We start from the raw sequence: 44,884 nt of genomic DNA, 5'->3' as shown, positions 1-44,884 counted from the left end.
AAGGGGGGGGGTGGGTGCTGGGGTTGGAGGCGCGCACCGGGTCCATGTACATAAAGTGGTCCCCCCACCCCAGGCCTGGAACCGACATCCCCCCGCGACCATGTGGTCACGGGGGCCTGCCGCGTACGGGCCGGGCGGCCGGGGCCTACTTGCCCTCGACCTTCTGCATCTCGGCGATCTCCTCGTCGGACTCGCGGCCCGGCGTCTTGAGGTTGAACTTGATGATCGCGAACCGGAAGATCACGTAGTACAGGGCCGCGAAGCACAGGCCGACCACGGCCAGCATCAGCGGCTTGGTCGCGATGCCCAGGTTCAGCAGGTAGTCGATCGCGCCGGCCGAGAAGCCGAAGCCGTCCTTCATGCCCAGCGCCCAGGTCAGCGCCATCGACACACCGGTCAGTACGGCGTGCACCGCGTACAGCACCGGCGCGATGAACATGAACGTGAACTCGATCGGCTCGGTCACGCCGGTGACGAAGGCGGTCAGGGCGAGCGAGAGCATCATGCCGCCGACGACCTTGCGGCGCTCGGGGCGGGCGCAGTGCACGATCGCCAGGCACGCGGCGGGCAGCGCGAACATCATGATCGGGAAGAAGCCGGTCATGAACTGGCCGGCGCTCGGGTCGCCCTGCAGGAAGCGGGCGATGTCGCCGTGCTTGCCCTCGAAGTCGCCCGCCTGGAACCAGGGGAAGGAGTTCAGCAGGTGGTGCATGCCGACCGCGATCAGACCGCGGTTGGCGACGCCGAAGATGCCCGCGCCGACCGCGCCGGAGCCGACCAGCCACTCACCGAAGTTGTGCAGACCGGCGCCGAGAACCGGCCAGATGTAACCGAAGACGATGCCGATGACCAGGCCCGCGAAGGACGACAGGATCGGCACCAGGCGGCGGCCGCTGAAGAAGCCGAGCCAGTCCGGCAGCTTCTTGCGGCTGTAGCGCTGGTAGAGCAGGGCGACCACGATGCCCATCACCACGCCGCCGAGCACCTTGGCGTCGGCGGGCGCGGCCTCCTGGACTATCTTCCCGTCCACCACCTTGGCGATCTTCGGGAGGCTGTCGTCCCCGAACGTCGCCAGCACCTTGCTGAAGACCAGGTAGCCGACGACGGCGGCCAGGCCGGTCGAGCCGTCCGCCTTCTTGGCGAAGCCGATGGCGATACCGACGGCGAACAGCAGCGGCATGTTGTCCAGGAGCGCACCGCCACCGGCGGCCATGAACTCCGCGATCTTGTTCAGGAACGCGGGGAACGACTCCCTGCCGAGCATGTCCGGCTGGCCGAGCCGGACCATGAGCGCCGCGGCGGGCAGCGTCGCGATCGGCAGCATGAGGCTGCGGCCGATGCGCTGGGCGACGGCCATGGCGCCGGCGCCGCGGCGCTTCTTGTCGGGAGCCGCCGAAGCGGTGGCCGAACTCATCGGATTCCTCCTGGTGAGGCGGGCTCTCGGAGAAAGGGGACGGCCCGCCGGCTTGGTCTACACCACTCAGTGGTTTAGACCATTCTTAGCATGTCGCCCACACATAAAGGAATCCGTTGTTCCCAAAGGTTTAGATCACATGCCGAGCGGCCTACAAGTGCCGCGGCCGCAAGGGCCGGTCGGCCCGGGCCGTACGCCCGATCACCCCGCCCCGCCCGTCCGGAGCCTTCCCGCGCCCCCGCCCGCCGTGCCCCCCTACTTCGTATTCTCCTTCGTCAGCTCCTCCTCCACCTCCTCCGGCTCACGGCCCGGAGTGTGCAGGTCGAACTTGGTGATCACGAAGCGGAACAGCACGTAATAGACGACCGCGAAACACAGACCGATCGGAATGATCATCCACGGCCTGGTCGCCAGCCCCCAGTTGATCACGTAGTCGATCAGACCCGCCGAGAAACTGAACCCGTCCTTGACGCCCAGCGCCCAGCTCACCGCCATCGACACCCCCGTCAGCACGGCATGGATCGCGTACAGCACCGGCGCGACGAACAGGAACGAGTACTCGATCGGCTCGGTCACCCCCGTGACGAAGGACGTCAGGCCGACCGACAGCATCAGACCGCCGATCTCCTTGCGGCGGTGCGGCTTGGCACAGTGCGTGATCGCCAGCGCCGCGGCCGGCAGCGCGAACATCATGATCGGGAAGAAACCCGTGGTGAACTGCCCGGCCGTCGGATCACCCGCCAGGAACCGGTTGACGTCACCGTGCACCGACGTACCGTCCGGCTTGGTGAAATCACCGAACTGGAACCACATGAACGTATTCAGGAACTGGTGCATCCCGATCACCAGCATCGCCCGGTTCGCCACCCCGAAAACGCCCGAACCGGCTGCCCCCAGATCCGTCAGCCACTCGCTGAAGCCGGTCAGCGCGTCACCGACCGGCGGCCACACCCACAGACACAGCGCCGCGAAGGCCAGCCCCACGAACGCCATGATGATCGGCACCAGCCGGCGCCCATTGAAGAAACCCAGCCAGTCCACCAGCTTCACCCGGTGGCAGCGCTGCCAGATCCACGCGGTGAAGAAACCCATGACGATGCCGCCGAAGACCCCCGGATTCTGGAAGGCCGCCGGAGTGGCCTTGCCGCTCCCGTCGACACACACCCCGCCCCACTGCCCGGCCGTGGCGTACGTGGCCCCCGCCGCACAGTCCTGCGGGAACTGGTGCAGCACCGAGTAGTACACGAGGAAGCCGGCCACCGCCGCCAGCGCCGTCGAACCGTCCGCCTTCTTCGCCATCCCGATCGCCACACCGACGCAGAACAGCAGCGGCAGGCCCAGCGAGGAATCCAGCAGCGCGCCGCCCGCACCGGCGAACACCTTCGCCACGTGCTCCCAGCCCAGACCGTCCGCGCCGAAGACATCCGGCTGGCCGAGCCGGTTGAGGATGCCCGCGGCCGGCAGCACGGCGATGGGGAGCTGGAGACTGCGCCCCATCTTCTGCAGGCCCTGGAACAGCCCCGCCGACCGCTTCTTCGTTCCCGCCGCTGCCGCGTTCGAACTCATCCGCGTCCTCCCGGCCGCCGACCCGTAGCGGGCCGGCTCGCTACGTACCGCATACTGATGGTGTAGACCACTTGTAGTGCGTTTCGGACCCCCGGAAAAGCGCTGCCGGGTGGTCGCCATCATTCGCCAGAGCGCGGGCACATGCCCGGGTAACTGGGCTGAACGTGCGTTACCGTGTGATCACCGCGCGGCACCGACCGCCGGTGGCCGAGACAAGCAGGAGTGGACATGGCCAGCAAGGCTGAGAAGATCGTCGCCGGGCTCGGCGGCCTCGACAACATCGAAGAGGTCGAGGGCTGCATCACCCGCCTGCGCACCGAGGTCGCCGACCCCTCGCTGGTCGACGAGGCCGCACTCAAGGCCGCCGGCGCGCACGGCGTCGTGAAGATGGGCACCGCCATCCAGGTCGTCATCGGCACCGACGCCGACCCGATCGCCGCTGAGATCGAAGACATGATGTGAGCAGCTGACCGCTCACCCGCCGGGCCCCGGCCGCCCGCCGCCCCCGGCGACGGACCGGGGCTCCGGCATGCGTACGGACAGCCGGTTACGCGTACGCACATGAGGACGGCCGGTGTGCGCCTCCGTACCGTAAAGACGGCCGGAATACGCGTCCGTACGGTCGGCCGGTACGCGCACACACACATACGGACGGCGCGGTACACACGTACGACATACGGCCGGGACGCGCGTACGCACCCGCACCCCGCCTCACCCGACGGGCCCTCACCAGGCCCTCACCCGATCCGGAACCCGCCCCTCTGCCGAGCCGATAGGGTCGGGGCCATGTCTCGTATCGACGGCCGCACCCCCGACCAGCTCCGCCCCGTCACCATGGAACGCGGCTGGAGCAAGCACGCCGAAGGCTCCGTACTGATCTCCTTCGGCGACACCAAGGTCTTCTGCACCGCCTCCCTCACCGAGGGCGTCCCGCGCTGGCGCAAGGGCAGCGGCGAGGGCTGGGTCACCGCCGAGTACTCCATGCTGCCGCGCTCCACCAACACCCGCGGCGACCGCGAATCCGTCCGCGGCAAGATCGGCGGCCGCACCCACGAGATCTCCCGCCTCATCGGCCGCTCACTGCGCGCCGTCATCGACTTCAAGGCCCTCGGCGAGAACACCGTCGTCCTGGACTGCGACGTCCTCCAGGCCGACGGCGGCACCCGGACCGCCGCCATCACCGGCGCCTACGTCGCCCTCGCCGACGCCATCGCCTGGGCCCAGGCCAAGAAGAGCATCAAGGCCGGCCGCCAGCCGCTCATCGGCACCGTCTCCGCCGTCAGCGTCGGCATCGTCGGCGGCGTACCGATGCTCGACCTCTGCTACGAGGAGGACGTGCGCGCCGAGACCGACATGAACGTCGTCTGCACCGGCGACGGCCGCTTCGTCGAGGTCCAGGGCACCGCCGAGGCCGAACCCTTCGCCCGCGAGGAGCTCAACTCCCTCCTCGACCTGGCCGTCGCCGGCTGCGCGTCCCTCGACGCCGCCCAGCGCGAGGCCCTCGCCCGCACCCTCTGACGGACCCCACCGCCGTACGGGCCTCTTGACGCGCCGGCCCCCGCCACCGCGGGCCGGCGCGGCCCGCGGCCACCCGTCGAGCGCCCCCTGTGACCTTTCCCTCGTGGGATCTGCGTCTCTAGGAAAACACCGACCGGCCGCGCACCGTGGAACACATGTCCACTTCCGCTGCCACGGCTGCCGCAGCCGACGCCTCCGCCACCCTGTCCCGGGCCCGCACCGGCGGGCCCAAGGACGGCAACAACCTGCTGGAACACATCGTCGGCTGGGCTCTCGTCGTCGTCCTGGCCATGCTCTTCACCCAGACCGGCCTCATGTGACGCGCGGGGCGCACGCCCCGCACCGTTCCGTACCACCCCGGCGCTGCCGGCCCCTCCGACACTCCCGGACCCGGCAACCAAAGCCCGCCCGACAGCGTTCTCCCTGATACCGGTGCACCGACCGTGCACGGCACGCCCAGGGGAGGACCGTTCCATGGCTCTACGCCGCCGTACCGCACTCCGCCGCACCACGGACCGCCGCCCCGCGGCCACCACCGCGGCCGTCCTGGCGGCGGCCGCCCTCGCCGTCCCGCTCCTCACCGCCTGCGGAGCGGTCGAGAAGGCCGTCGGCTGCGCCAAGACCGCCACGACGTTCGCCAACGACCTGTCCTCCCTCACACAGGACCTCGGCAACGCCGCCGACAGCCCCCAGGACGCCGAGCGCGCCATCGACCGGCTCAACGACGACCTCGGCAAGATCCGCAAGACGACGGACGACCCCGACGTCCAAAAGGCCCTCAGCGGCCTGACCGACGCCCTGGACAAGGCCGACGATGCCGTACGCGCCGGCCGCACCCCCGACCTGACCGCACTGCGCGACGCGGCCGGCGCACTCACCAAGAGCTGCGCGACGGGATAATCGGGCCTCATGAAACGCCTGATCCTCGCCACCCGCAACGCCGGCAAAGTCACCGAACTCCGCGCCATCCTGGCCGCCGCCGACCTCGACGTCGAACTCGTCGGCGCCGACGCCTACCCGGACGTCCCCGACGTCAAGGAAACCGGCGTCACCTTCGCCGAGAACGCCCTCCTCAAGGCCCACGCCCTCGCGCAGGCCACCGGCCACCCGGCCGTCGCCGACGACTCCGGCCTGTGCGTCGACGTCCTCGGCGGCGCCCCCGGCATCTTCTCCGCCCGCTGGGCCGGCCGGCACGGCGACGACCAGGCCAATCTCGACCTGCTGCTCGCCCAGCTCTCCGACATCGCCGACGGCCACCGCGCGGCCCACTTCGCCTGCGCCGCGGCCCTCGCCCTCCCCGACGGCACCGAACGCGTCGTCGAGGGCCGCCTCGAAGGCACCCTCCGCCACACCCCCGCCGGCACCGGCGGCTTCGGCTACGACCCGATCCTGGCGCCCCTCGGCGACACCCGCACCTGCGCCGAACTGACCCCCGACGAGAAGAACGCCATCAGCCACCGCGGCAAGGCGTTCCGGGGGCTGGTACCGGTGGTGCGGGAGCTGGTGGGCTGAGGGCGCGGGCACTCCGCCGGACGACGAAGGCCCGGCCCCGTACGTCACGGGGCCGGGCCTTCGATTCAAAGGCGTGCGGCCGGAGGGACTCGAACCCTCACGGGGAATTACCCCCACTGGTACCTAAAACCAGCATGGCTGCCTGTTACATCACGGCCGCTGGGCACTGCCATGGTACTGGGTGGCGAACACCGTAGGAGAGCTACACCCTACGGCGACCGCCCCGGCACCAAGTGGAAGTGCCCGCGTGACAGTTGGGGCAGAGAAACCTGAGATTGCACTGCCGGTCGTCGCTCCAGTCGCCGTTGACGTGATCGATCTCCAGTGTCATCGGTCGGCCGTGCCACACCGGGCCGATTCCGCACTCCGCGCACCGGTCGGCGACGCCGCTCTCCAGCAACGCCCGCCGCAGCAGCGATGTGCCCGTGCGGCGTCCGGTTTCCTGCTTCCTGAGGATGTCGTGTGCGGCTCGTTGGTTGTGCGTCTTCTTTCCCCGTTGGTGAGCCTGGCCCAGGAAATGGCTGGTGTCGATGGTGTACTCGTCGACCCAGCGTCGGAACAGCCGTCGGGTACGGGTATTCACCGGCCTCTTCAGATGCCGCAGGGCGGCTGCTACAGAACTGCAGGAGGCGACGGCGCCTTGAAGCTCTTCCTTTGTGGGCCGCGGATGCGCGGTCCGGTGGCCCACGGCTTCGAAATGCGAAACGTCGATGCCGAAGTGGGCGAAGCGTCGCAAAATGTGACGTCGGAGCTGGTGATAGGGGTGCACGCTGCAGAAGGCGATGACCTCGTCGATGTTCTTGCAGCACCGAGCGGCTTCGTGAAGCAGTTCCCGGGTGTAGCGCACATTGCTGCTCACCGCTGCGCACCTGCCCGCCCGGTCCTGGTGCCTTTGCTGCGGCCGCGGTAGGAGTCTGTCACCGAGTGGCAGTTGGGACAGAGGATTCGGAGATTCTCCAGGCGGTTGTTCCGCCAGTTGCCGTCGATGTGATCGACTTCCAGCGGGATGGTGTTGCCGCGCCAGACCGGTCCCGTACCGCACATCGTGCACTGATCCGTCACGCCATGGGCCAGCATGACCGCCTTCAAGCTGCTGCTCTGCACCCGGCGGGCGCCGGTGGCCGGCATTTCCACCAGCAGGTGATCACCGCACCGGCGGCGGGAGGCCGGTTTCGCTCGGCTTCGGCCAGTGAAATGCGAGGTGTCGATTCCCAGGACACGGATACGGCGGCTGATGTGAGTGTGATAGCCGCCTACCACTTCAAGGCCCAGATACCGCAGTACCTCGCACATGTTCGAGGAGGAAGCCACTGCGGGCTCCGGCACTGCCCTGGTCCAGCGGACACCGTCACCCGTGAAATGCGACGTGTCGATGGCCATCGACTTCATGCGCTCACGGATGTAGCGACGCCCCGTCCCCTTCGGGTCCACACCTAATGCGACCAATGCCTCCGACAACGTATGAGACGAAGCCGCCGCCTCGGCCAACCGCTCGCGAGTATAGGGACTTACCGGCATGTGACCCCCCGTTACGTTCTTCGGCTGTGTATTGCACCCTCGAACTCCTCAACGACCCCCACCCCCGCCCGGTTACGCCAGACGGCCCAACAGAACGGCGGCCCCCGTCCGCCATGGACGAGGGCCGCCGTACCGGAAGTCCGCCGGATTCAGAACCGCGGATCCGGCGACTGAGCCGTCACCATCTCCACGGCTTCCTCCTTGGTGGCCACGGCGGGCGGGGAACCTTCCAGGGGCTGTTGGGCGGTTTCCTTCATGCAGGCTACGGCGATGGCGCCGACGAGGGCGGCGCCCATGGCGTAGTAGGCGGGGATCATGTCGTTGCCGCCGAAGCCGTCCATGAGGGCGGTGATGACCAGGGGGGTGGTGCCGCCGAAGAGGGAGACGGCGAGGTTGTAGCCGATGGAGAGGGAGCCGTAGCGGACGCTGGTGGGGAAGAGGGCGGGGAGCGCGGCGGACATGGTGCCCAGGAGGCAGACCAGGGAGAGGCCGAGCATCAGCATGCCGGGGATGATCGCGGCCATGCTGCCCTGCTTGACCAGCAGGAAGGCGGGGATGGAGAGGAGGAAGAAGCCGAGCATGCCGGTCATCAGGAGGGGCTTGCGGCCGTAGCGGTCGTTGAGCCGGCCGACGCTGCTGATGATGCACATCAGGACGGCCATGGTGCCGATGACGATCAGCAGGCCGTGTGCCTCGTCGTAGTGGAGGGTGTCGGTCAGGTAGGTCGGCATGTAGGAGAGCAGCATGTAGTGGCAGATGTTGTACGCGCCGACCAGCGCGATGCACAGGATCAGCATCGGCCACTGCTGCGAGAAGATCTCGCCGAGCTTCTTCTTGGGGGCGTTCTCCGAGAGGTGGGAGAAGTCGGCTTCGGTCTCGGTGACGGAGGCGTCGCCGTTGTGGGTCTGGGCCGCTTCGAGCTTCTGGAAGGCGGGGGTCTCGTCGAGCCTCATCCGCAGGTAGAGGCCGACCAGGCCGAGGGGTCCGGCGACCAGGAAGGGGATGCGCCAGCCCCAGTCGTGCATGGTCTCGGAGCCGAGTGTGGTGTTGAGGATGAGGACCAGGCCGGCGGCGCCGGTGTAGCCGGCCAGGGTGCCCATCTCCAGGAAGCTGCCGAAGAAGCCGCGCCTCTTGTCGGGCGCGTACTCGGCGATGAAGGTGGAGGCGCCGCCGTATTCGCCGCCGGTGGAGAAGCCCTGGATCATGCGGAAGACGATCAGCAGGATCGGGGCCCACAGGCCGATGGCGGAGTACGAGGGGATCAGGCCGATGCAGAGGGTGCCCGCGGCCATCATGATCATGGTGAGGGCGAGGACCTTCTTGCGGCCGACGCGGTCGCCGAGGGGTCCGAAGAACGCGCCGCCGATGGGGCGTACGAGGAAGGCGACGGCGAAGGTGGCGAAGGAGGACAGCAGGCTGGCGGTGTCGCTGCCGCCGGGGAAGAAGACCTTTCCGATGGTGACCGCGAGGTAGCTGTAGATGCCGAAGTCGAACCATTCCATGGCGTTGCCGAGCGCGGCGGCCTTCACGGCGCGTTTGACGATGCGCTCGTCGGTCACCGTGATGTCGGTGCGGCGCAGCCGGGGGTTCTGGCGGCGGGCGACGGCACGGAACAGGTTTCTGTGGCGTTTGAACGCCGCAGGGTCCCGGTCGGTCGTGGGTTCGGCTTCGGTGCTGCCGGTCGGCACGAGTCGAGTCCTCTCGGTCGGTCAGCGCGCTCGATGCGCGGCAGGTGGGTCGCGGCGGTCGTGGGCGTCCGGGGGCCGGGTGGCTGGGGGGCCGGGTCGGCCGTCGGCGGTCGCCGGTGATCACAAAGGTGGTCGTACGACAGGTGCGCCTGCGCAGTGGAGCGCGACTCAAACCACTCTGGCCCCACAACGCGACGTACGTCACGTGGCGTGCGCCGTCCGGCGCAGCGGTTTCTCCCGGTTTCGTGGTGGATTTCGCCAGGGGTGTGACGGTCGCTGTTACAGAACTGGTACAAAGCCGCGTGGTCACCGAAGCGTCCGGGCAATCAGCCCGTGTGGCGGGGAGGGGAGAGTTGCGGGTATCGAAACCGCCCTTATGCTCCGAACCGTTCGCTCTGCGGACACCTCGCGTACGTGTGTCTTGTTGTCGCGCGCGTGGGACGTTCACCCGGTGCGCTCGACGCGTTCGGATGTGGTGGCCCGTTCTGTGCCGGCACGGGGCCGCTGCCCCGGAAGGAGAAGTTCATGACCGACCGCGAAGGCTCCCGCCGGTTCAGCGGGCGCACCGCCCTGGCGACCTTCGCCGCGGTCACCGCGCTGGCGGCCGCCGGTGTGTGGTTCAGCCAGGCGGCGGACCGCGCGTCGGCGGTGGACGCGGCGCCGAAGACGTCGGCGGTGCGGGACGTGAAGTCGGCCGGGAAGGCGTCCGGCGGGCTGCCGGGTGTGCGGGACTGCGGGTTCGGCGAGCCGGAGATCAAGCCGCAGGTCATCACGTTGACGTGCGCTGACGCGGGCATGGTGGCGACCGGCATCACGTGGGACCGGTACGGCACGGCGGAGGCCGAGGGCAGGGGCATGGTGCAGGTGGAGAAGGCCGCGGCGGGGGCGGGCGCGGATGCCGGGTTCCCGGCGACGTTCCGGCTGTACGGGGCGAAGACGGTGGACGGCGCGCGGGCCTTCACGGGGCTGGAGGTGACGTACGAGGGCTCGACGCCGCTCGGTGATTCGACGGAGATGTACAACCTCGCGTGATGGGGATCCGAGGCCGGATCGCCCTGGCCATTTCGTGTGTGACGGTGCTGGCGGTGGTGGTGCTGGGCTTCGCGGTGCACCACATCGTGGACGCGGAGCGGGAGCGTTCGGCGCGTTCGTACCAGGACGACCGGCTCAGTTCGGCGCTGCAGATCTACGAGCGGGACGGCACGCTGGCGCTGGGCGCGCAGCTGGACGACGCGACGCTGCCGAGTCCGCTGCGGGCCGCGGTCTTCGAGGGCAAGTCGGGTACGTACGTGAGTCAGGGCGAGGATCCGCGGGTGTGGGCGGCTACCGGGGTGGGCGGCGGTTCCGGGGCCGGTGGTTCCGGTTCGGGTGGTTCCGGGGCCGGCAGCGGTTCCCGGTCGCAGCCGCGCACGCTGTCGGTGTCGGCGGCGTTCCCGGACAACGACCCGGCCCAGGAGGCGCTGGACCGGGCGCTGCTGATCGCGGGCATCGGCACGGTGGTGCTGATGGCGGGTGTGTCGTGGTTCGTCTCGCAGCGGCTGTCGCGGCGGCTGCGGCACAGTGCGGCGGCGGCGCGCCGGATCGCGGCGGGTGAGCCGCCGGATGCGGACGCGCTGGCGGCGGGCGGCCGGGACGAGGTGGCCGAGCTGGGCCGTTCGGTGCACCACATGGCGACGTCGCTGGCGGCGCGGGTGGAGGCGGAGCGCAAGTTCACCGCCGACGTGGCGCACGAGCTGCGTACCCCGGTGGCGGGGCTGGTCGCGGCGTCGGAGCTGCTGCCGCACGAGCGGGCCGTCGAGCTGGTGCGGGACCGGGCGCAGACGATGCGCAATCTGGTCGAGGACCTGCTGGAGGTGTCGCGGCTGGACGCGGGTGTGGAGTCCGCGCAGCTGGACGCGGTGGACCTGCCGTCGCTGGTGCGCGGGATCGTGGGCCGGGCGGAGCGGGTGCGCGGCATCACGGGTGTCGAGGTCGTCGTGGCGGGCCCGGCGCGGGTGGTGGAGACCGACCGGCGCCGGGTGGAGCGGGTGCTGGTCAACCTGCTGGCGAACGCGGCCAAGCACGGCGCGCCGCCGGTGGAGGTACGGGTCGAGGGCGCGCGGATCGTCGTACGCGATCACGGTCCCGGGTATCCGCCGGAACTGTGCGCGGAGGGGCCGCGCCGGTTCCGTACGGCGGCTCCGGAGCGCGGTACGGGGCACGGCCTGGGGCTGACGATCGCGGCCGGGCAGGCGGAGGTGCTGGGCGGCCGGCTGGTGTTCGGTACGGCCGAGGGGGGCGGCGCGGAGGCGGTGCTGGAGCTGCCGGGGCCGTCGGAGCCGGACGAGGCGGAGCGGGTGCCGGTGGCGGAGCGGGGTGCGGTGACGGCCTCGTAAAGGAAGGGACTGTGTGGGGCCGGGGCCGGCGTGTGCGAGGACACCCGGGCCCCGGCGGGCCCCCGGCGGGCCCGGGCTGACGGTTCTCGGCGGCCGTCAGGCCCGGACTGCGGCCCCGGCAGCCGTCAGCCCGGGCCACGGTCCTACAGCCCCAGATCCTTGATGATCTTGGCGACGTGGCCGGTGGCCTTCACGTTGTACAGGGCCCGCTCGACCTTGCCCTCCTCGTCCACGATCACCGTGGAGCGGATGACGCCGGTCACGACCTTGCCGTACAGCTTCTTCTCGCCGAAGGCGCCGTACGCCTCGAGGACCTTCTTGTCGGGGTCGCCCAGCAGGGTGACCGACAGCTCCTCCTTCTCGCGGAACTTCGCGAGCTTTTCCGGCTTGTCGGGGGAGATGCCGATGACGTCGTAGCCGTGGCCGGCCAGGAAGTCGAGGTTGTCGGTGAAGTCGCAGGCCTGCTTGGTGCAGCCGGGGGTCAGTGCGGCCGGGTAGAAGTACACGATGACCTTGCGGCCCCGGTGGTCGGCGAGCGAGACCTGCCGGCCGTCCGCGTCGGGGAGGGTGAAGGCGGGGGCGGTGTCGCCGGGCTGCAGTCGCTCGCTCATGGCTCTCCTTGGGGTGGGCGGCACGCGGGGAACACGTACGGGGTGGCGGGTGCGCGAGCGCGTCGCGCCCCTGTTTGCGGTACGCCCCGAGGTTACTGAGCCGCCCGAAAAGGGGGTGCTGTGGGGCGGCGGGGCGTGGGTGCTGACAGACTGTCCGCACGGAGACGGATCGAGACGACCGGAGGCAGCGCGGTGTCGGAAGCCAGGACCCCTGCGCAGATCGAGAAGGACATCGTCCGCAGGCGGCAGGAGCTTGCCGTGACGCTGGACGAGATCGGTGTGCGGCTGCACCCGAAGACGATCATGGGGGACGCGAAGGCGAAGACGGCGGCGGCCGTGGACCGCACGGCGGGGCGGGCGTACGTGGCCGCCAACCGCGCGGTCTCGGACATCCGCGCCCAGCTGGTGGCGGAGGACGGCGCGCCCCGCCTGGAGCGGGTGGTGCCGCTGGCGATGATCGGGGTGGCTGTCGTCGGGCTGCTCGTGGTGGGCTCCAGGCGCCGCCGTTCCTAGGAGCCGTTCCCGTCAGGACCCGGGACGGGCCGTGCCGGGCCGTGCGGCCAGGTACGGTCGTGCCGTGAGCCCGAATAACGCCAAGGACACCCACGACAAGCTGCCCATCCGGATGCTGCACGACCGGGTGCTGGTCCGTACCGACATCGCCGAGGGCGAGCGCCGCTCCACCGGCGGCATCGTCATTCCCGCGACCGCGGCGGTCGGCCGCCGCCTGGCCTGGGCCGAGGTGGTCGCGGTGGGGCAGAACGTACGGACCGTGGAGCCCGGTGACCGGGTGCTGTACGACCCGGAGGACCGGGCCGAGGTCGAGGTGCGCGGCGTCGCGTACGTGCTGATGCGCGAGCGTGACCTGCACGCGGTGGCGGCGGAGCGCCTGGAGGGCGCCGAGGACGCGACGGGACTGTACCTGTAGGGCGGTAGCGGCAGGGGCCGGACCGCGGAGTGGTAGGGCCGTACGGAGGCGACGGCGGGCGGTGACCAGGGTCACCGCCCGTTTTGCGTGCCTTTTGCTAGGGTCGGAAGCATCCCGACGAGACGCGCCGTACCGGGTCACGACAAGACGACGCACCCCTGTAGAAGCTCGTTTTCCACGGAGGTGCCGTCATGGCATGGATCCTGCTCGCCGTCGCCGGTCTGCTGGAGGTCGGCTGGTCGATCGGTATGAAGTTCACCGACGGCTTCACCCGGCTGTGGCCCAGCGTCTTCACCGGCGCGGGCATCGTCGCCAGCATGGTGCTGCTCTCGTACGCCGCCCGGACCCTGCCGATCGGCACCGCCTACGGCGTCTGGGTCGGCATCGGCGCGGCCGGCGCCGCGGTCGTCGGCATGCTGGTGCTCGGCGAGCCCGCCACCGCCGCGCGGATCTTCTTCATCTGCTTGTTGCTGGTGGCGGTGGTGGGTCTGAAGATGACGTCCGGCCACTGACACAGCCGTACGCCCCCTCACGGCTCGCTCGGGCTCCCCCTCAAGCCCCCGGAAAGTTCTCCCACCCTCCGTACCCTCCGTCGTACCCGCCTCCCATGCCGCCGCCGATGCCGCCCACGCTGCCCACGCCGCCCCGGCTGCCCCCGCCGATGGCGCCCTCGGCGCCTCCGGCGGGGGGCTCCACGGTGGGCCAGTCATCGGTGGGGGCGGTGGTCGGCTGCTCGGTCGGGAAGGTGGGGAAGCTGGGTCCTGGGGCCGTGGTGGGGCCGCTGGTCGGCGGGGTGCCGGTCGGGCCGGTGGGCGGGAGGGTGTCGGTCGGCGGTGCCGCGCTGGTGCTCGGCGACTCGCTGGGCGTGGTCGGTGACTCGCTGGGCGGCCGGCTCGCGCCCTCCTCCAGGTCCAGGTCGAAGTCCTTGGCCGGCTTCCCCTCCAGGGCCGCAGCGGTGTACGCGGCCCAGATCTCGGCGGGGAAGCCACCGCCGTTGATCCGGGCCTGGCCGGCCGCGCCGTACAGCGGCTTCTGCGCGCCGGTGTCCGGGTCCTGGCCCAGCACGCCGACGACGGTGGCCAGGTCGGGGGTGTAGCCCGCGAACCAGGCGGCCTTGTCCTGTTCCGCGGTGCCGGTCTTGCCGGCCGCGGGCCGTCCGACGGCGCGGGCCGCGGCGCCGGTGCCGCCGGGGCTCTCGATGACGCTGCGCAGGATCGAGGTGGTGGTGTCGGCGGCGTTGCGGGGGACCGCGGTCTTCTCGCCGCGGTCGGGCAGGTCGACGGTTTCGCCGCCCTTGGTGGCCTTGCCGACGAGGCTGTACGCGTGCTGCTTGCCGTGGTTGGCGAGGGTGGCGTACACCTGCGTCATGTCCAGGACGCTGGGGGTGGCGGTGCCGAGCGAGACGGCGCCCTCGGAGGAGCCGAGGCTGGGTGTGTCCTTGGGGATGCCGAGGTCGATGGCGGTGTCCTTGACCTTCTGCGGGCCGACGTCGACACCCATCTGGGCGTACACGGCGTTGACGGACTTGTCGGTGGCGGTGGAGACGGTGATCGGCCCGTAGGAGCGGCCGTCCTCGTTCTCGGGGGCGAAGCCGGTGCGCCGGCCGTTGCTGACGGCCTCGCGCTTGTTGGTGCCGTCGTAGACCGTGTTCGGGGTGATCTTGTTGCCGTCCTGGGTGACGGCGTCGTTGGCGACGGCGGAGGTGAAGACGATCGGCTTGAAGATGGAGCCGACCTGGTAGTCGCGGCGGGTGGCGCTGTTGACGTACTGCCTGGCGTAGTCGATGCCGCCGTACATGGCGACGACGTTGCCGGTGGCGGGGTCGATGGAGGCGCCGCCGGCCCGTACGTAGCGGTCGGGCCCGGACGTGCCGAGCTGCTGCATCAGCTTCTCGTCGACGGCTTCGACCAGGGCGTCCTGGCGCTTCTTGTCGAGGGTGGTGGTGATGCGGTAGCCGCCGGCGGCCAGCGTCCGGTCGTCGATGATCTTGTTGTTGGTCAGGTAGTCCTTGACCGCTTCGACGAGGTAGCCGCGCTGGCCGGACAGGCCGGTGGGCGGCTTGGCCTTGCCGGGGGTGGGGAACTTCAGCGTGGCCCGTTCGGACTGGCTGATCCACTTCTTCTTGACCATGCCGTCCAGGACGTAGTTCCAGCGGTCCAGGGCGCGCTGCCGGTTCTCGGGGTGGGTGGCGACGTCGTACGCGCTGGGCGCGTTGAGCAGGGTGGCGAGGTAGGCGCCCTCGGCGGTGGTGAGCTGGTCGGAGTTCTTGCTGTAGTACGCCTGGGCGGCGGCCTGGATGCCGTACGCGTTGCGTCCGTAGTAGCTGGTGTTGAGGTAGCCCTCCAGGATCTCGGACTTGCTGCGCTCGCGGTCCAGCTTGATCGCGATGAAGAACTCCTTGGCCTTGCGGGTGACGGTCTGCTCCTGGCCGAGGTAGTAGTTCTTCACGTACTGCTGGGTGATGGTGGAGCCGGACTGCTTGCCCTTGCCGGTGACGGTGTTCCACGCGGCGCGGAGCATGGCGACGGGGTCGACGGCGGACTCGGAGTAGAAGTCGCGGTCCTCGGCGGCCAGTACGGCTTCCTGGGTGGTCTTCGGTACCTGGCTCAGCGGCACGTTCTCGCGGTTGACCTTGCCGTCGCGGGCGATCTGGCTGCCGTCGGCGTAGAGGTAGACGTTGCTCTGCGCCTGGGCGGCCTGGTTGGCGGCGGGGATGGGCACGAGCATGTAGCCGGCGACGAGGCCGCCCGCGATCAGCAGCAGGATGAGCAGGAAGCCGCCCAGGACCATCCGCCAGGTGGGCAGGGCCCGCCGCCAGCCGGTGCGCTTCGGGCGGGCCTTGCCACCCTTGCCGGCCGTGGCCTGTCCGCCGGCCGCCGGGCTCTCCCGGGGGCCGTCCCCGCCGGCGGCCGCGGGCAACTCGGAGCGTGCGGCCCACCTCGGTACGCGGGGGCCGGCCTTGCCGTCCTGCTGCGGATCGTCGCTCATGTCTGTATGGACTCCTCGGCCGCCGCCGAGGGTTGTACCGCGGCGGATCGGTGACGTGTCGGGCGATTCGCGTTCAAAGCCGGAAAAGGAACTGTCGCCCGATACGAAACTCTCGCATCATGCCCTTCACCCACGAGGGGCGGCGCGCACCTGTGACCGCTCCGTGACCGGCCGAACGGGTCGTAAGTCTCACCGGAACGGGTGAATAAATGCGTGGCCGGGCCCCAGCGCGCCGCACTAGGCTCCGGTGCTCCGCGCCGAGGTGGCGCGCCGTCAGGTACGGGAGGCGCCGCACGTGTTGTACGCAGCCGTCGCGGCCGGCAGCTTCCGGCGCTATGCCACCTACCGTATCGCCACCGCCTCCGGCGTCTTCACCAACACCGTCTTCGGCTTCGTCATCGCCTACACCTACACCGCCCTGTGGACCGAGCGCCCCCGCCTGGGCGGTTACGACCTGCCGCAGGCGCTGACCTTCGTGTGGACCGGCCAGGCGCTGCTGGCGGCCACCGGGCTGCTGATCGGCGGCGGCATGGACGAGCTGCAGGAGCGCATCCGCAGCGGGGACATCGCCGTCGACCTGTACCGGCCTGCCGACCTCCAGGTGTGGTGGCTGGCCGCGGACCTCGGGCGGGCCGCTTTCCAGCTGCTGGGCCGGGGGCTGGTGCCGATGGCGGTGGGCACGCTGGTCTTCCCGTCGGCGCTGCCCGTCTCCCCGGTGACCTGGCTGCTGTTCCTGGTGTCGGTGGCGCTCGGGGTGGTGGTGGGCTTCGCGCTGCGTTATCTGGTGGCGTTGACGTCCTTCTGGCTGCTGGACGGTGCGGGGGTGGCGATGGTGGCCGGGCTGCTGTGTCTGTTCTTCTCGGGGATGGTGCTGCCGCTGACCGTCTTTCCCGGTGGCTTCGGGGAGGCCGTACGGCTGCTGCCGTGGTCCTCGATGCTCCAGGTGCCGGCCGACGTACTGCTGGAGGTGCACGACGGCGTGGGCGTGGCGCGGGCGCTGGCCTTCCAGGCGGGGTGGGCGGTGGTGCTGCTGGCGGCGGGGCGGCTGGTGCAGTCCGTGGCGACGCGGAAGGTCGTGGTGCAGGGTGGCTGAGGAGTGGGCACCGGCCGGGGCGGCGTCGCGGCTCGGCGCGGGTCTGCGGGCGTACGGGCTGATCGTGGCGATGTGGGTACGTTCCACGCTCGCCTACCGGACGTCCTTCCTGCTGACGGCGCTCGGTCACTTCGCCGCCACCGGGCTGGACTTCGTGGCCATCTTGCTGATGTTCTCGCACGTCACCGCCCTCGGCGGGTTCTCGCTGCCCGAGGTGGCGTTCCTGTACGGCACGTCCAACGCGGCACTGGGCCTGGCGGACCTGGCGCTGGGGAGCATGGACCGGCTCGGGTCCCGGGTCAGGGACGGCACGATGGACGTCCTTCTGGTGCGGCCCGTACCGGTCTTCGCGCAGGTCGCCGCGGACCGTTTCGCGCTGCGGCGGCTGGGGCGGATCCTGCAGGCGGCGCTGGTGCTGGGCTGGTCGCTGCCCCTGCTGGAGGTGGACTGGACGCCGGGCCGGGTGCTGCTGGTGCCGCTGATGCTGCTGTGCGGTGCGGTGATCTTCGGGGCGGTCTTCACCCTCGGGGCCGCGTTCCAGTTCGTCGCGCAGGACGCGGCCGAGGTGCAGAACTCGTTCACGTACGGCGGGACGACGATGCTCCAGTACCCGCCCACCGTCTTCGCCGAGGACCTGGTGCGCGGCGTGACCTTCATCGTCCCGCTGGCCTTCGTCAACTGGCTGCCCGCGCTGCGCCTGCTGGGCCGCGACGATCCGCTCGGGCTGCCGGGCTGGGTGGACTTCCTCGGGCCCGCGGTGGCGGTGGGGATGTGTGTACTGGCCTGGCTGGCCTGGCGGGCGGGCCTGCGGAACTATCGGAGCACGGGGAGCTGAGGACGGCATGCGGAGCGGGCCGGGGGACGCGGTGCGGGGATCGGAGCGGTCCGGGGGCGTGGTGGCGTCCCGTGACGAGGCGCGGCAGCGGCACGAGCCGGCGCACGGCTGCGGGCAGTCCGGTGGCGAGCCCGGTTTCATCGAGCTGGACGGCGTCGAGAAGGTCTTCCGCGTACGGCGCAGGGCGGGGCGGCTGCGGCGGGTGCGCGAGGAGGTGCGGGCCGTCGACGGCATCAGCTTCCGGGTGCCGCGCGGCGCGATGGTCGGCTACATCGGCCCGAACGGCGCGGGCAAGTCCACCACCGTCAAGATGCTCACCGGCATCCTGGTGCCCAGCGGTGGCCGGCTGCGGGTGGCGGGTATCGACCCCGCGCGCGAGCGCACCCGGCTCGCGCGCCGTGTCGGGGTGGTCTTCGGGCAGCGTACGACGCTGTGGTGGGACCTGCCGCTGAAGGACTCCTACGAGCTGGTGCGGCGGATGTACCGGATTCCGGACGCCGTGTACCGCCGGAACCTGGAGCGCTGTGTCGAACTGCTCGACCTGGGGGAGCTGTTGCCGGTCCCGGTGCGGCAGCTCTCGCTCGGCCAGCGGATGCGCGGTGACATCGCGGCGGCGCTGCTGCACGACCCGGAGGTGCTCTACCTCGACGAGCCGACGATCGGCCTGGACGTCATCAGCAAGGCGAAGGTCCGCGGCTTCCTCCGCGAGGTGAACGCGGAGCAGGGCACCACCGTCCTGCTGACCACCCACGACCTCACCGACATCGAGCAGTTGTGCCGCCGGGTGATGGTCATCGACCACGGCCGGCTGGTGTACGACGGCGGCCTGGACGGGCTGCACGCCGTGGGCCGCAGCGAACGGACGCTGGTCGTGGACCTGGAACGGGAGCTGCCGCCGATCGAGGGCGTGCCCGGCGCCCGTACGGTCAGGGTCGAAGGCCCGCGGCAGTGGCTGGCGTTCCCGGCGGCGCAGAGCGCGGCCCCGGTCGTCTCGGCAGTGGCGGAACGGTATCCGCTGGTGGACCTGTCGGTGCGGGAACCGGACATCGAGGACGTCATCTCCCGGATGTACGCGGACAGTCGGACACCATGAGGCATTAATCTGTCCGTATGACTGATGAACTCCCCGATCTGCGCGCTTCGGACGCCGACCGCGACCGGGTCGCCGGCATCCTGCGCGAGGCGCTCGCCGAAGGGCGGCTGGCGATGGAGGAGTTCGACGAGCGGCTGACCGCGACGTACCAGGCGCGGACGGTCGGTGCCCTGCGTCCGCTGGTCGCCGACCTGCCGCAGACGTTCGACGGCGGGGTGCCGGACACCCGGGCCGCCGGGGCGGGGGTGACCGGCTGGCGGGAGCGGATCGGCGGTGAGCCGTCCTCCCGCGGGGCCTTCGCCTTCTGGAGCGGATTCTCGCGCAAAGGGCGCTGGACGGTGCCGCGGACGTTCACCGCGGGGGTGTTCCAGGCGGGTGGCGAGATCGACCTGCGGGACGCCTGCTTCGAGGCCGGCGAGGTCACGGTGCGCTGCTTCGCGCTGATGGGCGGCATCGATGTCGTGGTGCCGCCGGGCGTCGAGGTCCAGGTGACCGGCTGGGGCTTCATGGGCGGCTTCGACAACGGCGACGGCGAGCCGGGGGACCCGGGCGCGCCGCGGGTGAGGATCACCGGATTCGCGATGATGGGCGGCGTCGGTGTCCGGCGCAAGCTGTCCAGGCTGGAGAAGCAGCGGATCAGGCTGGAGCGCGAGCGGCGCGCGGAGCCGGGGCTTCCGGGGGACGCGGGCGGGTACGAGGTGCCGGAGCGGCGGCGCAAGGAGCTGGGCTGAGGCCGTGGGACGCGTACGGGGCGGGACGCGCCCCGGAGGTCCGTACGCTCAGGTCGCCACCCGCGCCGCCCCCTTGAGCTGCCGCAGACCGACCGCTTCGGCCATCGCCCGGTAGCCCTCGTCGCTGGGGTGCAGATGGTCGCCCGAGTCGTAGGCGGGCCGCATCCGCAGCGGGTCGTGCGGGTCGCGCAGCGCCTTGTCGAAGTCCGCGTACTGGGCGTAGACCTCCCCGGCACGGATCTTCGCGTTGAGCGCCTGCCGTACGGCGTCGAGCTCCGGCCGGTAGCCGCGGTGGCCGCCGAACGGGGTGAGGGTGCTGCCGACGACGTGGATCCCGCGGGCCCGCGCCCTTCGCACGATCTCCCGCATGCCGTCCGCCAGCCGTTCCGGGTCGAGCCGGCGCGGTGACTTGAACAGGTCGTTGAGGCCGATCTCGACGACGGCCGACTTCACCCCCGCACGGGACAGGACGTCGCGCTCCAGCCGGGACAGCACGCTCGGCCCGCCGCTGACCGACCAGCGGTTCGCGTCGGTCAGCAGGCGGTTGCCGCTGATGCCCTGGTTGAGCACGCCGTAGCGGGGCGCCCCGGGCTCGGTGCGCAGCCGGGCGGCGAGGAAGTCCGGCCAGCGGTGGTTGGCGTCGGGGGTGGAGGTGTTGCCGTCGGTGATCGAGTCGCCGATGGCGACGACGGTGCCTTCGGTGTGCGGGCCGCGGACGTCCACACCGGTCAGGTAGCGCCAGGCGGTGACTTTCCCGGTGTAGGCGGCGCCGGTGGTGTCCGCGGCCCGGTCGCCGCGCGCCAGGTAGGACGTCTGGCGGGCGTGCGGGTGGTAGGTGGCGGGGCCGGAGGGGGCCGGGGAGTAGGTGGTGACCAGGAGGTCGGCGGCGGCCGGCACGGTCAGCCGGACCGGGTCGCTGGTGACCGCGCCGCCTGCGGGAACGGTGACGGCGGGCCGTCCGGAGAAGGTCAGCCTGCGCATGGTTCCGGGTGTGGCCGCCGGTTCGCCGGGTACCGCGGCCAGGGCGAGGGAGGCATGGCTGACGGGCAGGGGGCGGGTGCCGTAGAGGTTGGAGAGCTGGATGCGGGCGCTGGTGCCGCCGATGCTGGTGTGCACCACGTTGCGTATGGACGTGCCCGCGTGGCCGTCGGGGGCGCCGTGCTCGGCGGCTGCGGCGGCCGCCGACCACGTACCGGCCCACTGCCCGCCCGAGGGCGGGCGGGCGCCTCCGGCGGAGTCCTCGGTGCCGTCACCGCCGGAGCTGAGGAGGAGGGTGACGGCGACGACGAGCGCCACCAGCGCCGCCAGGCCGGCGAGCACGGGGCGGCCCACTCGGGTGGACATGCGGGCACAGTCTCCTGGGGCAGGCGGAGCGGCGTGCTCCGGGCGGGCACAGGGCAGCGTGTGATCAGCGGCACCGTCGCGGTCCGCGCCGTCGCGGTCCGGGAGGCCCCTTCATGCTGCCACGCGGGCCCGACGGCCCGCCGGGCGGCCCGCGGGGGCGGGGAACTCGTGGTCCGCCTCCGGAGTAGGACACAGTTGAACGCACGGCCGGCATGAAGCAGGGCATATGCCTGTACGTACGGTGCTGACGGGTTCGAGCGGGTGGAGCGGATGGAACGGACGAAGACGGACGTGGTTCCCGGGGCGGATACGGCCGCGGGAGCGGGCGGGACACCGCCGGGCGGCGCGCACGCGGGCACGGGCCGGATCCGCGGCCCGGTACCGCCCGGCGGCTTCCCGTACAGCCCCGCGGACGAGGAGAAGCGGCGCGGCGTACGGCGCATGAAGACCCTGGCGACCTGCCTGCTGCTCGGGGTGGCCCTGGTGTACGCCCTCGCCACCTGGGCGAAGGCCGCCGGCGCGGGCGGCTGGGCGGGCTATGTGGCGGCGGCGGCCGAGGCGGGCATGGTCGGCGCGCTGGCCGACTGGTTCGCGGTGACCGCCCTGTTCAAGCGCCCGCTGGGGCTGCCCATCCCGCACACCGCGATCATTCCGTCGAAGAAGGACCAGCTCGGGGTGAGCCTCGGCGACTTCGTCGGCGAGAACTTCCTGTCCGGCGAGGTCGTGCGGCAGCGGCTGCGCAAGGTCGGCATCGGCCGCCGGCTGGGCGCCTGGCTCGCCGAACCGAAGAACGCCGACCGGGTGACGGCGGAGCTGTCCACCGCGCTGCGCGGCGCGCTGACGGTGCTGCGCGACTCCGACGTGCAGGCGGTGGTGGGCGAGGCGATCACCCGGCGCGCCGACGCGCAGGAGGTCGCGCCGGGCCTCGGCAAGATGCTGGAGAAGGTCGTCGCGGACGGCGGGCACCGGCGGGTCGTGGACCTGATCTGCGTACGCGCCCACGACTGGCTGACCTCGCACGGCGACTCGGTGATGACGGCGGTCTCCGGCGGCGCCCCCGGCTGGACGCCGCGCTTCGTGGACCGCAAGGTCGGCGAGCGGGTCTACAAGGAGCTGCTGCGGTTCGTCACCGAGATGCGGGACATGCCGGAGCACCCGGCGCGCGGCGCGGTGGACCGTTTCCTCAAGGACTTCGCGGGCGACCTGCAGTCCGACACCGACACCCGGGAGCGGGTGGAGCGTCTGAAGTCGGAGGTGCTGGGGCGCGGCGAGGTGCAGGACCTGATCGCCTCCGCGTGGGGCGCCGTACGCACCATGATCGTGGCGGCCGCCGAGGACGAGAACAGCGAGCTGCGGCAGCGCACCCGGGCGGCCCTGCTGTCGCTGGGGCAGCGGCTGGCCCGCGACGGGCGGCTCCAGAACAAGGTCGACGGCTGGCTGGAGGGCGCCGCGGTCTACGTCGTGACGACGTACCGCGCCGAGATCACGTCGCTGATCACCGACACCGTCGCGAGCTGGGACGCCGACCACACCTCCAAGAAGATCGAGGCGCACATCGGGCGGGACCTCCAGTTCATCCGGATCAACGGCACGGTCGTCGGCGCGCTCGCCGGGCTGTGCATCTTCACGGTGTCGCGGCTGCTCGGGGGATAGGCGCGGCGCCCCAGGCACGGCCGCCGGCTATGGAAGTCTGCGGCTCCAGCCTCTACCGTGCACCGCGTGCGCGAGCGGACACCGGTGGTGGTGCAGGGGCAGCGGCGGCGACGGCCGTGCGCCGTACGGGCGTTGTGGACGGGCGCGGAGCTGGCGGTGACGTTCGGCGTGCTCGTCCTGCTGCTGGTCGTGCATCAGCTGTACTGGACCAACCGGCAGGCGCAGGCGAGCGCGCGTGACCAGGTGGGGCGGCTGGAACGGCAGTGGGACGCGCAGCGCCCGCCGTCCGCCGAACCGACGCCCGGCGGACCACCGCCCGGCACGGCCGCCTCCCCGGCTCCTGCACCGGCCCCCGAACGGCCCGGCATCCGGATGAGCCAGGAGTTCCGCAGCATCCTGGAGCGGGCCGCGCCGCCGCGCCCGCGCCGGGACGCCGCGTACGCGGTGCTGCGCATCCCGCGCCTCGGCCTGACCGTCCCCATCGCCGAGGGCACCAGCAGGTCCGCCGTCCTGAACAAGGGCTACGCGGGCCACTACGCGCACACCGCGCAACCCGGTGAGCAGGGCAATTTCGCGCTCGCCGGGCACCGCAACACGCACGGCGAGCCGTTCCGCTTCCTGAACCGGCTGCGGCCCGGCGACACGCTGGAGGTGGTGACCGCGGCCGTCCGCTACACGTACGCGGTCGACCGGACCCTGGCGCGCACCTCGCCCGCCGACGGCACGGTCACCGCCCCGGTCCCGTACAGCACCGTCCACCCGGCCCACCGCTACACCGAGCCGCGCGCCTACCTGACGCTGACGACCTGTACGCCGGAGTACTCCTCCGCGTACCGGCTGGTGGTGTGGGGCCGTCTGACGGGCGCGGCGCCCCGATAGGCTCAGCGGCTGTGCTGAAACGTCCCACGCTGCTGTGGCTCCTGGTCCCTCACGTGCTCTACCTCGGTGTGCTGCCGCTGGTGAACCGTGTGACGCCGACCGTGCTCGGGCTGCCCTTCCTCGTCTTCTGGATGCTGCTCGCCACCCTGCTGACGCCCGCGTCGGTGTGGCTGGCCTGGCGCGGCGACCGCAGGCGGGCGGCGCGCCGGGCCGCGGAGCGGGGTGCGGCGTGAACGCCACCGTCGCCACCTCCATCTTCGCGGCGTTCATGGTGCTGACGCTGGCCCTGGGCCTGCTGGCGGTCCGCGGCGGCGGTCGCCGCAAGGGCGGGCTCACCGAGTGGTCGGTGGGCGGCCGCAGCCTCGGCACGGTCTTCATCTGGGTGCTGATGGCGGGCGAGAGCTACACCAGCTTCAGCTACCTGGGCGCTGCGGGCTGGGGCTACAACTTCGGCGCCCCGGTCCTCTACGTCCTCGCGTACATGTCCTGCGGCTACGCGGTCGGTTTCGTGGCCGGCCCGATGCTCTGGTCGTACGCGCGCCGCCACCATCTGGTCGGCATCACCGACCTGGTGGCGCACCGCTACGGACGGCGCTGGCTCGGTACGGCGGTGGCGATCCTGGCCACGGTCTGCCTGCTGCCGTACATCCAGCTCCAGATCACCGGGATGGGCGTGGTCGTGACGACCATCTCCTACGGGGCGATCAGCCTGAACTGGGCGTACTTCATCGGCTTCGCGGTGACCACGCTCTTCGTCGTGGTCAGCGGCCTGCGCGGCAGCGCGTGGGTGTCCGTCCTCAAGGACGTGCTGGTCATCGCGACCCTCGCCTTCCTGGCCGTCTACGTACCGCAGCACTACTTCGGCGGGTACGGGCCCTTCCTGGACCGGATCGTCGCCGAGAAGCCGCAGTGGCTGACCTTCCCCGGCCATGAGTCGGGCGGCCTGGGCCAGGGCTGGTTCATCACCACCTCCCTCCTGAACTCGCTGACCGTCGTCATCTTCCCGACGACCGTCGCGGGCTACCTGGGCGCGCGCAGCGCCGACGCCCTGCGGCGCAACGCGGTGCTGCTGCCCTTCTACAACGTGCTGTTGTTCGTGCCGATGCTGCTGGGCATGGCGGCGCTGTTCGTGGTGCCGGGGCTGACCGGCGCGGACTCCAATCTGGCGCTGTTCAAGCTGGTGGTGGACTCGCTGCCGGCCTGGCTGGTGGGCGTCACCGGGGTCGCCGCCGCGCTCTCCTCCATCGTGCCGATGGCCGTGTTCATGCTGGTCATCGGCACGATGTGGGGGAGGAGCGTGCTGGGCGCGGTGCCCCGGCTGGCGAACCGCCAGAAGCTGTGGTCGCAGGTGGTGGTCGTGGTGGCGGGCGGGCTGGCGCTGCTGCTGACGTACACCGCGCCGAACACCCTGGTCCGGCTCTCGCTCATCTCGTACGAGGGGATGGCGCAGCTGGTACCGATGATTCTGCTGGGGCTGGTGTGGCGGCGGCTGACGCTCTACGGCGCCGTGAGCGGTCTGGTCGTCGGCCTGGTGGTGGTCTGCGGGCTGGTCTTCACCGAGCACGACCCGGTGGGGGGCATGAACGCGGGGATCGTGGCGCTCGCGGTGAACCTGGCGGTGGCGCTCGCGGTGACCTGGCTGGGCCCGCGGCCCGTCGACGGACGGCCGGACGCCGAGGTGCTGGCGTCGGACCTGGACCCGGGCGACGGCCCCGGCCCGGGCGGGGGCGGCGCGCCAGGGGGCGGTGCGGCGGAGGTCAGCCCGTCGCCGGCGAAGTGATCTTCTTGCCCTCCGGGGAGACGGCGAACCAGGTGCCCATCTTCCCCTGCCCGTTGACGTCGCCGGGCTGCTTGTCGCCGCTGAAGGTGTAGACGGGCCAGCAGTCGACCGCGAGCTGCTTGGTGCCGTCGGGGCGGGTGACGGTGCTGATCAGCTTCTCGGGAACGCCCTCCAGCTTGCTCTTGTCGGCCGGCCCGACCGGTTTCCAGGTGTCCAGGCAGGTGCCGTTGCAGGCGAACCTCATCGGCCAGGCGCTGTCCTTGTTGAAGCGGTAGACCGTACGGCCCTCCTTGTCGACGAGCAGCTTGCCCAATTTTGGCTGGTCGAAGACGGAGACGTCGGCGGCCGGCCCGGCGGTGGCCTTCTTCCCGTCCGGCGCGAACGCGTTCCAGGTGCCGCCGACGCCGTGGCCCTTGGTGTCGCCGGGGGCGGTGTCCTTCGCGTAACGGTAGGCGGGCCAGCCGTCGATGGTGAGCTGCTTGGTGCCGTCCGCCCGGGTGACCGAGCCGAGGGCGCTCGCGGCCATGCCGGAGGCTGCGGTGGCGTCGTCGGCGGGGACCGGGGGCCAGGTGGTCGCACAGGTGCCGGAGCAGGCGGAGTTGGGCGGTTTCGCGGTGTCCTTGTCGAAGCGGTAGAGCGCCATGCCCTTGCTGTCGGTGACGACCGGGCCCAGCTCGGGGGACTGGCGCAGGGCGAGGGTCCCGGCGCGGGCGCCCTGCGCGGCGGGCCGGTTGCTGTCGCCCGACGGCGAGCCGTAACCGTCGCCGCCGGCCTGTCCCTTGCCGGCGCCGTAGTCACTGCCGTCGTCGCCCGATCCGTAACCGGCGGAACTGCCGCTGCCCGCCCGCACCTTGTCGTTGGCCACCGGCGCGGCGTTGGAGCCGTCACCGGAGCCGCAGGCGGCGGTGAGCGCCATGACGGCGGCGGCCGTCACGGCCATCGCGGTGTGCCGTCGCTGGGCATCGGGGGAGCGGCGGCGGGCGGGACGGGGGTGGTCGGTGCGCGGGTGGGTCTGCGGGGTCATCGCTGTCTCCTTCGAGGGGTGCCGGGGGGTGTTGTCTGCGGGGTACGCGGGGTGGGGAGCGGTTGTTCAGGCGGGGCGGAAGTTGTCACCGGCGGACAGAAGCCGCGCGGAAGGGACGCTCGTACGAAGCCCGTACGGAGCCCGGTTGGAACCTTTTCGATGCCTTACGAAGCCCGTTCGGTGCCCGGCCGACGCCTGTACGGGTCATCCGGCGCCCTGGACGCGCAGCGCGAGCGCCGGGCAGCGCCGCACCGCGAGCTGCGCGCGGCGGCGCATCCGGGCGGGCAGCGGCATGGTGGCCCGCTCCGGGTAGCCGTCGGGCCCCAGCCGGACCATGCCGGGCACGAGGTCGGCGCACAGGCCGTGACCCCGGCACAGCGTCCAGTCGACGAGCAGCCGCTGTTCTGGGGCGCGGGACCGGGTGGCGGCCGTGGCCGCGTGGGCGCCCTGCCGTCCGCCGCCGGGGCCGGGCGCGCCTTCGGTGCCGTGCGTCTCCTCGCCGGTCACCGGAAGCGCGCCGAGCACCGGACGGCCGCAGCCGGCTCCGCGGGCGTGCGCGTCGAACTCGTCGGGGAAGGCGGCCAGTGCCGAGGCGACGAAACGCGCGGCGCCGTCGGGGTGGCTGCACGCGCCGCGCCGTTCCACGGCCTGCATCCGGGCCCGTACGTCGTCCAGTGCGCGCTGCCCGCCTCCGCCGGCCGCCTGGCCGAGCGCGTCGGCGAGCGCGGGCAGGCCGAGTACGCACGGCCCGCACTGGCCCGCTGATTCGGCGGCCAGCCAGCGCGCGACCCGTACGGTCTCGCCCGCCGGGCAGGTCCCTTCCGGCAGCGGCAGTACCGCCCCCGCTCCGAGCACCGCGCCGTACGCGGCCAGGTCGTCGCGGGAGAGCAGGGCCGAACCGGCGGCGGACGGTGACAGCCAGGTGCCGTGGTAGCCGCCGGTCAGGACGCCCTGGCCGGGGCCGAGTCCGCACAGGGCCAGGACGCGGGCGAGCGGCACCCCGGTCGGTGCTTCCACGACCCGTTCGCCGGCCACGGTCAGCAGGACGGTGCCGGGTTCGGCGGGGTCGCCGGTGGTGCGGTAGCCCAGGGCGCCCAGCCGGGCGGCGACGGCGAGCTGGGCGTACGTCTCGGTGTTGGACAGCAGGGTGGGCAGGCCGTTCAGACCACGTTCGCTGGAGCGGACCCTACGGCCCGAGGGCAGGCCGGGGCCCCGGCTGAGGCCGTCGGTGAGCGCGGTGCCCTCGCCCGTCACGAAACGTTCCGCCAGCAGCTCGGCGCGTACCGGCGTGGACAGCGGCCCCCGTTCGGCGATCGCCTGACGCACCGACCGGGCCACGTCGGCGCGCGTCACCCCGATCGCGACCTCCCCGGCGCCGAGCGCCCGCGCGGCCAGCAGCGCGCCGTCCAGCACCAGGTGCGGCGCGTACAGCAGCAGTGCCGTGTCCTTGAGGCAACTGGGCTCGCCCTCACTGCCGTTGACGACCACGGCGGCGCGTCCGTCCGCGCGGCGCCGCCCCTCCAGGACGGCGCTCAGCTTGCGTGCGAACGGGAAGCCCGCGCCGCCGCGGCCGCGCAGGCCGGTGTTCTCGGCCAGCGCCACCAGTTCGCTCGCCGACAGGTCGGGCGGGCTGCCGTGCCGGGCCAGGTGCGCCACCCGGTCCAGACGCACCGCCCCGTCCAGCCCGGCCAGCAGCCGAGGCGACCCCAGGACGGCCAGGCTGGGGGCGGTGAGGTTCGGGGTGACGATGGGGGTGTGGGTGCCGGTGGGGGTGTAGGTGGCGGCGGGGTTCCGGGCAGCGGCGGGGCCGCGGCCGACGGCGGGTTCGCGGCCGGTGACGGATTCCCGGCCGACAGCGGGCAGCGGAATCGTGGTGGCCTGAGCAAGGAGCGTCATGACAGGAACTCCATGAGGTCGCTGAGACGTTGAGGCAACCGGGGGACCGCACAACGCGCCCCCGTAGGCAAGGCAGTGCGGCACCCCAGGCGTCGTGGCGGGAGCCGCGCGCGTAGCGGTACGTCATGTCCGTGGGGCTCCGTGCGAACCGGTACGTGATGGCCGGGCACCGTGGCTGTGCCGGGCCGTCCGGGCCGGGGCCCGCGGTCCGCCGGTGTGCGTGCCCGGCGGCCGGCCGCCCGGCACCGCGCCGGGCCGCGGCGCCCGCAGCCGCAGGACGAGCACCACCGCGACCCCGGCGACGCACAGCATGTATCCGGCGGTCACCCAGCCGGCGGCCGGGCGGCCCGACTTCAGCCCGTGCACCAGCGCCGCGCACCACGCCACGTACGCGCCCATGTGCAGCACCCGCCACCACCGCGACCCGCGCCGCGAGGTGAACGCGCCGCGCACCGCGCCCGTCACCGCCGCCGCGAGGAAGAGGTAACCGGCCAGCGTGCCGAGGCCGATGAGCAGCGGCCGGCCGCCGTCGGCGAACGGCACGGCGGCGGCCGTGCCGCTGGTCCGGCCGCGGACGATCTTCACCCCGATGTGCAGGGCGAGGAAGCCCAGTCCGGCGACGCCGGTGCCGCGGTGCACGGCCTGCGCGACCAGCCGGTGGCCTGAGTGCAGCAGCAGCCGGTCGGTGGCGGCCAGGCCCCACAGCACGGTGCCGGTGAGCGAGACCAGCGCGAGCACGCCCGCGCCGAAGTCCAGGAAGTCGAGCACCCGCCGGGGCGCGCCGGCCTGGGTGGCCACGGCGAGGAAGAGGAGCACGACGGCCGGCAGGGCCGGGCGCAGGGCGGTCCGCAAACGGGATGCGGGCATCGGGCCTCCTTGAGGAGGGGGCGGGGGAGAAGGAGTACGGAGTACGGGTACGGGCGGGGCCGATTGCCGGTGGCGCACGGGGGAGGGGCGGCCCGGGTCGGGCTGCCGGGATATTCACCACGGTTTATGCGCCGGGTTCCGCCGCGACGCGCAATGGGCCGGTCCGGCCGGAGGCGCAAAGGTATGCGCCGAAGGCGGTGCGGTGATCGGGGTGAGCAGCAGCATCACGGAAGGGTGCCGGAGCGTCCTCCGGTTTATCGCGCTGTGACAAATTCCTGCACCGGCATCGAAGTTACGCCAGGTAACTCCGGATGGTGCCCCTCCAGGCACGACCACCGCACGACACCCGCAAACACCGCACGACCATCCCCGACCACCCCCCAACCGCCCCCGATCACCGCTCGGAGCACCCCCGCACGGTGTGCACGCCGCGCACGGTGCCTCCGGACAGCAGGGCCGTACCCCCCTCCGCATCACGCCAGGAACGAGGTAGCGATGTGTGATCTCCTGAACCGCATCTGGTCACGCCCCCGTGGTGAATGGACCCGCGTTCTGAGAAAGGAACTCCCGGCGCTCGCCGAGAAGGTGACCGAGGAACTGCGGACCGGATTCCCCGCCTTTTCCGCACTTCTCGTGGAAACGGGTGCCGAAGAGGCCCGCCGGGCCGTGGAACAGGCCATGCTGGTGGCGCTCGGCTACCAGGAAACCCCGGAGCGGGTACGACGGCCCAAGGACCTCGTCGTCACCCCGCTGCCGGTGGCCCCGGCCCGCCGGGAGATGTTCGCCGCCCTCTCCGGGGCCAAGGACGTCTCCGACGTCGCCCTCGCCGAGGTGGCCCGCTGTGCCGGCTGGCCCGTACCGGCCCTCGTCCAGGCCATCGCCCTCGCCTCGCCCGCCGAAGCCCCCCAGCTCGCCGCCGCCCTCGGCGACGCCCTCATCGGCACCGTCGACGGTGACACCTGCCTGCTCGTGCCCGACCCCGGGACGCAGACCCGCGCCCGGCTGGAGGCCGCGCTCAAGGGCCGGGCGGCGGCGGTCGGCCACGCCGTACCGGCGGGCGACGCCGCTTCCTCGCTGCGCTGGGCCCGCGCCCTGCTCGCCCTGTCGCCCGGCCGCGGCGGCCCCGACACCCGCCCGGCCTTCGTCGACGACCACCTGTCCGCACTGCTCCTCCTCCAGGACGAATCGCTGGCGCGGGCCCTGTCCACGCGCTGGCTGAGCCCGCTCGACGACCTGACGCCACGCCAGAGCGAACGCCTGGAGGTCACCCTGCTGGCCTGGCTGGAGGGCGGTGGCGCACCCGAAGCGGCCCGGGTCCTCCAGGTGCACCCGCAGACCGTGCGCTACCGGCTGCGGCAGATCGAGAAGCTCTTCGGGCCCGCGCTGCGCGACCCGCGCACCCGCTTCGAGCTGGAGATGGCGCTGCGCAGCCGCCGCCTGATGGCCCACGTACGGCGCTACCGCTCACGGGCCGGCCGCCGGGCGCGGGCCGTCGCCTCCACCATCCGTCCGCTGGGCATGGCCAGGGAGGCCCGGGTCAACGGGCTGTGACGGGCACACCAGGACCGCGGCGGCCCCGGGCTCCCCTCCGGGGCCGCCGCCCTGTGCGGGGCCGGGAACCGGGGCCGCGGCGCCGCGGGCAGGAGCCGGTGCCCCCGCCCTGCGCGGGAGCGGGCGCCGGTGCCCCTGTGCTGCGCGGGGCCGGGAACCGGTGCCGCCGTGCCGTCGTTACCCTGGGGCGGACACCGGCGGCGGACCCGGACCCGGGAAAGGCCGGGACACAGGAAAGGGGTGAGCACGTGCAGCGCTGCGCCGAAGTCTGGCGGCTGTCCGTGGGCGCCGCTTTCTTCCTGCTCTCCGGGCTCCTCCTCGCCGAGAGCGGGCTGGCCCCCGCGCTCGCTTCCGCGGCGGCCACCGCCGCCGTACTGCTGCTGTGCCGCGCCTTCCTGGCCGCCGCGCTCGCCCGGCCCGAACCGCCGGGCCGGGTACGTACCGCCTTGCGCGACCGGGAACGCCGCACGGCCTTCCTGCCGCAACGTGATCCCGACGCCGCGGGCCGCCCGCGGCCCAGGGCACCCGGCCGTCCCCTCCCGACGGCCGCGTAGGCGCCTCTCACCTCGCACCCCGCGGGGATTCCGGCCCCGCGCGGCTCGTCACGCCGATTCCGTATCCCGGCACGACGAGACCCCGTGGAGGGCTCCCTCATGTCCGTTTTCTCCACCTTGGGCAGTGCGCTGTCCCAGGCCGCCGACCTCATCGCACCGCTCTTCGGCGCCTCGGCGACGGCCGCCGTGATCATCCTCTTCACCCTCTGTGTACGCGCCGCCCTGCACCCGCTCGCCCGCGCCGCCGCCCGCGGTGAGAAGACCCGTTCCGCGCACGCCCCGCGCCTGGCCGGGCTGCGGCGCACGTACGCGAAGGACCCGCAGCGGCTGCGCGAGGAGACCGCCGCCCTGTACACCGAGACCGGCTCCTCGCCGCTGGCCGGCTGCCTGCCGGCGCTCCTGCAACTGCCCGTCTTCTTCGTCATGTACCACCTGTTCACCAGCGACGGCAGCGGCCTGCTCGGGCACACACTGCTGGGCGCGCCGCTCGGCGGGCACTGGTCGCAGGCCCTCGCGGACGGCGGTCCGTTCGGGCCGCACGGGCGGGTCTACCTCGCCCTGTTCGCGCTGGCCGCCGCCGTCGCGACCTGGAACTACCGGCGGGCCCGTACGGCGATGACGCAGAATCCGGCGATGGGCGCCGCCTTCGGGCAGGCGGGTACGGCCGAGGGTGGCGCGGTGCCGGGACTCGCGGGCATGGCGAAGGTGATGCCGCTGCTGTCCTTCGGGACGCTTGTCAGCATCGCGGTGCTGCCGCTGGCGGCCGCGCTCTACCTGGTGACGACCACGGCGTGGACGGCGTGCGAGCGGGCGCTGCTGTACCGGGACCGCGCCCGGGGCGGCCAGGCGGACCGTACGCCCGGTGAAGGGGCTCCGGCCCGTACCGCCGGGTAACGGTCCAGTACGTGAACCGGGTCTTGCGGAGCGGACGCCGTTCTTGGACGATCGTCCGAATCGCTCGATGGCCGTCCCCCATCGGCCGGTCCGGGGAGCCCTCCCGGGCCGACCCTTCGACCACGGGAGTTGTACCGATGAAGCTGCTGCGTGTCGGTCCGGTGGGGGCGGAACGCCCGGCGCTGCTCGACGAGGAAGGTGTGCTGCGCGACCTGTCGTCGCTGGTCACCGACATCGACGGGGCGCTGCTCGGGGACAGCCCGGCCCTCGCGCGGATACGGGCGGCCGCCGCCGCGGGCGTGCTGCCGCCCCTGGACCCGGCCGGTCTGCGCACCGGGCCGCCCGTCGCCCGGATCGGCAAGATCGTGTGCATCGGGCTGAACTACCACGACCACGCCCGCGAGACCGGCGCCGCCGTGCCGGCCGAACCGATCGTCTTCATGAAGGCGCCGGACACGGTCGTCGGCCCCGACGACACGGTGCTGGTGCCGCGCGGCAGCGTCAAGACGGACTGGGAGGCCGAACTGGCCGTCGTCATCGGCCGTACCGCGCGCTACCTGGAGACCGACGAGGAGGCCCGCGCCGCCGTCGCCGGCTACACGATCGCGCACGACGTCTCCGAACGGGAGTTCCAGATCGAGCGCGGCGGCCAGTGGGACAAGGGCAAGAACTGCGAGACGTTCAACCCGCTGGGCCCGTGGCTGGTGACGGCGGACGAGGTGCCCGACCCGCAGGCCCTGGGTGTACGGCTGTGGGTCAACGGCACGCTGCGGCAGGACGGCACGACCGCCGAGCAGATCTTCCCGGTGGCCGAAGTGGTCCGTTACGTGAGCCGGTTCATGACCCTGTACCCGGGCGACGTGATCAATACCGGCACACCGGCGGGCGTGGCGATGGGCTGCCCGGAGCCCAAGCCGTATCTGCGCGCCGGTGATGTGGTGGAGCTGGAGATCGACGGCCTGGGGCGGCAGCGGCAGGAGCTGAAGGACGCCTGACGGCCTCTCAGGCGCGGGTCGCGGTGCCGGTGCGGTGCCGGTTCCGGTTGCGGCGGGGTGGCCGGTGGGCGGCTGTCGGCTGGACAGGGGGACTCGCCGTACGGGTGCGCGGGCCGGACGGCTGCGCGGCCGACCCGCGCACATAGTGCGTATATGCCTGCAAAAAAGACAAAACGGACCCATGTGGTGGGTGCCGCCGCACTGGGAGCCGTGGCCGCCGTGCTCCTCGGCCTGTTCGCGGCGTTCGGCTTCGCGGCCCCGCTGCCCGGCGGCCTCGGCCCGTGCCGGGGGAGCCAGTGCCCGCCCTCGTACAACGATCCGAACAACGGACCGGTGGCCGGGCGGGACGAGAACCTCAACATCTTCGTCGGCGGTGACTTCCGCGTCGGCGGCTCGGCCGCCGAGGCCGAGGGAAAGATCGTCACCCTCGGCACCTTCAGCATGAACAAGACCGGCGGCTCCAGCGTCTACAACGTGGGCGTCGTCGGCGTCGGCTCCCGGGTGCCGCCGCCCAACGGCTCCGACTTCCTGACCGTGGGCGGCGACGTCACCATCGCCCCCGGCCAGCGGCTGCTCGCCGAGGAGGGCAGCACGCACGGTGTCGTCGCGTACGAAGGCAGGCTGACCGGCACGGTGAGTCCCCAGTCGGACCAGCGCCCGGGCGTCGCCGACCCGTACCGCGGGCTGGTGCCCGAGCTGACCGCGAGCAGCCGGTGCTACGCCCGGACCGGCGACGGCCCGCGGCCCGCGACCGGCACCGCCGTCAACCAGGGCTACTCGACGGTCTTCACCGGCGACGGCACGTCCGCCCTCCAGGTCTTCAACGTCGACTTCGACCTGGTGGGCCGCAACGGCGGCGCCCAGGGCATCACCTTCACGGGCATCCCGGCGGGCGCGACCGTCCTCGTCAACATGCTCGGTGACGCCCGCACCGTCAACACCTACATCGGGCACGACCTCCAGCCGCCCGGCATCCGCGAGCGGCTGCTGTGGAACTTCCCGGACGCGAACACCGTGGAGTTCAAGGGCGGCGCGCAGTTCCAGGGGAGCGTGCTGGTCGGCCGGCAGGGCAGTACGACGACGGTGTCGGTACCGGGGATGAACGGCCGGTTCTTCACGGTCGGTTCGCTGGTGCACACCTCGACGTCCGGCGCGGAGATGCACAACTACCCGTTCAACGGGGACCTGCCGGACTGCGGCGGGCCGAGCCCGTCACCCACGGAGACGCCTTCGCCCACACCCTCACCGACGGACGAGCCGTCACCGACCGATGAGCCGTCGCCGTCGCCCACGGAGCCGTCCCCGTCGCCGACGGACGAGCCGTCACCGAGTCCGACGGACCCGAGCCCGTCGCCGACCGAGCCGTCGCCGTCGCCCACGGAGCCGTCGCCGTCACCGACCGATGAGCCGTCGCCTTCGCCGACGGAGCCGAGCCCGTCCCCGACGGAGCCGAGCCCGTCCCCGACGGAGCCGAGCCCGTCCCCGACGGACCCGAGCCCGTCCCCGACGGACCCGACACAGCAGCCGACTCCGACTCCGACTCCGACACCGACTCCGTCCCCGACCGAACCGACCCCGTCACCCACCGAGCCGAGCCCCACACCGCCCGAGCCGTCTCCGACCCCGTCGCCCACGGAGCCGACCCGGCCCCCGTCACCGACTCCGCCCGAGCCGACCCCGTCCCCGACGGAGCCGACCCCCATCCCGACGGAGCCGACCCCCGTCCCCACCGGCCCGACTCCGGAGCCCACCGAGCCCACCCCCGAACCGACCCCCACCGAGCCGACCGCCCCTCCGTCACCGACCGCCCCTCCCTCACCGACCACCACCCTGACCCCCGACCCCACCCCGGAGCCCACCGACTCCTCCTCCGGCGGACCGGTGCCCAGCCCGGGGCCGACGGATGACGGGGACCAGCTGGCGCACAGCGGCAGCACCTTCCGCGATCCGCTGTTCATCGGGGCGGCCGTGGCGACCGTCGTCAGCGGCGTGGTGCTCGTACTGATCATCCGCACCCGCCGCCGCTCCGGCAGCTGACCCGCGGGTCAGTCCGCCGGCTGCTGCTCGATGTAGCGTCCCAGGGCGTCGGCCACCAGTGCGTGGTCGTCGCCCTGGGGGAGGCCGGAGACCGCGACCGTGCCGACGACTCCCGTACCGCGCAGCCGTACGGGGAAGGCGCCGCCGTGTGCGGCGTAGCGGTCCGGGTCGAGGCGGGACGATTCTTCGAACGTCCGGCCCTTGGCGCGGAAGCGGGCACCGACGAGGTACGAGGACTCCCCGTACCGCTCGACGACGCGGCACTTGCGCTCGATCCACGCGTCGTTGTCCGCCGACGTACCCGGCAGCGCGCAGTGGAACAGCTGCTGCGCGCCGCGCCGGATGTCCACCGTCACGGCAGCGCCGCGCTCGCGCGCCAGGTCCGTCAGCAGGCAGCCGAGCCGCCAGGCGTCCTCGTTGCCGAAGCGGTCCAGGACCAGGCGGCGTTCCTGTTCCTCCAGTTCGCGGACCTGGTGGCGGGCCGCCTCGCGCTCGTCCAGGCCGTGCAGCGCCCCGCTGCCGCCCGCACCGTTCATACCGCCGGTGCCGTTCACGCTGCTCACGCCGTTCGTGCCGCTCATGCCGTCTCCTCGATCCGGACCGCGCGGCCCTCGGCCGCCGATGTCTTCGCCGCCTCCAGGACGCGCAGCGCGTCCGCCGCTTCCCTGGCGCTCACCGGCGGCCCGCCCCCGGTGCGCAGCGCCTCCGCGACGGCGGCGTAGTACGCGGGGTAGTCACCGGCCAGGGTCGGTACGGGGTCGCCGCCGCCGGTCGGCGGGGACTCCCCGGAGCCGATCCGGCCCCACGCCGACTCCGGCTCCACGCCCCAGCCGGCCGCGTCGTCGCCCGGCCGGCGGCCCTCGCGCAGCGCCGCTTCCTGCGGGTCCAGGCCGTACTTCACGTACCCCGCGCGGCTGCCCAGCACCCGGAAGCGCGGGCCGAGCTGGGCGGTGGTGGCGCTGACCCACAGGTGCGAGCGGACGCCGTTCGCGTGGGTGAGGGCGAGGAAGGTGTCGTCGTCGGCCTCGGCGCCCGGGCGGCGCACGTCGGACTCGGCGTAGACCAGGGTGACCGGTCCGAACAGGGCGAGCGCCTGGTCGGCGACGTGGCTGCCGAGGTCGTACAGCAGCCCGCCGATCTCCGCCGGGTCGCCGGACTCGCGCCAGCCGCCCTTCGGCTTCGGCCGCCAGCGTTCGAAGCGCGACTCGAAGCGCTGGACGTCGCCCAGCGCGCCCTCGGTGACCAGCTTGCGCACCGTACGGAAGTCGTTGTCCCAGCGGCGGTTCTGGAAGACAGAGAGGAGCAGGCCGCGTTCGTCCGCGAGGGCGGCCAGCTCGTCGGCCTCGGCGGCCGTCCCGGCGAGCGGCTTGTCGACGACGGCCGGCAGTCCGGCGTCCAGCGCGGCCTGTGCCAGTGCGACGTGCGTCTTGTTGGGCGACGCGATGACGACGAGGTCCAGATCGGCGGCGCGGGCCAGCACCTCGTCGGGGGTGGCGACCGTACGGACCTGGGGGTGTTCGGCGCGGGCCTGCGCCTGCCGGTCCGGGCTGCCGGTGGAGACGGTGTCCAGCACCAGGCCGTCGGTGGCGGCGATCAGGGGGGCGTGGAAGACCGAGCCGGCCAGGCCGTAGCCGATCAGGCCGACGCGGAGGGGAGTGCCGGGGGAGTCGTTCATGCCACCCACTTAAGCAACGCTGTTGCCAAAGTGCAAGCAATGCGGACAATGGGCAGGTGACCAGCAACGACCCTGATGGACGTGTCGCCGCACCGGCCTCGGCGCCGCCCGGCGGCGGAGCCGGCCTGCCCGCCCTGCGCGGCCACAACACCGCACTGGTGCTGGGCCTGCTGCGGACGGCGGGCCCGGCGGGCGTCAGCAGGCTGGAACTGGCCGCGCACACCGGCCTGACCCCGCAGGCCGTCAGCAAGATCACCGCCCGGCTGCGGGCCGACGGCCTGGCGGCCGAGGCGGGCCGGCGCGCCTCCACCGGCGGCAAGCCGCGCACGGTGCTGTGCCTGGTGCCCGAGGCCCGGTACGCGATCGGGCTGCACCTGGACCGCGACGAGCTGACCGCCGTCCTCACCGACCTCGCGGGCCGCACCGTCGCGGAGCGCACCGCCCCGCTGGACCTCGGCGCGGGCGCGTCCGCCGTGCTCGACACGGTGGCCGGACAACTCGCGGCACTGCCGGACGAGGCCCGCTCACCGCGCGTCCTGGGCGTCGGCGCCGCCTGCCCGGGGCCGCTCGATCATGCGGCCGGAGTGCTGCGCCGGGTCACCGGCTTCCCGGACTGGGACGGCTTCCCGCTGCGCGACGCCCTCGCCGCACGGCTCGGCCTCCCCGTCGCCCTCGACAAGGACACCAATGCCGCGGCGCTCGGACTCGCCCAGCGCGAACCGGGCGGCCGCGGCTCGTTCGGCTACCTGCACCTCGGTACGGGCCTGGGCGCCGGCCTGGTGCTCGGCGGCGCGCTGTACCGGGGGGCCAGGACGGGCGCGGGGGAGTTCGGCCACCAGGTGCTGCAACTGGACGGGCCGCGCTGCGGCTGCGGCAAGCGCGGCTGCGTCGAGGCGCTGTGCCTCGACCGGGCGGCACGCGGCGAGCCCGCCGAAGCGGCCCGCATCCTGGGCGTCGGCGCGGCCAACCTCGTCGAACTGCTCGACATCGACCGCGTCCTGCTCGGCGGCCGTACGGTGTTGGCGCGGCCCGGCATCTACGTACGCGGTGTGGCCGAAGCCCTGGCCGAACAGGCCCGCGTACGCGGCGACGGCGGCACGTCCGCGATCCCCGTGGCGCTGGCCGAAGGCGGCGCACGCACGGTCGCGGACGGCGCGGCGCACCTCGTCCTGGCCCCGCTCTTCGGCACGCCGGGGACACCGTTCGGCGCCGGTACGGCGACGCCACTGCGCTGAACGCGCGGCATTCGGGCGATCGGGGAGCCGCGCCGGGGCGTCGGGGCCACGGCGCCGCCCCCGCATGGCAAGGTCCGGAACCGACCGGTCATACGAGCGGCCTGGTGTGGTCCCCGTCGCCTGAGCTGATCGAGCAGGAGCGTCCGTCATGCCCGTGCGTCCGCCCCGCGCACCGCTGCGCACCACCCTCCCGGCGGCCTTGCTGTCCGCAACCCTCCTGACCGGCGCGCCACCGGCCCGAGCCGCCGTGCCTGCCGTCCTCGCGCCTGCCGTTCCCGCGCCCGTCGCCTCCGCGCCCGTCGCCCCCGCGGCCATCACCCCCGTGGCCGCCGCCCCCGGGACAGCCACCCCCGAACCCGCCCCCACCCCCGCGACGCGAACCGAGCCCCCAACCTCAGCCCCAACCTCGATCCCACCCCCGGCCCCTGCCCTCACCCCCGGCCCCCCTCCCCACCTCGCCGACACCGGCTCCCCGGCAGTGACCCGTATCGGAGCCGCCGCTCTGCTGTTCCTGTCCGCCGGCGCGCTCCTCGTGGCGGCGGCCCGCCACCTCCGCCGGCGCTGAACCCGCCGACCCCCGCGACCCCGAGGGTGCGAGGATCGGCCGGTGGACTACCCGAACGGCCAGGAACCTGGCGCACCGATCCGCTCCGGCATCCCCGAGCACGGACGCATCCCCAAGTACTACGCGGCGAAGGTCCGGATCGAAGCGCTGCTCGCCGGACTGGGCGAGGGCGAGGCGCTGCCCACCGAACGCGACCTGGCCCTGCGCTTCGAGGTCTCCCGCGAGACCCTGCGCCAGGCGCTGCGCGAACTCCACCTGGAAGGGCGGCTGCGGCGCCTCGGCCGCGGCACCGTCGTGGCGGGCCCCAAGCTGGAGCAGCCGCTGTCCCTGGCGAGCTACACCGAGGGCGTACGGAAGCAGGGCCGGCGGCCGGGCCGTCACCTGGTCGGCCTGGACCGCTTCCCCGCGCAGGCCAAGCTGGCCGGGGAGCTGGGCCTGCAAGTCGGCGACGAGGTGTGGCACTTGGAGCGGGTGCTGCTCGCGGACGAGGAGCGGGTGGGGCTGGAGAGTACGTACGTCGCCGTGGCGCGCGTACCGCGCCTGGACACGGAGTTCGAGCCCGACTCCTCCTTCTACGCCTACCTCCACGAACGACTGGGCATCGGCTTCGGCGACGCCGACGAACGCCTGGAAACCGTCCTGGCCACCCCACGTGAGGCCCTGCTGATCGGCACACCGGGCGCCCTGCCGATGCTGCTGATCCACCGCCTCTCCCGGGACACCCGGGGCGTCCCCCTGGAGCGGGTGCGTTCCCTCTACCGGGGCGACCGGTTCTCGTTCACGACCCGTCTGGGCGGCTGAACGCCCTCGAAGGGGCGGTGCTCCCGGGCGGCCCCAGACCTCTCCTGGTCACGGAAAGATAACGGGTCTAGGCCAACTTTGCGCCCCCGTTCACGACCGCGTCGACTCCCGGCCCGCCCCGGGGCACCCGGTCCCACGAGCGTTCGGGGCATGCGAGTCATAGGTGTCGGAGCCGGGGTGCTGGGGACCATGCACGCCCGGGAAGCGGTCGGGCGTGGGCATGAGGTCGTGCACATCGAGCGGGAGGGCGAGGCGCGGGGGCCTCGGTGCGCAATTTCGGGCTGGTCTGGGTCGGTGGGCGGGCCGGTGGGGCGGAGCTGGAGACGGCGCTGCGGACGCGTGAGCTGTGGGAGCGCATCGGGGAAAGGGTTCCGGGGCTCGGTTTCCGGGCGAACGGTTCGCTGACCGTCGTACGGGACGAGGCCGAGCGCGCCGTCGCCGAGGCCGCCGTACGCCGTCCCGATGCCGCGCCCCGGGGCCTCAAGCTGCTGGACGCCGACGAGGTGCGGGCCGTGAACCCGGCCCTGCGGGGCGAGTTAGCCGGGGCGCTGTGGTGTGAGCGGGATGCCGCCGTGGAACCCCGTACCGCCCAGCGCGCGCTGCGCGAGGCGCTGACGGCGTCCGGGCGTTACACCTTCCTGGGCGGCCGCGAGGTGCGCGCAGTCGTCGGCGAGCGGTCCGTACGTGACGACCACGGTGATCTGCACGAGGGCGACGCCGTCGTGCTCTGCACCGGCGCCTGGCTGGGCGGTCTGGTGCGTGAGCTGGTACCCGACCTGCCGGTGCGCCGCGTCCGGCTCCAGATAATGCAGACCGCGCCGCTCGGCGAGGCCCTGACCACCTCCGTCGCCGACGCGGACAGCTTCCGTTATTACCCGGCGTACGGCGGGCCCGAGTTGGACGCGTGGGCCGCGGCGCGGCCGCAGACGCCCGTAGCGGCCGAGCACCGGATGCAGCTGCTCATGGTGCAGCGCGCGGACGGCGGCCTGACCATCGGCGACACACACGAGTACGCCACACCGTTCGGTTTCGACGTCGTCGAGGACCCGTACGAGCACCTGGCCGGAGTCGTCGAGGACCTGCTCGGCCGCCCGCTGCCGGCCGTACGCCGCCGCTGGGCCGGGGTGTACGCGCAGTGCACGGACACCTCGCGCGTCGTGCACCGGCAGCGGGTGCGCGACGGCGTCTGGCTGGTGCGGGACCGGGCGGACGCGGCATGACCTGCTCCCCGGCGCTGGCCGAGGACACGGCGAAGGAGATCGGGTGGTGAGGGCAGTGAAAGCGGTGGGACCCAACAGCGCGGAAACCGGCCGGGTTTCGCTGGTCGTGCTCGACATGGCGGGGACGACGGTGGCCGACGGCGGGCTGGTCGAGCAGGCGTTCAGCGCGGCGGCCGGGCGGCTCGGTGTCGTACCGGGCAGCGCCGAGCACGACGGGCAACTGGCGTATGTCCGCGCCACCATGGGCGAGTCCAAGATCTCCGTCTTCCGGCACCTCTTCGGGGACGAGGAGCGGGCCCGGCGCGCCAACACGGCCTTCGAGGAGGTGTACGGAGAACTGGTCGACGGCGGCCGGATCGCGCCCGTACCCGGCGCGCGGCAGGCGATCGAAGCCCTCCGGGAAGCGGGCCGTACGGTCGTGCTGACCACCGGCTTCGCGCGGGTCACCCAGGACGCGGTGCTGGACGCGCTCGGCTGGCGGGACCTGGTGACACTGACCCTGTGCCCCGCCGACGCGGGCGGGCGCGGGCGGCCGTATCCGGACCTGGTGCTGGCCGCGCTGCTGCGGACCGGCGCCGCCGACTCCGTACGGCAGGTCGCGGTCGCCGGTGACACCTCGTACGACATGCTCTCCGGGCGCCGCGCGGGCGCCACCCACGTCCTCGGCTCGGTGGCCGCCCTGCCCGCCCTGCTCGACGGCCGCGAACAACCGGGCGACGACCCCCGTCCGGAGCGCCCCCGATGAGCGCCGTCACCGCAACGCCCGCCTCCTCCCCGACCCGAACCCCCGCCCCCTGCGGAATCCGCTTCGACGGCGTCTCCGTCGCGTACGGCGGGAACGTCGTCCTGGACTCCTTCGACCTGACCGTCGAACCGGGCGAGGTGATGGCCCTGCTCGGGCCGTCCGGCTCGGGCAAGACCACCGCGCTGCGGGCGGTCGCCGGGTTCGTACGGCCGTGCGCGGGGCGGGTGCTGATCGGCGGCCGGGACGTGACCGGGCTGCCGCCCCACCGGCGCGGCATCGGCATGGTCGTCCAGCAGTACGCGCTCTTCCCGCACCTGCGCGTCGAGGACAACGTCGCCTTCGGTCTCAAGGCGCGGCGCGGGCGCACCGCATCGCGTGCCGAGACCGCCGCGCGCGTGGCCGAGGCGCTGGAGATGACCGGCATGGCCGCGTGCGCCCGGCGCCACCCGCGCGAGCTGTCCGGCGGGCAGCAGCAGCGCGTCGCCATCGCGCGGGCGCTGGCCGCCCGGCCCGGGGTGTGCGCGCCAGGCGGGCGGCCCCGGGCTCCCGGGCAGCCGGCCGGGTCGAGATCGCGGCGACTGACTTAGGCTGGGGGCGTCGGCCATACGTACGAGACGCAGGTCACCAGCTGTGGTGCGCGGCGCGTACGGGACCCGCGACGGCGCGGGCACGGCCGGCGCCCCTGGCAGACACGCACGGCGGGAGACCGGCAGTGGCAGAGCGCAAGCCGATCGAGTCATGGCTGACCGACATGGACGGGGTCCTGATGCACGAAGGCATCCCGGTGCCCGGTGCCGACGCCTTCATCAAGCGGCTGCGCGAATCGGGCAAGCCCTTCCTCGTCCTGACCAACAACTCCATCTACACCCCGCGCGACCTCCACGCCCGCCTGAGCCGGATCGGCCTGGACGTGCCCTGGAAGTCCATCTGGACCTCCGCGCTGGCCACCGCCCAGTTCCTGGACGAGCAGCGGCCGTCCGGCACCGCGTACGTCATCGGCGAGGCGGGCCTGACCACCGCGCTGCACGACATCGGCTACGTCCTGACCGATCACGAGCCCGATTACGTCGTGCTCGGCGAGACCCGTACGTACAGCTTCGAGGCGCTCACCAAGGCCATCCGGCTGATCAACGACGGCGCCCGGTTCATCGCCACCAACCCGGACGAGACCGGTCCCTCGGCGGACGGCGCGCTGCCCGCCACCGGCTCGGTGGCAGCGCTGATCACCAAGGCGACGGGCGTGGAACCGTACTTCGTCGGCAAGCCCAACCCGCTGATGATGCGGCACGGCCTGAACGTCATCGGCGCACACAGCGAGACCTCCGCGATGATCGGCGACCGGATGGACACCGACGTGCTGGCCGGCCTGGAGGCGGGCATGGAGACGTTCCTGGTGCTGACCGGGCTGACCGGCAAGGGCGACATCGAGCGCCACCCGTTCCGGCCGTCGCGGGTCGTCGACTCCATCGCCGACCTCGTCGACCTGGTCTGACCCGGGAGCGGACCGGGGCGGGAGCACGGACCGCGGCGCTTCCCGCCGGCCCGCGCCCGCCGGACCACGGCATCTCACCCGAACGGCGCAGCCGCGGCCCCTACCGGGATGCGGGATCCGGACGCCGGGCCGACCTTCGGAAGTGTTCGGAGGTTCACCATGCGCTCACCGGGATTCACTCTCTGTGCCGCTCTGGCGGTGACGGTGCTGTCTCCGGGGCCCGCGCTCGCGTCCACGGGCCGGGCACCGGGTGCCGCGGCGGGCACGGTCGCGGTCACGCCGTCCGCCCCCGCGCCGGGCACCGACGCGGCCCTCCAGGTCAGCGGCTGCACGGGCCGTGCGGGCCGCGCCACCTCGGACGCTTTCGTCGACGCCGTACCGCTGGCGCGGGTCGCCGCCGGGCTGGTGGGCGACGCGCGGGTGCGCTCCACGGCCGACCCCGGCACGTACGCCGTCTCCGTCCACTGCGACGGCGAGGACGCGCGCGCCGCAGGCAGCTTCGAGGTCGTCCCGGCACCGGCGGGCAGCGGCGGCGGCGCGGACGCGGAAACGGCCGGCGGCGCCGGGGCCGAGGACCCGGACCTGACCGGAGAAGCCGCCGGGGCTGAGGCCTCCGGCCCCCTCGGCAGCCACGGTCCGCCGGCTTCCCCCACCGCTCCGGTACGGGCCGGAGGCGGCTGGACGGCGGTGCGTGCCCACCAGCACGCCCACCCGCACCCGGCCGCGGCGCGTACGGCGAAGGAACACCACACCGGGACGGCGGGCCACCGCACCAGGACGTCCGCCGAGGCGCCGCGCACCCCCCTGGCGCGGACGGCGGCCGTACGGACCGCCGCGAGCCACGAGGGCGACGGCGTCTACGCGGTGGGCCTCGTACTGGCAGGGGGCGCGCTCCTCGCGCTCACCGGACAGGCGCTGCGGATGCGGCGCCGGCGCAAGGGATCGAGCGATGGCGATGCGGGCTGACGACCACCCGGTGGCGGACCGCCACCCGCACGGCCCCGGCCGCGGCCGGATGGCCGTCGGCGTCACCTGGGCGGTGCTGCTGCTGGGACTGTGGCTGTGGGGCCGGGACCTGACGGACGGCGGCGACCTGGCGAAAGCGCCGACCACCGGCGACGTCGCGGCCGTCGGCCGCCCGCTCGAACAGGAACTGCCCACCGCCCACACGCCCCTGGCCACCTCGCCGGGCGGCCGCCCCACCGAGGTCTCGGTCGGCGCGCTGGGCGTACGGGCGGGCGTGACGGAGACCGGCCTGGACGCCACCGGCGCCGTCGACGCGCCCCCGTACCGCACGCCCGGCCTCGTCGGCTGGTACGCGAAGGGGCCGCAGCCGGGCACGGCGGGCGCCGCGGTGCTGGTCGGGCACGTCGACACGAGCGGTGGCCGCGCGGTCTTCCACCGCCTCGGCAGCCTCAAGCCGGGGCAGTCGGTGGACGTCCGCAGGGAGGACGGCGGCAGCGCCCGCTTCACCGTCGAGGACGTCAAGATCTATGACCGCAGGAACTTCGTACCGCGCAAGGTCTACGGCGCCCACACGCCGGGCCGCGCGGAACTGCGCCTGATCACCTGCGCCGGTGCCTACGACGGCGAGCGGGACGCGTACACCGCCAACGTCGTCGTGCACGCATACCTGACCAAGGTCACGCCGCCGCCGCGGAGTTGAGGGAACGGGGGCCGTGGCCGACCGGTCCCGGCCGACGGCTCGCTCCCCTTGAGCCGCCGACCGGCCGGTCCTCGACCGCCGGGGTGCCAGGACTGCGGGAGTTGCCCTGCCGCCGGCGGGAGGTGCGTGCGCGCCTGTACG

General features: G+C 72.8%; 43 protein-coding genes, 1 tRNA gene, 2 pseudogenes and 1 riboswitch. Of the genes and pseudogenes, 32 read left to right on the top strand and 14 right to left on the bottom strand.

The genetic code is table 11. The features are described 5' to 3' along the window. Nucleotides 1-145: 145 nt before the first annotated feature. Nucleotides 146-1,414, bottom strand: coding sequence for a PTS transporter subunit EIIC (locus tag ACZ4Z1_RS14505; RefSeq protein WP_468486906.1), 1,269 nt, complete (start codon nt 1,412-1,414; stop codon nt 146-148). Between the two features lie 255 nt (nt 1,415-1,669). After that, complete coding sequence (locus ACZ4Z1_RS14500) at nt 1,670-2,980, bottom strand: PTS transporter subunit EIIC (protein WP_468486905.1); 1,311 nt, start codon at nt 2,978-2,980, stop codon at nt 1,670-1,672. Between the two features lie 228 nt (nt 2,981-3,208). Here ACZ4Z1_RS14500 and ACZ4Z1_RS14495 point away from each other — a divergent pair, with 228 nt between their 5' ends. The 5 genes from ACZ4Z1_RS14495 to rdgB all read left to right on the top strand — a co-directional run bounded on the left by ACZ4Z1_RS14495 (nt 3,209) and on the right by rdgB (nt 6,010). Beyond that, nucleotides 3,209-3,442 carry a PTS sugar transporter subunit IIB gene (locus ACZ4Z1_RS14495; RefSeq protein WP_003986022.1) on the top strand — a complete coding sequence of 78 codons (234 nt, stop codon included), beginning with the start codon at nt 3,209-3,211 and terminating at the stop codon, nt 3,440-3,442. Nucleotides 3,443-3,766: 324 nt separating this feature from the next. Next, nucleotides 3,767-4,498: a ribonuclease PH gene (rph, locus tag ACZ4Z1_RS14490; protein ID WP_365835374.1), complete on the top strand. Its 732-nt coding sequence runs from the start codon at nt 3,767-3,769 to the stop codon at nt 4,496-4,498. Between the two features lie 155 nt (nt 4,499-4,653). Then, complete coding sequence (locus ACZ4Z1_RS14485) at nt 4,654-4,818, top strand: SCO1431 family membrane protein (protein ID WP_468486904.1); 165 nt, start codon at nt 4,654-4,656, stop codon at nt 4,816-4,818. Nucleotides 4,819-4,972: 154 nt separating this feature from the next. After that, nucleotides 4,973-5,398: a hypothetical protein gene (locus ACZ4Z1_RS14480; protein ID WP_468486903.1), complete on the top strand. Its 426-nt coding sequence runs from the start codon at nt 4,973-4,975 to the stop codon at nt 5,396-5,398. Between the two features lie 9 nt (nt 5,399-5,407). Then, the gene (gene rdgB / locus ACZ4Z1_RS14475) at nt 5,408-6,010 is read left to right on the top strand and encodes an RdgB/HAM1 family non-canonical purine NTP pyrophosphatase (RefSeq protein WP_468486902.1); all 603 of its coding nucleotides are present in this window, start codon (nt 5,408-5,410) and stop codon (nt 6,008-6,010) included. 74 nt (nt 6,011-6,084) lie between these two features. Here the strand turns inward: rdgB and ACZ4Z1_RS14470 are convergent. The 4 genes from ACZ4Z1_RS14470 to ACZ4Z1_RS14455 all read right to left on the bottom strand — a co-directional run bounded on the left by ACZ4Z1_RS14470 (nt 6,085) and on the right by ACZ4Z1_RS14455 (nt 9,216). After that, nucleotides 6,085-6,170: transfer RNA gene (locus ACZ4Z1_RS14470), tRNA-Leu, on the bottom strand. Nucleotides 6,171-6,212: 42 nt separating this feature from the next. Then, nucleotides 6,213-6,869 (bottom strand): HNH endonuclease, encoded by a 657-nt coding sequence (locus tag ACZ4Z1_RS14465; protein ID WP_468486901.1) that lies wholly within the window; start codon nt 6,867-6,869, stop codon nt 6,213-6,215. Then, nucleotides 6,866-7,528: an HNH endonuclease signature motif containing protein gene (locus ACZ4Z1_RS14460; RefSeq protein ID WP_468486900.1), complete on the bottom strand. Its 663-nt coding sequence runs from the start codon at nt 7,526-7,528 to the stop codon at nt 6,866-6,868. Before ACZ4Z1_RS14460 ends, ACZ4Z1_RS14465 begins: the two co-directional genes overlap by 4 nt. A 149-nt stretch (nt 7,529-7,677) precedes the next feature. After that, a complete protein-coding gene (locus ACZ4Z1_RS14455; RefSeq protein ID WP_468486899.1) occupies nt 7,678-9,216 on the bottom strand; it encodes an MFS transporter in 1,539 nt (512 codons plus the stop codon). 525 nt (nt 9,217-9,741) lie between these two features. On the opposite strand from ACZ4Z1_RS14455, the gene ACZ4Z1_RS14450 reads away from it, so the two are divergent. Both ACZ4Z1_RS14450 and ACZ4Z1_RS14445 read left to right on the top strand, forming a co-directional pair. After that, nucleotides 9,742-10,248, top strand: coding sequence for a hypothetical protein (locus ACZ4Z1_RS14450; protein WP_468486898.1), 507 nt, complete (start codon nt 9,742-9,744; stop codon nt 10,246-10,248). After that, the gene (locus ACZ4Z1_RS14445; RefSeq protein WP_468486897.1) at nt 10,248-11,591 is read left to right on the top strand and encodes a sensor histidine kinase; all 1,344 of its coding nucleotides are present in this window, start codon (nt 10,248-10,250) and stop codon (nt 11,589-11,591) included. The genes ACZ4Z1_RS14450 and ACZ4Z1_RS14445 overlap by 1 nt, the downstream gene beginning before the upstream one ends. Nucleotides 11,592-11,734: 143 nt before the next feature. Here the strand turns inward: ACZ4Z1_RS14445 and bcp are convergent, their stop codons facing one another. After that, nucleotides 11,735-12,202, bottom strand: a complete 468-nt coding sequence (gene bcp, locus ACZ4Z1_RS14440) for a thioredoxin-dependent thiol peroxidase (protein WP_468486896.1) — start codon at nt 12,200-12,202, stop codon at nt 11,735-11,737. Nucleotides 12,203-12,394: 192 nt separating this feature from the next. Between bcp and ACZ4Z1_RS14435 the strand changes: the two genes are divergently transcribed. The 3 genes from ACZ4Z1_RS14435 to ACZ4Z1_RS14425 all read left to right on the top strand — a co-directional run bounded on the left by ACZ4Z1_RS14435 (nt 12,395) and on the right by ACZ4Z1_RS14425 (nt 13,642). Then, a complete protein-coding gene (locus tag ACZ4Z1_RS14435) occupies nt 12,395-12,715 on the top strand; it encodes a DUF3618 domain-containing protein (protein ID WP_030023732.1) in 321 nt (106 codons plus the stop codon). A 112-nt stretch (nt 12,716-12,827) separates the two neighbouring features. Beyond that, on the top strand, nt 12,828-13,130 hold the full coding sequence (locus ACZ4Z1_RS14430) for a GroES family chaperonin (protein WP_174856576.1): 303 nt from the start codon (nt 12,828-12,830) through the stop codon (nt 13,128-13,130). A 91-nt stretch (nt 13,131-13,221) separates the two neighbouring features. Further along, nucleotides 13,222-13,287: riboswitch (guanidine-III (ykkC-III) riboswitch) on the top strand. 34 nt (nt 13,288-13,321) lie between these two features. Beyond that, a complete protein-coding gene (locus ACZ4Z1_RS14425) occupies nt 13,322-13,642 on the top strand; it encodes a DMT family transporter (protein ID WP_030023730.1) in 321 nt (106 codons plus the stop codon). 40 nt (nt 13,643-13,682) lie between these two features. Here the strand turns inward: ACZ4Z1_RS14425 and ACZ4Z1_RS14420 are convergent, their stop codons facing one another. Continuing rightward, a complete protein-coding gene (locus ACZ4Z1_RS14420; protein WP_468486895.1) occupies nt 13,683-16,118 on the bottom strand; it encodes a transglycosylase domain-containing protein in 2,436 nt (811 codons plus the stop codon). 295 nt (nt 16,119-16,413) lie between these two features. Here ACZ4Z1_RS14420 and ACZ4Z1_RS14415 point away from each other — a divergent pair, with 295 nt between their 5' ends. The 4 genes from ACZ4Z1_RS14415 (at nt 16,414) to ACZ4Z1_RS14400 (ending at nt 19,870) form a co-directional block, all read left to right on the top strand. Then, nucleotides 16,414-17,211: an ABC transporter permease gene (locus ACZ4Z1_RS14415; RefSeq protein WP_468486894.1), complete on the top strand. Its 798-nt coding sequence runs from the start codon at nt 16,414-16,416 to the stop codon at nt 17,209-17,211. 70 nt (nt 17,212-17,281) lie between these two features. Continuing rightward, nucleotides 17,282-18,046: an ABC transporter permease gene (locus ACZ4Z1_RS14410; protein ID WP_468487025.1), complete on the top strand. Its 765-nt coding sequence runs from the start codon at nt 17,282-17,284 to the stop codon at nt 18,044-18,046. Between the two features lie 7 nt (nt 18,047-18,053). Further along, nucleotides 18,054-19,139 (top strand): ABC transporter ATP-binding protein, encoded by a 1,086-nt coding sequence (locus ACZ4Z1_RS14405; RefSeq protein WP_468486893.1) that lies wholly within the window; start codon nt 18,054-18,056, stop codon nt 19,137-19,139. A gap of 17 nt (nt 19,140-19,156) precedes the next feature. After that, nucleotides 19,157-19,870, top strand: a complete 714-nt coding sequence (locus ACZ4Z1_RS14400) for a DUF1707 SHOCT-like domain-containing protein (RefSeq protein WP_468486892.1) — start codon at nt 19,157-19,159, stop codon at nt 19,868-19,870. Nucleotides 19,871-19,918: 48 nt separating this feature from the next. On the opposite strand, the gene ACZ4Z1_RS14395 is transcribed toward ACZ4Z1_RS14400, so the two are convergent. Further along, nucleotides 19,919-21,214, bottom strand: coding sequence for an SGNH/GDSL hydrolase family protein (locus tag ACZ4Z1_RS14395; protein WP_468486891.1), 1,296 nt, complete (start codon nt 21,212-21,214; stop codon nt 19,919-19,921). Nucleotides 21,215-21,484: 270 nt separating this feature from the next. Here ACZ4Z1_RS14395 and ACZ4Z1_RS14390 point away from each other — a divergent pair, with 270 nt between their 5' ends. From ACZ4Z1_RS14390 to ACZ4Z1_RS14375, 4 genes are read left to right on the top strand one after another with little or no spacing between them, the layout of a single operon-like run. Next, nucleotides 21,485-22,867 (top strand): DUF445 domain-containing protein, encoded by a 1,383-nt coding sequence (locus tag ACZ4Z1_RS14390; protein WP_468486890.1) that lies wholly within the window; start codon nt 21,485-21,487, stop codon nt 22,865-22,867. A gap of 57 nt (nt 22,868-22,924) precedes the next feature. Further along, nucleotides 22,925-23,746 (top strand): class E sortase, encoded by an 822-nt coding sequence (locus ACZ4Z1_RS14385; RefSeq protein ID WP_468486889.1) that lies wholly within the window; start codon nt 22,925-22,927, stop codon nt 23,744-23,746. 11 nt (nt 23,747-23,757) lie between these two features. Then, a complete protein-coding gene (locus ACZ4Z1_RS14380; protein WP_468486888.1) occupies nt 23,758-23,979 on the top strand; it encodes a DUF3311 domain-containing protein in 222 nt (73 codons plus the stop codon). After that, a complete protein-coding gene (locus ACZ4Z1_RS14375) occupies nt 23,976-25,526 on the top strand; it encodes a sodium:solute symporter family protein (RefSeq protein WP_468486887.1) in 1,551 nt (516 codons plus the stop codon). The genes ACZ4Z1_RS14380 and ACZ4Z1_RS14375 overlap by 4 nt, the downstream gene beginning before the upstream one ends. Here the strand turns inward: ACZ4Z1_RS14375 and ACZ4Z1_RS14370 are convergent. The 3 genes from ACZ4Z1_RS14370 to ACZ4Z1_RS14360 form a co-directional block, all read right to left on the bottom strand. Beyond that, the gene (locus ACZ4Z1_RS14370) at nt 25,504-26,550 is read right to left on the bottom strand and encodes an SCO0930 family lipoprotein (RefSeq protein WP_468486886.1); all 1,047 of its coding nucleotides are present in this window, start codon (nt 26,548-26,550) and stop codon (nt 25,504-25,506) included. The two genes, ACZ4Z1_RS14375 and ACZ4Z1_RS14370, sit on opposite strands and share 23 nt — an antisense overlap. Before the next feature lie 204 nt (nt 26,551-26,754). Next, the gene (locus tag ACZ4Z1_RS14365; RefSeq protein WP_468486885.1) at nt 26,755-28,446 is read right to left on the bottom strand and encodes an NADH-ubiquinone oxidoreductase-F iron-sulfur binding region domain-containing protein; all 1,692 of its coding nucleotides are present in this window, start codon (nt 28,444-28,446) and stop codon (nt 26,755-26,757) included. Nucleotides 28,447-28,569: 123 nt separating this feature from the next. After that, entirely contained in the window at nt 28,570-29,313 is a 744-nt protein-coding gene (locus ACZ4Z1_RS14360) for a hypothetical protein (RefSeq protein WP_468486884.1), read from the bottom strand. 495 nt (nt 29,314-29,808) lie between these two features. Between ACZ4Z1_RS14360 and ACZ4Z1_RS14355 the strand changes: the two genes are divergently transcribed. From ACZ4Z1_RS14355 to ACZ4Z1_RS14335, 5 genes are all read left to right on the top strand, one after another. Continuing rightward, on the top strand, nt 29,809-30,864 hold the full coding sequence (locus ACZ4Z1_RS14355; RefSeq protein ID WP_468486883.1) for a PucR family transcriptional regulator: 1,056 nt from the start codon (nt 29,809-29,811) through the stop codon (nt 30,862-30,864). 248 nt (nt 30,865-31,112) lie between these two features. Next, entirely contained in the window at nt 31,113-31,418 is a 306-nt protein-coding gene (locus ACZ4Z1_RS14350) for a DUF6412 domain-containing protein (RefSeq protein ID WP_468486882.1), read from the top strand. A 99-nt stretch (nt 31,419-31,517) separates the two neighbouring features. Next, nucleotides 31,518-32,312: a YidC/Oxa1 family membrane protein insertase gene (locus tag ACZ4Z1_RS14345; protein ID WP_468486881.1), complete on the top strand. Its 795-nt coding sequence runs from the start codon at nt 31,518-31,520 to the stop codon at nt 32,310-32,312. 137 nt (nt 32,313-32,449) lie between these two features. Further along, on the top strand, nt 32,450-33,307 hold the full coding sequence (locus ACZ4Z1_RS14340) for a fumarylacetoacetate hydrolase family protein (protein WP_468486880.1): 858 nt from the start codon (nt 32,450-32,452) through the stop codon (nt 33,305-33,307). A gap of 186 nt (nt 33,308-33,493) precedes the next feature. Continuing rightward, nucleotides 33,494-35,344 (top strand): choice-of-anchor A family protein, encoded by a 1,851-nt coding sequence (locus ACZ4Z1_RS14335; protein ID WP_468486879.1) that lies wholly within the window; start codon nt 33,494-33,496, stop codon nt 35,342-35,344. 8 nt (nt 35,345-35,352) lie between these two features. On the opposite strand, the gene ACZ4Z1_RS14330 is transcribed toward ACZ4Z1_RS14335, so the two are convergent. Together ACZ4Z1_RS14330 and ACZ4Z1_RS14325 are read right to left on the bottom strand one after the other, a co-directional pair. Beyond that, on the bottom strand, nt 35,353-35,880 hold the full coding sequence (locus tag ACZ4Z1_RS14330) for a heme-degrading domain-containing protein (protein WP_468487024.1): 528 nt from the start codon (nt 35,878-35,880) through the stop codon (nt 35,353-35,355). A 41-nt stretch (nt 35,881-35,921) separates the two neighbouring features. Then, complete coding sequence (locus ACZ4Z1_RS14325; RefSeq protein ID WP_468486878.1) at nt 35,922-37,019, bottom strand: Gfo/Idh/MocA family oxidoreductase; 1,098 nt, start codon at nt 37,017-37,019, stop codon at nt 35,922-35,924. Between the two features lie 56 nt (nt 37,020-37,075). Between ACZ4Z1_RS14325 and ACZ4Z1_RS14320 the strand changes: the two genes are divergently transcribed. The 9 genes and pseudogenes from ACZ4Z1_RS14320 to ACZ4Z1_RS14280 all read left to right on the top strand — a co-directional run bounded on the left by ACZ4Z1_RS14320 (nt 37,076) and on the right by ACZ4Z1_RS14280 (nt 44,743). Next, complete coding sequence (locus ACZ4Z1_RS14320) at nt 37,076-38,254, top strand: ROK family transcriptional regulator (RefSeq protein ID WP_468486877.1); 1,179 nt, start codon at nt 37,076-37,078, stop codon at nt 38,252-38,254. Between the two features lie 148 nt (nt 38,255-38,402). Then, entirely contained in the window at nt 38,403-38,819 is a 417-nt protein-coding gene (locus tag ACZ4Z1_RS14315) for a hypothetical protein (protein ID WP_468486876.1), read from the top strand. Between the two features lie 42 nt (nt 38,820-38,861). Next, nucleotides 38,862-39,620 carry a GntR family transcriptional regulator gene (locus ACZ4Z1_RS14310; RefSeq protein WP_468486875.1) on the top strand — a complete coding sequence of 253 codons (759 nt, stop codon included), beginning with the start codon at nt 38,862-38,864 and terminating at the stop codon, nt 39,618-39,620. A 150-nt stretch (nt 39,621-39,770) separates the two neighbouring features. Next, nucleotides 39,771-40,890 (top strand): annotated as a pseudogene (locus ACZ4Z1_RS14305) (TIGR03364 family FAD-dependent oxidoreductase). Next, the gene (locus ACZ4Z1_RS14300) at nt 40,887-41,585 is read left to right on the top strand and encodes an HAD family hydrolase (protein WP_468486874.1); all 699 of its coding nucleotides are present in this window, start codon (nt 40,887-40,889) and stop codon (nt 41,583-41,585) included. The pseudogene ACZ4Z1_RS14305 and the gene ACZ4Z1_RS14300 overlap by 4 nt, the downstream one beginning before the upstream one ends. Beyond that, nucleotides 41,582-42,103 (top strand): annotated as a pseudogene (locus ACZ4Z1_RS14295) (ABC transporter ATP-binding protein); the annotation flags it as partial. The gene ACZ4Z1_RS14300 and the pseudogene ACZ4Z1_RS14295, both read left to right, overlap by 4 nt. A 194-nt stretch (nt 42,104-42,297) precedes the next feature. Next, on the top strand, nt 42,298-43,077 hold the full coding sequence (locus ACZ4Z1_RS14290) for an HAD-IIA family hydrolase (protein WP_468486873.1): 780 nt from the start codon (nt 42,298-42,300) through the stop codon (nt 43,075-43,077). A gap of 159 nt (nt 43,078-43,236) precedes the next feature. Beyond that, nucleotides 43,237-44,043, top strand: coding sequence for a hypothetical protein (locus tag ACZ4Z1_RS14285; protein WP_468486872.1), 807 nt, complete (start codon nt 43,237-43,239; stop codon nt 44,041-44,043). After that, nucleotides 44,027-44,743, top strand: coding sequence for a class F sortase (locus ACZ4Z1_RS14280; RefSeq protein ID WP_468486871.1), 717 nt, complete (start codon nt 44,027-44,029; stop codon nt 44,741-44,743). Before ACZ4Z1_RS14285 ends, ACZ4Z1_RS14280 begins: the two co-directional genes overlap by 17 nt. Nucleotides 44,744-44,884: the final 141 nt, after the last annotated feature.

Source organism: Streptomyces sp. NPDC030165 (assembly GCF_055573595.1).
The sequence above is the reverse complement of the archived record's forward strand: the minus strand, read 5'-3'. Positions and strand labels throughout refer to the sequence as shown.

Coding starts and splice junctions, on each gene's coding strand:
- ACZ4Z1_RS14425 (WP_030023730.1), top strand. CDS start 13,322: ATGGCATGGATCCTGCTCGCCGTCGCCGGTCTGCTGGAGGTCGGCTGG.
- ACZ4Z1_RS14450 (WP_468486898.1), top strand. CDS start 9,742: ATGACCGACCGCGAAGGCTCCCGCCGGTTCAGCGGGCGCACCGCCCTG.
- ACZ4Z1_RS14360 (WP_468486884.1), bottom strand. CDS start 29,313: ATGCCCGCATCCCGTTTGCGGACCGCCCTGCGCCCGGCCCTGCCGGCC.
- ACZ4Z1_RS14485 (WP_468486904.1), top strand. CDS start 4,654: ATGTCCACTTCCGCTGCCACGGCTGCCGCAGCCGACGCCTCCGCCACC.
- ACZ4Z1_RS14495 (WP_003986022.1), top strand. CDS start 3,209: ATGGCCAGCAAGGCTGAGAAGATCGTCGCCGGGCTCGGCGGCCTCGAC.
- ACZ4Z1_RS14420 (WP_468486895.1), bottom strand. CDS start 16,118: ATGAGCGACGATCCGCAGCAGGACGGCAAGGCCGGCCCCCGCGTACCG.
- ACZ4Z1_RS14365 (WP_468486885.1), bottom strand. CDS start 28,446: ATGACGCTCCTTGCTCAGGCCACCACGATTCCGCTGCCCGCTGTCGGC.
- ACZ4Z1_RS14400 (WP_468486892.1), top strand. CDS start 19,157: ATGACTGATGAACTCCCCGATCTGCGCGCTTCGGACGCCGACCGCGAC.
- ACZ4Z1_RS14500 (WP_468486905.1), bottom strand. CDS start 2,980: ATGAGTTCGAACGCGGCAGCGGCGGGAACGAAGAAGCGGTCGGCGGGG.
- rph (WP_365835374.1), top strand. CDS start 3,767: ATGTCTCGTATCGACGGCCGCACCCCCGACCAGCTCCGCCCCGTCACC.
- ACZ4Z1_RS14445 (WP_468486897.1), top strand. CDS start 10,248: ATGGGGATCCGAGGCCGGATCGCCCTGGCCATTTCGTGTGTGACGGTG.
- ACZ4Z1_RS14410 (WP_468487025.1), top strand. CDS start 17,282: ATGTGGGTACGTTCCACGCTCGCCTACCGGACGTCCTTCCTGCTGACG.
- ACZ4Z1_RS14390 (WP_468486890.1), top strand. CDS start 21,485: ATGGAACGGACGAAGACGGACGTGGTTCCCGGGGCGGATACGGCCGCG.
- ACZ4Z1_RS14280 (WP_468486871.1), top strand. CDS start 44,027: ATGGCGATGCGGGCTGACGACCACCCGGTGGCGGACCGCCACCCGCAC.
- bcp (WP_468486896.1), bottom strand. CDS start 12,202: ATGAGCGAGCGACTGCAGCCCGGCGACACCGCCCCCGCCTTCACCCTC.
- ACZ4Z1_RS14315 (WP_468486876.1), top strand. CDS start 38,403: ATGCCCGTGCGTCCGCCCCGCGCACCGCTGCGCACCACCCTCCCGGCG.
- ACZ4Z1_RS14405 (WP_468486893.1), top strand. CDS start 18,054: ATGCGGAGCGGGCCGGGGGACGCGGTGCGGGGATCGGAGCGGTCCGGG.
- rdgB (WP_468486902.1), top strand. CDS start 5,408: ATGAAACGCCTGATCCTCGCCACCCGCAACGCCGGCAAAGTCACCGAA.
- ACZ4Z1_RS14460 (WP_468486900.1), bottom strand. CDS start 7,528: ATGCCGGTAAGTCCCTATACTCGCGAGCGGTTGGCCGAGGCGGCGGCT.
- ACZ4Z1_RS14370 (WP_468486886.1), bottom strand. CDS start 26,550: ATGACCCCGCAGACCCACCCGCGCACCGACCACCCCCGTCCCGCCCGC.
- ACZ4Z1_RS14345 (WP_468486881.1), top strand. CDS start 31,518: ATGTCCGTTTTCTCCACCTTGGGCAGTGCGCTGTCCCAGGCCGCCGAC.
- ACZ4Z1_RS14330 (WP_468487024.1), bottom strand. CDS start 35,880: ATGAACGGTGCGGGCGGCAGCGGGGCGCTGCACGGCCTGGACGAGCGC.
- ACZ4Z1_RS14285 (WP_468486872.1), top strand. CDS start 43,237: ATGCGCTCACCGGGATTCACTCTCTGTGCCGCTCTGGCGGTGACGGTG.
- ACZ4Z1_RS14340 (WP_468486880.1), top strand. CDS start 32,450: ATGAAGCTGCTGCGTGTCGGTCCGGTGGGGGCGGAACGCCCGGCGCTG.
- ACZ4Z1_RS14355 (WP_468486883.1), top strand. CDS start 29,809: ATGTGTGATCTCCTGAACCGCATCTGGTCACGCCCCCGTGGTGAATGG.
- ACZ4Z1_RS14325 (WP_468486878.1), bottom strand. CDS start 37,019: ATGAACGACTCCCCCGGCACTCCCCTCCGCGTCGGCCTGATCGGCTAC.
- ACZ4Z1_RS14505 (WP_468486906.1), bottom strand. CDS start 1,414: ATGAGTTCGGCCACCGCTTCGGCGGCTCCCGACAAGAAGCGCCGCGGC.
- ACZ4Z1_RS14395 (WP_468486891.1), bottom strand. CDS start 21,214: ATGTCCACCCGAGTGGGCCGCCCCGTGCTCGCCGGCCTGGCGGCGCTG.
- ACZ4Z1_RS14480 (WP_468486903.1), top strand. CDS start 4,973: ATGGCTCTACGCCGCCGTACCGCACTCCGCCGCACCACGGACCGCCGC.
- ACZ4Z1_RS14430 (WP_174856576.1), top strand. CDS start 12,828: ATGCTGCACGACCGGGTGCTGGTCCGTACCGACATCGCCGAGGGCGAG.